The sequence below is a fragment of the Prosthecobacter sp. genome (assembly GCF_046154365.1).
GTDB lineage: Bacteria > Verrucomicrobiota > Verrucomicrobiia > Verrucomicrobiales > Verrucomicrobiaceae > Prosthecobacter.
This window is the reverse complement of the sequence record NZ_JBJXFV010000060.1, coordinates 1-57,671: the sequence shown is the minus strand read 5'-3', so window position 1 is coordinate 57,671 and position 57,671 is coordinate 1. Positions and strand designations below refer to the sequence as shown.

Sequence of the window (57,671 nt, the reverse complement as noted above, 5' to 3'; positions counted from 1 at the left end):
ATGGCCGTTACCTCGGCCTGTATCACAAAGGCCCCGACGGCGCCGACAAAGCACCGCTGGAAGTGCTGCAAACGATCACCGCTGACGGCGGCTTCACCTGGAGCGAACCGAAGGTCGTCGCTGCCGTTGAAGGCAAGAATCCATGCGAGCCCTTTGTCTTCCGCTCGCCCGATGGCACAGAGCTGTGCTGCCTCATGCGCGAAAACACGCACAAGGAACGCAGCCTCGTCATGTTCAGTCGCGATGAAGGCAAGACGTGGACAACACCCGTGAACACCTCCTGGGGCCTCACCGGCGACCGCCACGCGGGCGTTTTCACCAAAGACGGTCGCATGGTCGTGGCGTTTCGCGATCAGGCGCTCAACAGCCCCACCAAAGGCCACTTCGTCGCCTGGGTCGGCACTTACGATGACCTCAAGCAGGCGAAACCCGGCCAATACCGCATCAAGCTCCTCCACAGCAATGCCGGGGGCGATTGCGGCTATCCCGGCATGGAACTGCTGCCCGACGGCACCATCGTCGCCACGACCTATATGAAGTATGCACCCGGCAAGGAGAGGCACAGCGTCGTCAGTGTCCGCTTCGATTTGAAGGCCACCGATGCGCTGATCAAACCCTGATTGGATCATCACAGATGAAACACCTGCTTTTCCTCCTCTTCACTGCCACTGCGTTCGCCCAGCTCTCACCCAGCGAGATTGAGCTGATGCAGCAACTCGGCCCTGGCACGCCGGAACCCATTTTGCTCTGGCCGGACAAGCCGCCGCAGTTCATGAAAAACGCTGCGCCGGAGGTCATCAAGGACAACCAGACCATCCAGAGCGTCTCGGTGCCCACGATCACGCCCTATCTGCCGCCAGCGGACAAACGCACCGGCATGGCCCTCGTCGTATGCGCGGGCGGCGGCTATGGCGGTCATGCGTGGAAGACGCACGTCGTGTATGCCGCGCAGGTCTTCAATCCGATGGGCGTGGCCGTCATCGGCCTCAAATACCGCACGCGACCGCCGCACATCCTTCCGAACGAAGGCATCCAGGCCCTCACGCTGCTCGATGCGAAACGTGCCATGCGCCTCGTGCGGCATCGCGCGGCCGAATGGGGACTCGATGCGGCGAAAATCGGCGTCGCAGGCTACTCCGCTGGGGCGAACCTCGCGATGAATCTCGCCGCGAACTTCGATCTCGGCGATCCGCAGGCCAAAGATCTCATCGACCGCCTCAGCAGCCGTCCAGCCTTCGCCGTCGGCCTCGGCACCTGGCATTGGCGCAAGCCGGAGAACCCGTTTGTCTTCAAGCCGAACTCACCGCCCGTTTTCCTCGTCCACGCCACCACCGACAAGCCCGTCGAGATCGCCACCAACATCATCGCCGACCTGAAAAAGCTCGGCGTCCCCGCCCGCCTCGATCTCCACGAAGAAGGCGGCCACGGCGTCGGCAACCTCATCCCCACCCGAGTGAAACACCACTTCCCCGGTGCCCAGTGGCCGAAGGTGCTCGTCGAGTGGCTGGGGAGCTTGGGGAAGAAGCCCTGACAGGCAGGATAGAAGCGGTGTTTGAAAGCCGAGAGAGAGCGATCAGGCGAAGCAAAGTAGCCATCTCGCTCCGCGAGATGAGCAGAGCGGCCCGCTCTTGCAGGCTTCACGCGGATGCACGAGCATCGCGGTCATCATGGGAATGTTTGACACCATCCACTTCAAGAAGCCGCTGGCCTGCCCATCCTGCGGAGCGGAGATTACCTCCCTCCAGACGAAGGACTTTGAATGCGTGCTCACGTCTTACCAAATCGGTTCGGTGCTGCGAGGAGGCTGTGTCCATAGCGGCATCATCAAAGAAACGTTGTGGTGCGATGCCTGTAACAAGGCAGGTAGATCACCAGCAAACTCACCCGTGTATCTCGTGGTCTGGCACACCGTGCTCGCCGGTGTGGAGCAGGAACTCGCGCAGGCTGAGGCGCGTTTGTGCGCCGTGGACCGACTCGACCTCATCGCGTGGCTGGATGAGGCCCAGCTTGAGGCTGACCGGTGGTATCGCCGCTACTCCAAGCTCCACAGCGATGTCACCCGCTGGCACGAGCATCTCGCGCATCCGCCGGAGGCTGAACCTGCGGATGACGAGGGCAAACGCCAGCAAGCTTTTCGCCGTCTCTTTACCCTGCCGGATGAAATCCTCAACGCTCCCGACCCGCTCGCCGCGATTCTGGCCGCCAACCAGATCAATGCCGAGGAGCATGGGCACTGAGGCAAAAACATGTTGTCCACGTCACTCGCCGTCTTCAGCGGCGATTTCATCGAAGGGGAAGCTGGCGATGGTCTTCACCCACGCTTGTGTCGCCTCACGCTTGAAGGCTGCGGCACTGCACCACTTCCATTGTGAGGCCAACGGCACCAAACCGTGATGCCTTGGGTTTTGATGCACATAGTTCAGTCGTGCCAGATAGCTCTGCGGGTAGGTGAGATGCGTCTCCCGGTAGTTTTGCCACAGCCGCGTGCGTCCCGGCGTGCCGTCCTCGGTGTTCAATCGCTTGGTCGCCAGACTGTGCAGCTTCTGCACCACCGCCCTCAAAGTCTCCGCGCCTCCAGGCGGACTATGCGCGACGACATGGTAATGATTCGAAAGCACTGCCCACGCTTCCAACTTCCAGCCACGCTCCGCAAAGGTATCGAAAAGCAACTGCTCAAACCAGTCCCGACGTCCGGCTGTGGCGAAGAGATGCGCTTTCTCACGAGCGCGTGCCGTGAGGAAATACACCCCGCTCTCCGAGAGCCGATGAGGCGGTGCATGCGGCCAATGCCGGGTGCCGCGAAGGCACTCCTCATCGGATGGAACATCAGGCATCATGGTGGCTAGGATGGCTGTGAAGTGGCGGAATGGTCAACCCCGGACTTCATGGACAACATGGACTGCGGCAGCCTGCTGCCGCTTTTCCAAGGCAGCCCTGCTGCCGTCAGCGTCTCCCGGTCACCGAAGAAACCTCTCGGCTGCCGCAGACGCGGTAGCGCCTCAGCGAGACATCACCTTGGGCCATTCGACGGCCAGCAGGCTGGCCTCCCGAAAGCGGCAGCAGGCTGCCGCAGTCCATGTGTTGAGGGAAAGCACACCGCGAGAGTTCAAGAAGGCGCAAGAGCGCTGAAATCAGAACTCTCGCGCCTTGTTCATCTCTGGCGGTGCTCCTCATCCCTGCCCGCGGATGGGCCGCAGGGACGGGTTGCGTGGCTGGAACGCCAAGGCAGGAGGACTGGAAGGGGGGTATGTCGATTGGTCTGGCATCAGTATATCCTCTGTCAGACAAAAAGCGGTGGACGAAGTGCATTCACTTAACGTTTACTACAAGGTAAGCGTCGCCCGCCTTCAAATGAAGCCTTCATCAATAATCTTGGTTTTGTGCCACTGTCTTTTGACGGGTTGCGATGCAGAGGTGTCGGAACAAGCACGTCAGCAACAAGCACGTCAGCAATGGCTCAAAGAAGACAGCAAGATCAGAAAGGCATCCGTGGATCGTGACAAGGCAGTCGCAGATTTCCGCTCAGACTTAAAGATGCCGTGGTCTGAGTTGGTGTTGGCGCTTCGATATGACTGTTCATGCACGGGCACCCACTTCAGGGGTTTCTGCATAGCCAGGGACAACGATTCGATAACTGTAGCCCCATGGATTGAGACAGCGGGGATCCAGCGGAAAGGTGATTCCCGCCCTCTGACCAAGACCGAACTCGAAAAACTGATCTCCGAAGCTTCCCTATTTTATCTTGCGGCTTCGCTGTCAGTTTCACCATTGGAAAAAGTTGGGCCACCACCCAAAGACATGTCCAAGTTTGCTGCTTGGAGAGCCGAGTATCTTTCGGCAGGAGGCAGCCCGGAAGGCAGCGACCATCTTTGGGTGGAAGCACGGGTAATCTCCAAGAACGGAGTCAAAACTCATCACAACATGTGGGAGAGAGAAGCTCCGGCCGACTTCTCCAACTGGATTGGTGCATTTGGCATACTTCCGATTCGCTGAACCATCGTGTGAGCCAGCCATAGTTTTTGCCTTCCGAATGAAGGTATTGGTGTGACGACTCACGTTTCATGTCCCCACATGAAACCCCTCCTCGCGCTCTTCCTCTCTCTCTCCGCCGCAGCCGCTGCGGACCTGAACTTACTCGACGCGGGGAAATCGGACTATCAGATCGTTTTGCCGGATGCGCTGCCTTCACCGGCTTTGGACGAAAGCCTCGTGCAGACGGCGCGGTTGCTCCAAACGGCGTTTTTGGCGAACAAGGCCGAGGTCGCGGTCGTGCGGGAAAAGGAGCGGGATGCGGCCAAACCGGCGTTGATGCTCGGGAACACGCAGTTCGCGCAGAAGAACGGTCTCGATGTGACGAAGCTGCGGGATTGGAGCTTTGTGCATCGGGTGATGGGCAAGGATGTGATCATCGCGGGGCATGATCATCCCTCGAAGGCACCGACGGACAACAAGCGCAGGCCGAACTGGGATCGCGTGGGCACGGCGAAGGCGGCGGTGGACTTTGCGCGGCAGTTCATGGGCGTGCGCTTTTTGTATCCCGATCTGCCGGGTTACACGCCGGTGAGCGGCGCGGCGAAGATCGACCTGCTCGCGTCGCCGGCGATCGAGTTTCTGCCGATGCCGACGATGACGGTGCCGGAGTCGTTGAATGTGACCACCACGCCGCTTCTGCGGGTGAATACGGCGCATCCGGCGGGCGCGTCGTTTTACGATCTCGCGCACAATCGCTTCCCGCGTGTGGACGAGCAGTTCGGTGGTCACACGTGGGAACGGGCGGTGCCGGCGGAGTTGTTTGCGGAGCACCCGGAATACTTCGCGCTGATCAGCGGCTCGCGTTTGAAGCCGGAGGGCAACGGGCAGTATTGCCTGTCGAATCCAGACGTGCAGGAGCGCATCTACCGCGATCTCGCGGGCTTCTTCGACAAAGGTTACGACAGCGTCGATCTCGGCCAGCCGGACGGCTTTCGCGAGTGCCAGTGCGAGAAATGCGACGCGCTCCACGGCACCGGCAAAGACTGGTCGGAGAAGATCTGGATCTTCCACCGCGATGTCGCGCGACGTTTGGAGAAGTCGCATCCCGGCAAGCAGGTGACGATGATGAGCTACATCCTCACCGCCGCACCGCCGAAGACGTTCAAAGCATTCCCCGCGAACACCTGCATCATGCTCACCGGCACGAACGAGGAGGACATCGCCCCGTGGCGTGGCATCGACGTGCCGCGCGGCTTCACCGGCTACGTTTACAACTGGTGCCCGAACCTCGGCACGCGCTATACGCCGATGCGCACGCCCGGCTACATCGAGCAGCAGGTGCAACGGCTCGCCGTGAACCGCATCCAGTCGCTCTACCGCGACGGCCCCGGCCAGCTCTTCGGCCTCGAAGGCCCCGTCTATTACACCATGGGCCGCATGTTTGACGATCCCACGAACAACCATGCCAAAGACCTCGTGCCCGAGTTCTGCGAGGCCGCGTTTCAAAACAAGAGCATCGCTTTCTACATGCGTGCCTTTTACGACGAGCTGTATCACGCCATCGCGCTCTACTCCGACCACCTCGGCACGCGCACCGACGTGTGGACCTTCAAACCGCTGCCCACCGATGCTCGCGGACGCAAAACGGTCACCGATCCCTTCCAGCTCATCGCCTTCCTCTACACGCCGCGCATGCTCGCCGCGATGGAGGCCCACCTCGCTCAGTCCGAGAAGCTCGCCACCACGCCAAAGGTCAAAACACGTCTCGCGCTCGTGCGCACCGAGTTCGACTACTTGAAGCACTTCGCGAAGGTCGTGCATCTGCATCAGGCCTATCAAATGCTGCCCGACACCGGCTCGCTGCATCGCCTGCTCGATGCCATCGACGCGCGAAACGCCTTCATCGCCACGCTTTACGTCAAAGGTCATCAAAAAGAGTGGAATCACATTTTGTTCCCCTTTCCCGGCCACGACGCCAAACATCTCCAACTCGCCCACGACGGCTATCAGGAGCCCTACGCCAGCACCTGCTTCAACTGGGACACCAAGGCCATGCGCAACGCTCCGCCCATGGGCCTCAAAAAACTCACCATCGCCAAAACGACCGCCAAACTCACGCTCGACAGCCCCGAGTGGCAAAACGCCACCGCCCGTGCCCTCACGCTCCTCCCGCCGCTGCACACGCTGCCGCGTGCCACGACGATCCGCCTCCTCTACGACGACAAAGCCCTCCACCTCCGCGCCGAGGCCGAACTCGGCGACACCACCCCCTTTACCGCCTTCAACCGCGACCGCGTCCTCACCAACCAAGAAGCCATCGACCTCTATCTCGCCCCCAATCCCGCCCAACCGCTCTTCTACCGCCTCACCCAAGGCGCGAACGCCGCCTCCAAATCCGACGCCCTCAACGGCCGCATCATCGACGTCATGGACCCCCGCCACGGCAAAGACGACCCCACCTGGAACGGCGACTGGACCAGCGAAACCCGCGTCGATGCCCAAACCAAACGCTGGCATGCGCATCTCGAGATTCCCTTCACCACCCTCGGCGTCGAGCCCCCCACCAAAGGCATCACCTGGAAAGCCAACTTCGGCCGCAACCATGCATTGCCGCGTGAAATCATCGACCGCGCGATTTGGTCCTCATCGCTCACCAGCACGAACATCGACGACACGACCGTGATGGGGGAGATCGTGTTTGAGTGATCACGGCTACATGGACTGCGGCAGCCTGCTGCCGCTTTTCAGAGGCAGCCCTGCTGCCGTCAACGTCTCCAGGTGAACGGATCGCTCAATTGCTGGCGCAAACGCGGGAGCGCATCGACGTAGGATCATAAAGAACGCCCGACGGCCAGCAGGCTGGCCTCCTGAAAGCGGCAGCAGGCTGCCGCATTCCATGTTAGGCCGAAGTGTCGTGCGTGAAACTCACTTGGCTCTCGTTTTGAAAGCATGGTTCGCCCCATTCTCTTCTCACTCCTCACCTCTTCCGCCCTCGCTCAGCCCCTCCTCGTCGAAAACGGCCAGCCACGGGCGGAGATCATCATCAGTGACAAACCAACCCGCATGCAGCGAGTCGCGGCGCATGAGTTTCGGCAGCAGATCGAGAAAATCAGCGGCGCAAAGCTGCCCATAGTCACGCAGCCTTCGGGTAAGGCGGTGAAAGTCTTCATCGGAGCCAGTGCACACTCGCCCGTGAAGGGGGAGGGGCTCAAAGATGGTGCGTATCGCATCGCTACGGGTGCGGATTGGATGGCGCTGATCGGCGATGATGCGGACTTCGAGCCGGTGGGGCCGTTTGCACGAAACAATGGCGACATCCCGCGTGCGCAGGCGGAGTGGGAAAAGATCGTCGGGGCGCCGTATGGGCTGCCGAATCCCGGTTTGTATAAGCACCGCACCAAAATCCCACTCGATGGGGAAACGCTCGAACTCTGGGGCCTTGACGAACGCGGCAGCTTCAATGCGGTGACGGCGTTCTTGCACAAGCTCGGCGCACGCTGGTATCTGCCGGGCGAACTCGGCGAGGTGCTACCCACATTAAAGACCATCGAGCTGCCGAAGCTCGACGAGACCGTGAAGCCGGACTTTGCGTTGCGGCAGTTCAACTTCCGCTTTGCTACCTGCGGACCTGACACCTCGCTGTGGGTCATGCGACTCGGCATTCGCCACAACGAGCGACTGCAGATCGCCCACGGCATGGCGAACATGACGAACCGCCAGGCCGTCTTTGATGCGCATCCCGACTGGTTCGCGATCTACGGCGGCAAGCCCGACTTCAAGGCCGGCGATTCGAAATGCCAGCTCTGCTACTCGAATGACGAACTCTTCCGCGAGACCGTGCGCTATGCGAGGGCTCTGCTCGACACCTTCCGGTTGGAAAGCGTTTCCATCATGCCGCCCGATGGCTACACCTCGATCTGCCAGTGCGATAAGTGCAAAGGCAAGGACTCGCCTGAGCGCATCGAGCGCGGCCTGCTCAGTGATTACGTGTGGGACTTCGTCAATCGCGTGGCCAAAGAAGTCGGCAAAACGCATCCGAACGCGAAGGTGCTGAACTGCGCGTATGGCGTCTATACCCTGCCACCGCTAAAGATCGACAAACTGGAGCCGAACGTGCTCGTCGGCATCGTCGGCGGTCGTCGCCCGATGAACAAAGCAGGTAACAAAGCCGAGGGCGAAGCCGCACCGGAGGCCCTGCGTGCCGCCTGGGCGAAAAAGACCGACAACCCGATCATCAATTTCGAAAACTACCCCTTCACAGATCGCGGTTGGTATCTGCCCGCCTATGCCGCGCAGTCGATGGGCGACACGGTGATCGCCACCAAGGGCATGTCTCAGGGCGAAGACATCTGGCTCACCGTGCGCAACGACTTCGACAAAGTCGGCATCGGCTTCAATCACTTCCTCGTCTATTTCACCGCCCGCGCCTACTGGCCCGGCCACGAGCCAGCGGCAGCCCTGCGTGAGTATTGCCGCGTCTTCTACGGCCCTGCCGAGAGCGAGATGCTCACCTTCTTCAACTACTGCGAAGCCAACTGGAAGGTGATGGACGAAGACAAAGTGAAAGCCGATGAAGCGCTCGCTCTTTTCGACAAAGCGAAGGCCAAAACCGAGGCTGCGAGCCTCTTTGGCAAACGCCTCGCCCTCATCGACGACTTCCTCAAAGGCCTGCGCATGAAGTCGCAGCAACTCGGCCAAAAACGCGGCCCCGTGCCCAGCGTGCGTCTCGTCGGCGATGCGAAGGACATCGTTATCGACGGCAAACTCGACGATGAATACTGGCAAAACTGCCCCGCCGCTGCCACGGGCAAGTTCAGCGAACTGCAAACCGGCCGCGTGCCCACCTTTGGCACCACCTTCAAAGCCGGCTGGCAGGGAAACAGCCTCTGCTTTGCCATCCGCTGTGCTGAGCGCCCCGGCGAGAAGCTCAACATCGCCGCCACGCGTGAAGACGATCAAGCGCTCTGGTATGGCGACGCCATCGAGATCGAGCTCGCCACCGAAACGCACTCTTATTATCAGATCGCCATCAGCCCGAACGGTCACATCGTCGATCTCGATCGCGGTGCGCCACGCAGCCAGTGGTTCACCTGGGATTCGAAGGCGGAAGTCGCCACGCACATTGCCGATGATCATTGGACCCTCGAGATTCGCATCCCCGTCACGCAGGATGAAAACGACCCGCTGCATCAAGTCATCGGCCGCCACCCCACGCAGAGCCTGCCCTGGCACATCAACCTCTGCCGCCAGCGCATCCGCGACGACGGCCAGGAAGTCAGCGCTCTCTCACCCACCGGCACCGAAGGCTTTCACGAGCCTATGAAGTTCGCACATTTCTACGACGGTCGCTCGCATCAGTTCGACGCCGATCCGACCGTAACTGATTTTGTGATCGGCTTCCGCGATGCCACGCAGAAACGCAAAGCCGTTGGCTTCCTCGCCCTCGCCGAAGGCAAGCTCAACGACTACCAAAAGGCCGCCGCGCTCGAACAAGCCGCACGGCTCGACCGCAACGCCACCTTCATCGACCAGATCCCCATCGAAGCCGTCCGCAAAGCCGCGCAGATGCAAAACCTCCTCGCCAACAACAAAGCCGTCGAAGTCGTAAAGCAGTTCGCCAACGAAGACATCATGAAGTGGCCCTTCTGGAAACGCGGCGATGGCTTCCAAGCTCGCGGATGGGCCTACTCCATCGCCAAAACCGGCGACAAAGCCGAAACCGACCTCCGCGCCGCTTTGGACTTCACCGGCGACCTTCACCAGCGCGAAACCATCCTGCTCTTCCTCGCCCAAAACCGCGAGAACAACCTCAAAGACGACGCCAAAGCCCTCGACGCCTACCAAACCATCCTCGAAGGCAAAACCCGTCTCGGCGGCGCGGACGAATATTCCGCCCTGCAAGGCATCGCCCGCATCCAAACCCGCCGCAGCCAGTTTGACGACGCGTTGAAGACACTCAACCGCGCTGAGCCGGATAAGCTCCAAGGCGTGTGGAAGACGAACATCCTCAAATCCATCGAGGAAGTCCAAAAAGCGCGGAAGTAGCCGTTGCGTAGGCCTTGGAGATTGTTCTCCTTAACAGCTCAAACCAGCGCCTTGATCGGCTTGGCACCTTCTACGCCGACGAGTTTTTGATCGAGGCCACCGTAGAAGTAGGTGAGCTTGTCGGGATCGAGGCCCATGAGGTGCAGGGCGGTGGCGTGGAGGTGTTTGACGTGAAATTGGTCCTCCACGGCAGCGGAGCCGAGTTCGTCGGTTTGTCCGACACTCACGCCGCCCTTCACGCCGCCACCGGCCATCCACATGGTGAAGCCGTAGGCGTTGTGATCGCGACCGGTGCCTTTGGCATATTCAGCCGTTGGTTGGCGGCCGAACTCGCCACCCCAGATGATGAGCGTGCTGTCGAGAAGTCCGCGCTGCTTGAGATCCTTCAACAAACCCGCGATGGGCTTGTCGGTGCGACCGCAGTGGTAGTTGTGATTCTTTTCGATGTCGGTGTGCGCGTCCCAATTGCTGTCGTTGTGCGCGCCCCCGGAGTAGAGCTGGATGAAACGCACACCGCGCTCGACCATGCGCCGTGCGAGCAAGCATCGGCGTCCGAACTCCTCGGTCTTCACGTTGTTGATGCCGTAGAGCTCTTTGGTGGCTTCACTTTCCTTGCTCAAATCGACGGCCTCGGGCGCGTGCATTTGCATCTTGGCGGCGAGTTCATAACTGGCGATTCGTGCACCGAGGCTGGTGTTATCAGCGCGAGTCGATGCGTGCTCGGTATTGAAATCTCGAAGCGTATCGAGGATACGGCGCTGCATCGGCGCGGTCATGCCAGCGGGTGGTTGTAGATCGAGGATGGGATCGCCTGCGCTGCGCAACACGGTGCCTTCATAGCTCGCAGGCATGTAGCCGCTAGACCAGTTTTTGGCTCCACTGATCGGGCCGCCGGTGGGATCGAGCATCACCGCGAATCCTGGCAAATCCTCACTCACGCTGCCGAGGCCGTAGTTCACCCAGGAGCCGAGACAGGGGCTGCCGGAGAGGATTTTTCCCGTGTTCATCTGCAACATCGCCGAGCCGTGAATGGGCGAGTCAGCGGTCATCGAGTGGATGAATCCGATATCATCCACACAAGTGGCGAGATGCGGGAAGAGTTCGCTCACTTGCTTGCCACATTGGCCGTGTTGCTTGAACTGCCACTTGGGTCCGACCACACGACTCTTGCTGCGTTTGCCTCCGCGACCAAAGGTCTTCACATCGATGGTCTTGCCATCGAGCGGATAGAGCTTGGGCTTGTAATCAAAGGTGTCCACATGGCTGGGGCCGCCATACATGAAGAGAAAGATGACGCTCTTGGCCTTGGCAGGCAGTGGTGGTTTCTTGGCGGCGAGCGGGTTTGCGAAATCGCTCGCGGCATGAGCTTGCGAGGCAAAGAAGTGATCCGCGGACAACATTCCGGTCATCGCGAGGCCGGTGAATCCAGCGCCAGTTTCCCAAAGGAACTCGCGGCGTGTGCGGTGGCAGAAGTTCGGTGTCATGGGATCAGTCGAGGTAGAGAAACTCGTTCAAATTGAGTGCGAGCAAGCAGAAAGAGGTCAGCGCGACTTCGGGTGATGAGTGTTCTTGTTCGCGCAACGTGGTGATGAGCTTGAGGCCGCGTTGGACATCGCTCTCGGAGGCTGGACGTGAGGTGACAAGCTCAAGTGCGAGTCGCACTTGGGCAGCGACGGCATCACCGGCTTCCTTTTGCACGCGGAGGGCTAGAGCGTTGGCTTGCTGATTGATGAACGCACTGTTGAGCATGCCAAGCGCTTGCGTGGGCTGTGTGGAGGTGAAGCGCACGGGCGTGGAGTGATCCGTCTCGGCAACGTCGAAGGACGCGAGGATCGGCGTGATGAGTGAGCGCTTCACATGGATGTAGATGCTGCGGCGTGATTGCTCCTGCGGCGTTGATTTGCCCCAGCCACTGCCGGGTCGCGACTGACCCGCGAGCACTTCCTTCGGAATGTCCACGTAGATGCCTGGGCCGAACATTTGGTCGTTGAGCGCACCTGACACAGCGAGGATGGAATCGCGAATCTCCTCCGCGGTGAGGCGCCGCATGTCGAAGTGCGAGAGGTGATCATTGCGCGGGTCTTTGCTCAGAGCATCGGCACTCGGGCGTGATGACATGCGATACGTGTTGGAGGTCAAAATGAGCCGATGCATGGCCTTGATGCTCCAACCGCTGGCGATGAACTCGGAGGCGAGCCAATCGAGCAACTCTGGGTGCGTGGGCGCATCGCCTTGCGTGCCGAAGTTGCTGCTGGAGCGCACGAGGCCGCGTCCAAAGTGATGCTGCCAGATGCGATTCACCATCACTCGTGCGGTGAGTTGGTTTTGCGATGATGCAATCCAGTTGGCCAATGCGGTGCGGCGTCCGGTGGATTTGCCGGACTGGGGCGGCGTGACGTTCGGCGCTGGCGGTGCGAGCACTTGGAGAAAGGCGGGCGTGACTTGTGCGCCGGGGCTGGAGGTGTTGCCGCGCTCGAGGATGAATGTCTCGGGGGCTTTCGCGCCAGCTTCCGTCACGGCTAGCGCGGCGCCGGCGGACGTAACGGCTTTCTCGATGTCTCGCAGCTCAGCTCTGAGCTTCATGTAGCGACCATACACCTTGGGACCGAGCAACTCCGCGCCCTCTTTGCGAATGATGCCTGGGATCTGCTTCGGCGGTGTCTTTTCGCGCTTCGTGAGTAGTCGAAAGTGCTCTTCGATCTCGCCCGCTTCGATCTCGAGTTCCTTCTGCTTGGTCTCGCGTTTGGTCTGCGCATCGTCCACAACACCAGCCGCTTTCGGCAGCGGGACTTCATCCGTGGGGCCGCCATTGCGGTAATGGTTCACGTTGTGGAAAAACGAGAGCAGCGAGTAGTAATCGCGCTGGGCAATGGGATCGATTTTATGATCGTGGCAGCGCGCACAATCGACGGTGAGCCCTAGAAACACCTGTCCGGTCGTGGCGACGATGTCATCAAGCATGTCATACCGCGCGAGTTCCTTGTCTGCCGGATCTGCATCCCAGATGCCGAGCCGGTAGTAGCCTGTGGCGATGATGCTGTCGGCTGTGACCTCGGCAAACTCATCACCTGCAAGCTGCTCGCGGATGAACTGGTCGTATGGCTTGTCGTCATTGAAGGCGCGGATGACATAGTCGCGATAGCGCCAGGCATTCGGTTTCGCGTGATCCGTTTCGTAACTGTTTGTCTCCGCAAAGCGCACGAGATCCAGCCAATGCCGCCCCCACTGCTCGCCATAGCGTGGAGACTTCAGAAGCTGCTCATTGAGGTTTTCCCAAGCCTTCGGTGAAGTATCGGCAACGAATGCCTCCGTTGCTTGCGGCGTCGGTGGCAGGCCGGTGAGATCGTAATGCGCGCGGCGAACGAGCGCACGTCTGTCAGCCGCTGGATTGGGATTGAGGCCTTTCGCTTCGAGGTTCGCGATGATGAAAGCATCGATGGGATTCGCGACCTGTGCGCTTGCTTTGACAGCAGGAGGAATCGGCTTCTTCAACGGCTGGAAGGCCCAGTGGGCACGATCTTTATCCGTGATCTTAAACTCGCGCCGCACTGCCACCGGGGCCGCATCGCCAGCAGGCCAAGGGGCGCCCATTTTCACCCAAGTCGCCAAATCAGCTATTTCAGCGTCGCTGAGCTTCTTCTTTGGCGGCATCTCAAGGTCTTTGTCCGACCAGCGCACCGCTTGAATGAGCAGGCTCTCGTTTACATCGCCCGGAATGATGGAGGGTCCCGTATCGCCACCTTTCAGGATGCTCGCACGACTATCCAGCAAGAGCCCGCCTTTGACCTTGTCCGCGCTCACGCTGTGGCAGTCGTAACACCGCTCCGCCAGCACAGGACGGATGCGTTTTTCAAAGAACTCGACATCTGCCGCGGAAGGCTCTGTGGCATCAAGATATGAGCCTGTGAGCGTGACGCAGACGAATAGGCCAAATCGAGCAAGCATGGCTTGTGGCTACTTCTTGTCACCGAGGACTTCGACCACCGTGGTCGAGTTGCCGAACTTGGTGAAGTCCTTCCATGTCCACACGACCTTCTTTTCTGGTGTGACTTCGATGATCTGTGGATTCTCTGGCCCGGCGTGGCAGTTGCCGATGATCGTGTTTCCATTTGGCAGCCGCGCGACTCTGGTGACCCATGCGAGTGTGATTCCAGGCAGGTCATTCTGTTCGATCTTCCAGATGATCTCTTTCGCGGGTGTTACTTCGAGAATGCTGTGACCATTGCCCGCACCAATGAGGGTGTTGCCATTGCCGAGTCGTGTGGCGCTGAACACGGAGTTGCCAAAGGCCTCGGGTCCGTGCCCGCCTTTCTTCTCCTTGCCAAACATTGGCACCTCATACTCCCACACGACCTTTCCAGTCGGTTCATACTCGCGGACGAAGCCGTCTTTCTCATGCGCGACGAGGTAGTTGCCACTCGCAAGCTTGCGCACCAGCCGCGTATCACTGTGAGCACTGGGTTGGCCCACCTTGAGTTTCATCTCGTGCTTCACCACGCCGTCCTTATCCACTTCAATGATTCGCGACGGCCCCGATTCGGCGATCATCGTGAGCCCGCTATCGAGTCGCTGAAACGCATGAACCTCTACCTTTTTCCCAGCATTGGCCTTCCCTGCATCATACTCCCACACCACCTCATTCTTTGGCGTGATCTCCTGCACCTTGGTCCAGCCTTGCTGGAGCAAAATATTGCCATTTGCCAACAGATGCGCGTCATGAATCGCCCCAACCTTCACCTCCCACTCCGCCTTCCCATCCGCGCCCACGATGGCGAGCACCTTGGTGTCGGAGTCAGCAACAAAGACGCGCCGAGCGGTCCCAGTTTGCTCTGAGAGGGCAGTGGAGGCCATGGAAACAGCGAGGATTAACGATGCCGGAAGAGAAAGTCGAATCATGGGATGTGGATGGGTGGTCTCAACAAACGCTGGCATATTGGCTTTCTTCGCAAGCCTCAAGGTTTGTTCGTCTGTGCTGTACATCCCGGAAATAATCAGACAGTTCCGTGGAGCTACAGGCGTCTGAATCTGGCATGAAACTTTTTCCACTACTCTTCTGTGCCGCATCGATCTACGCCGCTGATGCGCCAGTGCTGCAGCCCAAAGCTTCAGTGTTACCCTTTAGTCATCAGGGTCCGTTTGTCACCACCGCGGACGGCGGTGCACTGTGCATCGATTTGAAGACTGCACTCCGCAGCAACGACGAAGGCCGCACCTGGACCAGCACGCCGCTGTTTGCCGATCCGGTGATGTTCGCTGTGAGCAATGAACGTGCGCTGCTGCGCACGCGTGAAGGCGTCATCATCTCCGCATGGATGAATGGCGCTGAACGCAAGCAGCCGAAGGGCTGGCACTGGGGCGAGAAAGACGTGAGCTGGAAAGAATTCGTGCTGCCAACTTACACCTGTCGCAGCAACGACGATGGCAAGACCTGGGAAACGCCGGTGAAGCTGAGCGAGCCATGGTGCGGCTGCATTCATTCGCTCATTCAGATGAAATCTGGCCGCATCGTGCTCGTGGGGCAGGAAATCATCCCGCAGTGGCGGCATGCGACGGTGATGTGGGTTTCAGATGATCTCGGCAAAACGTGGCAACGTGGCGACATGCTCGATTACGGCGTCGGCACGCATGACCACGCGGGATCGCTCGAAGGCAGTGTCATCGAGCGCAAGGACGGCTCGCTTTACCTGCTGCTGCGCACGGAATCGGGTTTCTTGTGGGAAGCCACATCGCGTGATGGCTTGAAGTGGGAGGGTTTGAAGCAAACGACGATCCCCGCCGTGACCTGCTGCCCGCAGATGGCCCGTTTGGCCGATGGCCGCATCGCGCTGCTGTGGAATGCGCCGCCACGGCATGACCCAACAAGCGGATCGAGCCGCGTGGAGTTGTCGCTAGCGTTTTCAGATGATGAAACGGCCGCTTGGTCGAAACCCATCATTGTCGCGGCCAATTATGTGCCTGGAGGCCGTGTGTCCTATCCTTACCTCTACGAGCGCAAGCCTGGCGAACTCTGGATCACCACGATGCAAGGCGGCCTGCGCATGAAAATCAACACGGCCGACCTCGCTGCGGGTGAGATTCCTGTCTTCGTGCCACCACCCAAGGCAACGCCGAAACCCGGCGGCATCATCATGTTTGGCGATTCCACGACTGCACCGCGCGGAGCGGTCAAAGTCTATGCCACGCGGGTCGAGACCGCGTTGCAGAGCATTGGTTCCTCGCTCGGCGTCCACAATGCAGGCATCGGCGGTAACACCACACGGGACGCGCGCAGGCGAATGCAAACCGACGTGCTGCAATACAAGCCACGTCTTGTGGTCATGCAGTTCGGCATCAATGACAGCGCCGTGGATGTGTGGAAAAACCCGCCCGTCACCACGCCACGCGTACCCCCTGGCGAATATCTCCTCAACCTGCGCATCATGATCACCGCAGCGCAAAATGCGCAGGCCAAAGTCATCCTCATGACCACCAATCCGTTGCGCTGGACCTCCAAGCTCCGCGAACTCTACGGCAAGCCACCCTACAACGCCGATACCGAGGACGGCTTCGAGGTGCTAAATCTCGTCCACTACAACGAGGCCCTCCGCAAACTCGCCACGGAGCTGAACGTGCCACTCGTCGATGTCCATGCCGCTTATCCTGGCTTCGCGTCCAAAAACAAAACGACCATTGAGGAAATGGTGCCCGACGGCATGCATCCTGGCGATCTCGGGCATCAACTGGTCGCAGAGCTGCTCGTGCCGGTGATTCGCGATGCCGTGCGGTGAGAGAACGGGCATGGAAACTGCGGCAGCTGACGATTGCGTAAATAGGCCGTCGCGTTTAGCTCTCCCGCTCTAAAAAACTCCGAAATCATGTCCGCCAAGCCCACCATCTACTACACGCTCACCGACGAAGCGCCGCTCCTCGCCACCTTTTCATTCTTGCCCATCGTTCAGGCCTTCACGAAGTCGTCTGGCATTGCTGTAGAGACGCGCGACATCTCGCTGGCGGGCCGTATCATCGCCCAGTTCCCGGATTTTCTGACACCTGAGCAGCGCATCAATGATGACCTCGCCTACCTCGGCAAACTCTGCCTGGAGCCGACCACGAACATCATCAAACTGCCAAACGTGTCCGCCTCCCAGCCACAGCTCAAGGCGGCCATCGCCGAGCTTCAGGCCAAAGGCTACGCGCTGCCAAATCTCCCCGAAAATCCACAGACCGATGCCGAGAAGGACATCAAGGCTCGCTACGCCAAGGTCATGGGCAGCGCCGTGAATCCCGTGCTGCGTGAAGGCAACAGCGACCGTCGTGCGCCAAAGGCCGTCAAAGATTACGCGAAGAAGCATCCGCACTCGATGGGCAAGTGGTCCGCCGATTCGAAGACCACCGTCGGCACGATGGGCAAGGACGACTTCTTCTCGAATGAGAAGTCTGTCTGCGTGCAAGCAGCCACGGAAGTGAAGATCGAGTTCACCGGCAAGGACGGCAGCACGAAGACGCTCCTGCAAAAGCTCGCGCTCAAAGCTGGCGAGATCATGGACGTCACGAAGCTGAGCAAAAAGTCGCTCGTCGCGTTCTTTGAGCAGCAGATCGCCAAGGCGAAGGCCGATGGCGTGCTCTTCTCGCTGCACATGAAGGCCACTATGATGAAGGTGAGCGATCCTATCATCTTCGGCCATGCGGTGCGCGTGTTCTTCAAAGACCTTCTCGCCAAACACGGTACCACGCTTGCGGAGATCGGTGTCGATTTGAACAATGGCTTCGGCGACCTCGTCGCGAAGCTCGGCAAGCTGCCTTCTGACAAGAAGGCCGCGATTGAGGCCGACATTCAGGCCGCGTATGCGAACGGCCCTGCTCTCGCGATGGTGAACAGCGACAAAGGCATCACCAATCTGCATGTGCCGAGCGATGTGATCGTCGATGCGTCCATGCCCGCGATGATTCGCGGCGGCGGCAAGATGTGGAATGCCGCAGGCAAGGAGCAGGACACGCTCGCCGTCATCCCCGACAGCAGCTACGCCGGCATTTATCAGGCCACGATCGACTTCTGTAAAAAGAACGGCGCTCTCGACCCGAAGACCATGGGCAGCGTTCCCAATGTCGGCCTCATGGCGCAGGCCGCCGAGGAATACGGCAGCCACAACAAGACCTTCGAAGCCCCCGCCGATGGCGTCATCCGTGTCACCGATAGCACAGGCACCGTGCTCTTTGAACACGCCGTCGATCAGGGCGACATCTGGCGCGCCTGCCAGACCAAGGATGCACCCGTGCAGGATTGGGTGAAGCTCGCTGTCAAACGCGCGCGCGCCAGCGGCGTGCCCGCCATCTTCTGGCTCGACAAGGCCCGCGCTCACGACGCGCAGATCATCGCCAAAGTGGAGAAGTATCTCCAAGACCACGACACCACCGGTCTCGACATCCGCATCCTCACGCCTGCTGAAGCCTGCACGTTCTCGTTTGAGCGGATCGTCCAAGGTCTCGACACCATCTCCGTCACTGGCAACGTCCTGCGCGATTACAACACCGACCTCTTCCCGATTCTCGAAGTCGGCACGAGCGCCAAGATGCTCTCCATCGTCCCGCTCATGAACGGCGGCGGCCTGTTTGAAACTGGAGCCGGTGGTTCCGCACCGAAACATGTGCAGCAGTTCTTGGAGGAGAACTATCTCCGCTGGGACAGCCTCGGCGAGTTCTTCGCGCTCGCCCCGAGCTTCGAGCACATCGCCGACACCTTCGGCGTCGCCAAAGCCAAAGTGCTTGCTGACACGCTTGACGCCGCGACCGGCAAGTTCCTCGAAAACGACCGCAGCCCCGGTCGCAAGCTCGGCACCATCGACAATCGCGGCAGCCATTTTTATCTCGCGCTGTATTGGGCGCAGGCATTGGCCTCACAGACCGCCGATCTTGAACTGCAAGCCCAGTTCAAGCCCATCGCCGAAGGACTCACTGCCAACGAAGCCAAGATCGTCGCCGAACTCATCGCCGTCCAAGGCAAGCCCGTCGAAGTCGGCGGCTACTACAAGCCCGACACCGCCAAAGCCAATGCCGCGCTGTGTCCGAGCGCGACGTTCAATGCGATCTTGGCGAAGGTGTGATGCGCCCATGAAACTCACCTCCTGGAACGTCAACGGCATTCGTGCCTCCTTGAACAAAGGCCTGCGTGAATATCTGCTCACGGGCGATGCCGATGTCATCTGCCTCCAAGAAACGAAGGCGCAGCAGGAGCAGGTCGATCTCGGCTGGTTCAGCGGCTACAGCGCTGTCTGGAACAGCGCGGAGAAGAAAGGCTACTCCGGCACGGTCATTCTCAGCCGTGTGCCGTTTAAAACGACGACACTCGGCCTCGGCATCAACGATCATGACCGTGAAGGTCGCCTGATCACCGCCGAGTTCCCGGATTTCTACCTCGTGAATGTGTACACGCCGAACTCCCAGGCCGAACTCGCCCGTCTCCCCTACCGGCTCACTTGGGACGATGCCTACCGCGCGTATTTGAAGAAACTCGAAACGATCAAACCAGTCATCGCCTGTGGCGACCTCAATTGCGCCCATCAGGAGATCGATCTCGCCAATCCGAAATCGAACCGCATGAATCCCGGCTTCAGCGATGCTGAACGCGCCAGCTTCACCAAGCATCTCGATGCCGGCTTCCTCGACGTCTTCCGCCAGTTTGATCCCAGCCCCGGCCGCTACACCTGGTGGACGCAACGCACACCCGATGCGCGTGCGAAGAATATTGGCTGGCGGTTGGATTACTGGCTCGCCTCGGAAAAACTGAAGCCTGCGCTCAAGTCATGCACGATTCGTGATGACGTACATGGCAGCGATCATTGTCCGGTGGAGTTGGTGGTGGGCTAACGCTTCGCCGGTTTACGTTTCAAGTTCTCACGCACTTTCTTTGGCAGCGCATCGGCCACGAGTTGATACGAATGCTCGACCAACTCGCGTACGAGCTTCGGTGGCAGGCTGCCATCGAGCACGACGGTGTTCCAATGACGCTTGTTCATGTGCCAGCCGGGTTTGATGGCCTTGTGTTCGTCCCGCAGCTCGATGGCGCGTTCAGGATCGCACTTGAGGTTGATGCGCGGCGGAAAATCCTCCGGCACGGTGACGGCGAACATCTTGCTGCCGACTTTGTACACCAGCGCCTCAGGTCCAAACGGCGTCGTTTCTTCGGCTCCGGGCAGACTGAGGCAATGGGCGGTGACATCGGGCAGATCCATGATGCGATGACCTAACATCCGTCCTGCCCGCCGATCAACAGGGGTTGGTGCGTGACGGGTTCGAGCAGGCGTTTCCAGAGCTGAAGCTCAGATTTCCAATGTCGCGACCTCTGTTACTTTTGTCATAGCGGTTCGTTGCACAGTTAGAACTGTTTTACCCATCCGTGCGGCGCACTTCCAGTTCGACCTGCAAGTCGGAGGTGGCACCGGGCGGGCCGTCGAAATGGCCCATCACGGGGGCGGCGTCGTGGTAATCGCGACCGGTGGCGATTTTGATGTGGCGTTCGTCGGCGAGGGTGTCGTTGGTGGGGTCGAGGCCGAACCAGCCTTTGCCGGGGAGATGAATTTCGCACCACGCGTGCGAGGCCTGGGCCCCGCGCAGGTGGGAATCGGGGCCGTTGTAAAGATAACCGCTCACATAACGCGTTGGGATGCCGAGCGAGCGACAGATGCCGATCATGACGTGGGCGAAGTCCTGGCAGACGCCGCGTTTGGTGGCCATGACCTCGTTCATGTGCGTGGAGGAGTTGGTGGTGTTTGGCGCGTAGCTCCACTCGCGGAAAATGTGGTGCATCACGGCTGCGGCGACCTCGAAGACATCATCGCTCTCATCACGGATGTCGATGCCGAGCCGCCAGACCTCGGGGCTGAGGTCCACATATCTGCTGCTGCCGAGAAAGGGCTGCACCATGTCGTCCAGGTCTGCCTTGAGCGCGGCGAACGTGACGCCGAGCGGTTTGCCGTCCTCATAAGGACTGGTGGTGTTGATGGTCGATTGCGCCTCGATGGTCAGGCTGGAATGCGGCTCGGGCAGGTCGAAGAAGTGGACGTAGTTGAACCAGTTGTCGCGAAAGTGCTGCAAGCGCACCGGCGGATGGGTTTTCAGCAGGAAAAACTCGAGGCGTGACTTGTCATCCGTGGCGGGGCGCAGGCGCACCTCGTTGTAACTGTCACGCACAGGCGCGCGGTAAACGTAGCGCGTGCGGTGGAAGACTCGGAAACGCATGGCAGGCGGCGGCGGTCGGAAGGATCACTGCTGCTGTTGCTGCTGCTGTTGCTGCTGCTGAATCTGCATGTTGGCATCCACCCTGGTGTGCCAGGCTCCGGGTGGGAGCGAGGGCGCGGGAGAGGTGTCGTCGATCTCGGGCGTACTGTCCCCATAGAGTACAAAGGTCTGGAAGAAGGAGGCACCGATGTCATTAAGCTTGCATTGCAGGCGGTCGATGAACTCGTGCAGGCCTTCTTTGAGCACTTCATCCATCGTCATGTAGGCGATGTCGGCACGCAGCCGGCCGAGCAGACGAACGGGCGCTTTCATGTCTTCGAGACGGCCATTGCCGCACAGGGCGATGAGGGCGGTATGCATGGCCTCAATGCACCAGGCGAACGAACGCGGGAAGGTGTCGTTGAGCAGGAGATACTCGACAATGTTGACGGGATCGAGCTTGTTGCTGCTGTAGGCCTGGAAGGCATGCCAGGCGGAGCTGGAACGCAGCAGCGCGGCCCAGCGCAGCGGCCGGGCCAGCGGATTCGGCGGCATGTCCATGGAGATGGCGGAGCAGGTGTCGATCAGGCGTGTCGTTTTGTCCGCACGTTCGAGACAGAGGCCCAGGCGCAGGAAATGCCAGCTCTCATCACGCGGCGTGGTGGAGGCGGCGATGCCTTGAAATTGATACGAGGCGACGAGCACCTTCTCATAGAACGAGGCGCGCTGGTTTTGATGCAGAGCAGCAGCTTCGGGAGACTCCAGAAAGAGACGCAGGCCGTTGATGCACTCCCACAGTTCGTCAGAGATCTGGTCACGCACGGTGCGGGCGTTTTCACGTGCGGCCCGGACGCAGTTGAGGATGGAATTGGGATTGTCGGCACGCAGCGCGAGGAAGTCGGCCACAAGTTCGCCTTCGATGGTGCTGTGAGTTTTCTCGTAGCGCTCCTCATCGCCGGTGGTCATCAAAATGGGGCCCCAGAACTGCGATTCGTCGGCGGCTTCTTCTCCGGCATCGAGCAGGAGATCCTGTGTGGAAAGCAGCAGGCGGGAGAGGTTTTCAGCACGCTCCATGTAGCGTGCCATCCAGTAAATGCTGTCGGCGACACGGCTTAACATGTGGAAATGGAGTTCAGTGTGTTTGCGGAGCTGGAAATGACGAATGTCGAAGCACGAATGACGAATGAATGACGAAACCCGAATGTCGAATTGGCGTGTTTTGTCGAGTGGTGAGGACTGGGGGGCATTCGTGCTTCAGATTTCGGGTTTCTTTCGTCATTCGGATTTACTCATTCGTCATTCCTGATCATCCCACAGCACCCAAGTGTCCTTGCTGCCGCCGCCTTGACTGGAATTGACGACGAGCGAGCCCTTTTTGAGCGCCACACGGGTCAGACCGCCGGGAACGACCTGAATGCGGTCGCCATAGAGCACATAGGGGCGCAGATCGATGTGGCGGCCTTCAAAGTGATCGCCCTGGAACACGGGATGACGTGAGAGTTGCAGCACCGGTTGAGCAATGTAGTTGCGCGGATTCGCTGCGATACGTTTGGCGAACTCAGCCTGTTCTTCCTTGGTAGAATGCGGACCCATCAGCATGCCGTAGCCGCCGGATTCGTTCACGGCCTTGACGACGAGATTGGGCAGGTTGGCGAGGATGTACTCACACTCCTTCGGATCAATGCCGAGGTAGGTGGTCACGTTCGGTAGGATGGGATCCTGATCGAGGTAGTATTTGATCATCTTCGGCACCAAAGCGTACACCGCCTTGTCATCCGCCACACCGGTGCCGATGGAGTTCGCCAATGCCACATGGCCGTTTTGATAGGCCTTCACGAGGCCTGGAACGCCGAGCAGCGAGTCTTTGCGGAAGACCAGCGGATCAAGGAAGTCATCGTCGATGCGGCGGTAGATGACGTGCACCTGCTGCAAGCCCTTGGTCGTGCGCATAAAGATGCGATCGTTCTTCACCACCAAATCGCGACCCTCAACGATGGGCACGCCCATTTGTTTGGCGAGATAGCAGTGCTCGAAGTAGGCGCTGTTAAACACACCGGGTGTGAGGACGACGATATTCGGATCAATGACACTCGGCGGAGCCAGATGGGCCAAAGTTTCGCGCAGCATCGAGCCGTAGGCATCCACGGGACGCACCGGCAGCGATTGCAACAAGCCGGGGAAGGTGCGCTTCATCGCGTTACGATTCTCCAGCATGTAGGAGGCACCGGAGGGGCAGCGGCCGTTATCTTCGAGCACGTAATAATCGCCTTTGCCATCGCGCACGAGGTCGGTGCCGCAGATGTGGATGTAGATGCCGTGTGGGACTTTGACTCCCATGAATTCCGGGCGGAAGTGCGAGGCGGACTCGACGAGTTCACGCGGCACGATGCCGTCGTTGATGATTTTCTGGCCGTGATACACGTCGTTCAGAAACAGATTCAGCGCCGTGATGCGCTGGATCAGGCCAGACTCCACACGCTCCCACTCCTGATGCGGAATGATGCGCGGCATCAGATCGAAGGGAAAAATGCGCTCCGTGCCTTGATCATCGCCATAGACAGTGAAGGTCACGCCTTGCCGCAGGAAAACCGCGTCAGCGGTGCGCTGGCGAGTGGCGTATTCCGCAGGCGTAAGCGTGCCGATGCTGCCCATGATGCCGGAGTAATGCCCTCTGGCAGCCGCAGGCGCGGAAAACATTTCATCGAAGAAGCTACCTGGTTGGTAGTCGTTAAACAGAGACGACATGGGAGTTATATAAGCAGAGGCTGTGCCAGAGTTTGAAAGCATTGCAAACAGCACTTGGTCGCCTTGGCTTGGGCCTTGGTGTTCCAACTCACGTAAGGCGGTCTGGATTTATTGTTGAAGAACTGAATCCAACGGCCTAGCCTGCGGCATGATCATTGATGAAATCATCGAGTTTTCCGAGGCGCAGCCGTTTGTGCCGTTTGAAGTACGCATGGCAGATGGTGATGCCGTGATGGTGCGGCATCCGAAATGGATGATGTTCACGCCGGATTTTCGCACCTTGATCGTGGTGGGCAGTCATCGTGGTAAAAAATGCCTATCCGTGCCGCTCATCACCCAGCTCACCGAGCATCCTGAAGAAGCGCCAGTGGACATGGCCGTGGCCCTGCGAGCGTAAGTTTCGATCTGCGCCAACGGCGCAAAGGATCCCAGCCCAGGGCAAGCGAGCCTTGGCGAGTGCAGCCCTGGGTTTGGCGGAGCAGTTACGAGCGTGCAGCGAAGGTCGCGCTCCGAAGGAGCGCAGGAGCGGCTGCGGCTGCTCTCCCGCGCTCTTGCAGAGCGCATTACCTCGTTCCAGATGGCCCCGCGTAATCCCAGGGCTTTCGCCCTGGGATGGAATCCTCCGGCTTTTCAGGCCGAGAAGGAGTGCATGAAGCCCACGCTAATGATCACGCTCCGCCCACCGGCTCCACATCCACGCCGACCTCCACGCTGTGCTTGCCACCACCGGTGATGATGCCGCGCACGGGGCTCACATCGGAGAAGTCACGACCGATGGCGACGGTGATGTGATCGAGCGAAGTGAAGCAGTCGTTGGTGGGATCGAAATCAACCCAGCCGAAGCCGGGAACGAAGCAGGCCGCCCAGGCATGCGAGGCATCCACACCCACCAGCCGCGGTTTGCCCGCAGGCGGATGCGTGCGCAGGTAGCCGCTGATGTACCGGGCGGGCAGCCCCATCGCCCGCAGGCTGGCGATGGCGAGATGTGCGAAGTCCTGGCAGACACCCCGCTTCTTTTCCAACACTTCGGCCAGCGGCGTGCTGATCGTCGTCGCCTTCGGGTCAAACACGAATTCACGATGGATGCGGCTGCAAAGATCCGCCACGGCGGCGAGCACTGGGCGGCCAGGCTTGAAACTAGGCAGCGCAAAGTCACGCAGCGGCATTTCATGCACCAGCAACGGGCTGCGAAACACGAACTGGCAGGGATCCAGCAGATCCACGGGCACTGGATCACGAAACAACGCAGCCACCTGCTCCCACGGCGGCGTTTGCGCCGGATCAGGCTGTAACACGGGTGCCAGCGTCACCAAACTGCGCGAGACGACTTCAAACCGCGCATGCAACTTTTGAATGGAGAAGCACGCAACTTGGTTGCCAAAGGAATCGGTGTGCTCGGTGAGCAAATCGGGCTCGGGATCGAAGCTGAGGCCGAATTCGATGCAGCGCTGCGTGTCCGTGTCACGCGGACGCAGACGGGCGGCATGATGCGAAACCGCCACCCGCGAACTGTAGGCATACGTGGTGCGGTGCGTGATGCGGTAGTTCATCGCGTGGGCGTCAGTTCGGTGGCAGGCTCAGACTCGCTGCTGCTGATGGTGGAATGCGCGAAGTAACCGGCGGTCAGCGCATCGTTCAGCGCTGGCATGGCCTCAATGAGCTGGTTGAGGAGTTTCGCGACCTGCGTCTGCGACCAAGTGCCCGGCTCGACGCGTGCCAGCTCGGTGGGATCGCAGAGTTGCAGCTTGGTGTTGTTTTCCAGGAGCACCCGCATCGCCGGCGTGAGCAGCGCGGAGTTTTGTTCACGCGGCAGCAGCTCGAAATGCTGCTCGATACGCTCAAACTGAAAGCGCAGGCCACGGGGATTGAGTTCGTCGAGCATGAGCAGGTCATACACGGCGGCGAGCTGCGGCAGCAGGCTGTAGCGGTTGCGGTAGGTGATCGTGCTGTCGCCGACTTCAAGTATGGCCTCGAGCAGGCTGGGATTTTCCGCATCCGTGGAGCGCAGTCCGGCGCTGAGCAGCTCGCAGATGTAGGTGGTGCGCTCGATGCGGTGTCCGGTGTCGAGGAACATCCAGCCTTGGGCGCGCGTCATGTTTTCCTTGGCCAGTCCATGAAAGGAGGCGAGTTCGAGGATGACGCGGGTGAGCACGTTCAGCGTGTCAGACACCGGCGAGATGCTGGGCGGATGATCGAAGGTGTCCAAGGCATCGCTGAGCTGGCTGATGACGCGCCAGGTATCGACGGAGATACGATCCCGCAGCAGAATGCCGATGCGCTGGATGTGCGTAACGCTGGAGCGGATGGAGGCAGGATGCTCAGGGTCAAACACCGCCTGTAGCAGCCGGGCTTCGAGCTGCTCCTGCTGCGCGGCCAGCACGGCGGTGTCCGCCACATCATCCAGCACCCGCAGATTGCGCAGGGCCTCCAGCAGCGGCAGCAGCAGCGGTGTTTCGCTCATGCCGCTCTCAGGTGAACAACGCAGCAGCGTGGAGCGCAGCAGCCGGGCGCTGGATTCCGCCCGCTCAGCATAACGACCGAGCCAGTACAAATGATTCGCAACACGACTGCCCAGATTGTGGCCGACGCGGCGCAGTTCCACCGGCGTACGCGTGGTGGTGAGCAGCGTGACGTTTTCCACCGGGCCATCGCTGAGCACCCAGGTGTCCTTGCTGCTGCCGCCTTTCTGCATCGAAACGAGCGGCGAGTCGATACTGGCCGCCACACGCGTCAACGCACCCGGCATGACCATGTAGCCGTCCGCCGTCGCGACGAGATACACGCGGACGCTCACTGGCTTGTGCACGAGACGGCCATCTTCCCACGTCGGTGCCGTTGAGAAGGTTATTTTCTCCTGCGCGGCCCAGCGATCCGGCGCAAAGCGCATGCGTTCGATGAAAGCGGCACGTTGGGCAGTCGAAAGGCTCTCGCCAAAGTGAACTTCGCGACCACGCGCACGAAAGGCGCTTTTGATGACCAGCCGGTCGAGATTTTTCTCCATCTCACCACGCGGACGCTCCTGGCCGCACCACCACGTTGCCACGGAGGGCATCAGCAGATTTTCGCCAAGCAGTTTGCGGCACAAACCGGGCAGGAAGGCCATCATCGCCGGCGCTTCGGCCAAGCCAGAGCCAAGGGCGTTCGCGAGCGAGACATTGCCCGCGCGCACGGCACGCACGAGGCCAGGAACACCGAGCATGGAGTCATTGCGCAGCTCCAGCGGATCGCAAAAATCGTCATCCACCCGACGCAGGATCACATCCACCGGCTCCAGGCCGCTGAGCGTCTTCAAATAGACGCGGTCATCGCGCACGGTGAGATCTTCGCCTTCAACCAGCGTGTAACCAAGATAGCGGGCGAGGTAGGCCTGCTCGAAGTACGTCTCATTATACGGCCCCGGCGTCAGCAGCACGACGCGTGGCTCACCGGCAGGCCGTGGTGCCAGCGCGGCGAGGGATTGCTGCATCTGCCGGAAAAATCCGGCCAGGCGGCGCACCCGTGCATCACGAAATACGTCCGGCAAGAGGCGTGAGGTGATCAGCCGGTTCTCCAGCGCATAACCAGCGCCGGTGGGGATCTGCGTGCGGTCGGCGATCACCCACCAGCGACCATCCGGCGCACGAGCCAGGTCAGCGCCATAAACCTGCAGCGGCTTCGCGTGCGGCGTCTTGATGCCGTGGCAGGGTCGCAGATAGGCCGGCTGCGCGAGCACCATCGCCGCCGGCATGTCGCCTTTACGAATCAACTGCTGCGGGCCGTAGCTGTCCGTGAGGATCGCATTGAGCAGTGTCGCCCGCTGGATCAGCGCCTTCTCGATGCCCTCCCACTCACGCGCGGAGATGACAAATGGCACCGGATCCATCGTCCACGGCGTATCCATGCCCTTGTCATCATACACATTGAAGGTCACGCCACGTTCCGCCAGCAAACGCCGCGCGGTGTCGGACATGCGCTTCACTCCGGCCGAATCACGCCGTTGCAGGTCCGTGATGACCTGCTCGTAATGCGCCCGCACCTTGCCCGTCTCATCACGCAGTTCATCGTAATGCCTGGCGGCGTCAGGAGCGTCCACACGCGGTGCCGCGACCCGTGGTGGAGCTGCGGCGGCGATGTTGGAGTTTTGCGATTGGAAGATCAATGCGTGGAGGTTGGAAGGGACGGCGCTGCCGACAGTAGAAACCGTTTCGCGTACTGCATCCTCTTTCTTATCTCGCAACGCAAGGGGTGTGCCAGAAGATCAGCCCGGCTCACTATTTCGGCGTCACGGTGACTTCAGCGTCGGTCTGGTAGGGCTGGCCGTCCGCACCTTTGCCCACGGTGCTGATGCTGTGCGTGCCGGGCGGCAGTGAGACGGGCAGCACAGGGCCGTCGGCGGGTGTGCCGTCGGGTTTGGACATCAACTGGCCGTCCACCTTCCAGGCATTGATCAATGGGGCATTCACCACCGCCCCGTTATTGTCACGGGCGACGACGTTGAGCAATACTTCGACATTGCCGTTGCCCAAAACGGGCGAAAGGCTGGTGGAAACGACGCTGAGGGATGAAATACCAGCCGGAGGCGGGCCTTGGCTGGTCATCGGCGTGGTGACTGAGCCGGACGGGGCTGCGGCATCCGTGTTGCCAATCCCAGTGCTTTTGATCGAGTCATCGTCCAGCACCGCTCCGGGCGCGGCGCTGACGATTTTGCCGTCGGCATCGGCCACACCAGTGACGGTGCCAAAACTGTCGCGCAGAACGGTTCCGGGAGCGCTGGTGGTGATCTTGCCCTCTTTGTCGAGCACGGTGCCGTGTACGGCTGAGACGATTTTTCCATCCGCATCGCACACACCGGTAATCACGCCTTTGCTGTCGCGGATGAGGGTGCCGGGCGGGCCGCTCTTGAGCGTACCTTTCGCGTCCTCGATGATCCGCCCGAGTTTGGCGGGGATCACCTTGCCGTCTTTGTCACAAACACCGGTGCAGGCACCACTGCTGCCACGAATGACCGTCCCGGGTGTGTGTGTGGTCACTTTGCCGTCCTTGCTCACGGTGGTTCCTGGATTGGCGAGCGCGACCTTGCCGTCTCTACCGAACACACCGGTGACAACGCCGCTGCTGTTGCGCACGATGGTGCCAGGAGCCGCCGTGAGGGGCTTGATGGCCGTGGTGCTGCTCGTGGTGGTGGTGGATTTTGATGTGGCAGGTGTCGTCGGAGTCGATGCTTTCGGCATCTCGGTCGATTTTTTCGTCGAATCGGTGCTGGCCGTGCTCTTGGAGTCCGTGGACTTCTTCGGCTCGGTGGATTTGGAGCTGTCCGACTTGGTTTCGGCGGTCATGCTCTTTTTCGGATCACTGGAAATCGTACTGGGTGGAGTTGATGCGATCGGTTTGGCCGGATCAGAGGCCATGGGCGTCATCGGCGTGGTGGAAGCTGTTGGAGTGCTGCTGGCGGCGGCGGCTTTCGCGGCTGTTGTCGCATTGAAGGCGGCAATGCGCTCCTGCTCGGCTTTCAAGCGGGCTTCTTCTGCATTCTTCATCGCCAAAGCGACGGCCGCAGCTTCAAGCCGGAGCTTTTCCTGGCCTTGATGCCAGAAATACCATCCACCACCACTCAGCAAAGCGAGAAGCAGCAGCACGGGGACAAGTTTGGATTTTTTCTTCACTGGAGCGGCGGCTTCGGACTCGCCCGCTGGTGTGTGCATGAGATCGACGGCGGCTCCAGGGGCCAAAGCGCTGCCTTCCTCGCGTTCGATGCCCCAGAGTACGATCAGCTTCGCCGATGGGCCTTTGCCAATGAGACGATACAGATCGCGATCTTTCTGCGGATCGGGCAGGCGGAAGCCTTCGATCATCTGGCGCTTCGTGCGGTCGCAGTGCGGGTCTTCGGCCTTGCGCTTGAGTTCATCCACGGCGGCACGCAGCGCGTTGAGTTCCTTCGCGGGAATCTCGCTCATGCTGCTGATCGCCACGCTTGTGCTGGCCTGCTCCGTGCCGCCGCTGCGGTATTCAAAGAGCACGCTGTCCTCGTCCTCGATGGCGCGTGGCAGGAAGCCCGCAAGTGCGCCCGAACGGATAGTTAGCTGAAACTCATGGCTCCAAAAGTTCCCGCCGCCATGCCAGGTGCGGATGGGGGAGATGCGGCCCAATTTCAAGCGAAGGCCCTTGTTTGGTTCGAGTGCGATGGACATGGCGTGTGTGGGTTAAAAATGACGAATGACGAGTTTCCGAATGACGAATGAAGGTCGAATGACGAAGTACGAAGCAGATGACGCGACCGAATCTTCCCAAAGACTCTGCCGGCACGGATGGCAACGCTGACACTCCAAAAGAGCCAGCCATTCGTCATTCGAGCTTGGGTATTCCTTCGTCATTCTGATTTCGTCATTCGTCATTTCCTAATCCGGCCAGGTGATCTCGAAGCGGCCGGCATCGACCCAGAAGTCGTCGCCTTCGAGGGTGCAGAGCTGGAGTTCGACATCGTCCTTGGTCACAGTGTGCTCACCGGCGGTGCCTTTCACGGCGGCGATGGTGAGGCTTTCCATGTCACCGGGCTGCGTGGGGGGCACGCGTCTCAAGGTGACTTGCAGCGTGGCGTTGTGTGCGGCCCCGACGAAGCGTTCGCGGTCCGTCCAACGGAAGCGATAGACCTGCTCCGGCTTCGTGGCGGAAGGCAGCACTTTGCGGCCGATGCAGGTGCCGATGAGGATGGGATGCGTGGCCTCGTTCTGCTTCGGCTCCAGATACGGCCGGCTGAACTGGTTGGGCTGGTTGCGCGTGGGCATCGCGCCCCAGTAGCAGCGGGGCGATTCCTGATTGCTGACGATGCGGATGTTCCAGCCGGCGATGCGGCCATTGTGAATGGCCTGATACAGCGTGGCACCGACGGCGGTGACGCTTTTGGCATCATGGATGGTGTTGTCCGCGCTCATCGGATACCAATCGCCCGCCGGGAACGATTTCGCCTGGATGATGCGCTGCGGCAGGATGGGCAGCAGGTGCTCGAGGAGTTGTTTCACTTTGGGCAGCTCGGAAGGTTTGCCGCTGAGCGTGACGAGATCGACCTCGTAAGCCGTGACATATTTCGCTAGTGAAACGATGATCGGTGTGAGCACTCGCTCGACGCAGGCTTCGAGATCAGACGGCAGATAGGCGATGGGATCGTTGTCGCCGAGCAAATCCTCGCGCAGCGGTGAATCGCGACCGATGAGATTCAAGTCTGCGAGCGCGGTGGCATCCACCATGCGGCCTTCGGAGCCCATGATTTCAGCGGCGGCCCAGGCGGAGCCGGTTTCCGGGTTGCCGTATTCGCTGCGGCCCAGATCCTTGAGCCACTGGCGCACGATGGGCATGAGCACGAGCTTCACGATGCGCCCCCATTTCGCGCGTGAGGCGGCGGTAGAGTGCGCACCGGAGAACAGGTTCTCAAACCACGCCATCTTCTGCGGATCATGACGGAACTTCGCGCCGATGGAGGGCAGCAGCACGTTTTCGATGATTTCCTTCGCCAGCGCGTCACCAGCGACGGAGCTGCAATCGCGGAACAGCAGCTTGGCTTCGAGATTCACGCCGCCGCCTTCGAGTGAGTCACCGTATTCGAGGATGGAAACGTCCGTGGTGCCGCCGCCAATATCGACGGTCATCAAACGCACTCGCGCGTTCGTGCCGCGTCCGCGTCCGACGAGCTCGATCCAGTTCTCGCCGATGTTGTAGAGTCGGCGAATTTCGGAAAACACGAAGGGAAGCTGGCTGGCTACGGCTTCATCCAGGTGCATGAGCAACGCGGGGCGATCTCCGCCTTCATGAATGGGCCGTTTGTCACGCAGATGGCCGAGCGTGAAGATGTTCAGCGCCTTTTCCCACTTGCGGCGATAGTTCGCGGTCTCCTCGCGGCTCCAGCCGGAGGGGAAGGTCACGACGATGTTGCGCAAACGGCGCGGGATGAACTCATGGTTGCCCTTTCGCCACTCGGACGAGGTGATCTGACGATACGCCAGCTCCATGATACCGAGCGCAGCCCAGGTCATCGCATCCGAACGCGGATACGACGGCGTCTGCGGGGATGCGGACGGGCGATGCGAAGGATCCTCGGCCTCATTCGGCGGCTCGTGCATGTCCCAGTCGCGGCCATCGCCGGGCAGGAAGCGCAGCATGGCTCCGGCGAGCTTCGGCAGTTCCACACGGCTCTGCGAATTCGGATTCCAGGGATTGAGCACCATCGTCCACCATTGCAACGCGTCGCGGCCCACGGCGTCCGTGTCCCAGGCGTAACGCTTCGGCGAGCTGAGCGAATAATTGCCGCCGACATCGAGCTGAAGATTGCCGAGGTCTTCACGAGCGCTGTCGCCCATGAGCACGGGAGACAGCTCCACAAACATCTGCGGCACGCGAGTGGTGACGTAGTGAGTCGTTTGTGTCGTCGGGCTTTTCAAAAGGCCGCCACCGACCTGCTGATCCTCGCTGTCACGTTCCTCCATCGGGCGGAAGCGCGATGAAGGCGGCTCCAGATTCGAAAACACCGGCTCGTGCAGCACGAACCACGAATCAACGATGGCGGCGGTGTCATCGCCCTTGTTCGGGCCGGTGAAGGGCTCGTAATCGAAGCCTTGCTTGATGAAACGGATCGGACGGCACACGGAGGCCAGCTTGCCGCCCTGCGCATCCATGTTTTCGAGCGCGAGAACCACTGAGCGGGTGTTGCCGAAGTCGATGACGAGATCCACGTCGATGGACTCACCGGCAGGCCGCTTCCAGATGATCTCAAACTGCGCCGCCTCGACGAGTTCGCCGGGATTTTTCGGCGATGGCACCTTCAAGGTGATGATCTTTGCCTCACCGGGCAGCTTGCTGATGTCGCTGGCGGCGTAGGGCGTGGCATTCGAGGCATCAGGCTGCGGTTCGCAGGTCTGGCGCGGCTCGAAGATGCTGCCACGGCGCACGGTGCCCACATTGCTCTCCACCGCGACCCACAGGCCCGGCTGGCCGTCCTTCATGGCAAAGCGGGCGCGAATCCACGGATGGTTCACCTCACGCCACGGCTGGCGGCCCGTCTGGCAGAGCTGCTTGAACTGCGGATACTTCTGCAGCGCCTCGGAAAGCAGCGGCACGAAGGTATAATGATGGCCGCTGTCTGGAAATACGTCGATCGTGGTCATGGGCGGAAAAAAGTAGCGCAGTTGCTTCGCAACTGCGGTTTGGCGACGGAGAGGCTCCAGTTGCACAGCAACTGGGCTACTTTCGCTACGCGTTCATAGTGCATGGCATCAAAGAGTGGAGATCGTCGTGAGTTCAGCATCGCCAGCCTGCGGCGGACGTGCGCCGGTGGAGATCGTTTTGACCTTCTCCAGGCGTTTTAAGAAAGGCTCGATCACAGCTCGGTAGTGCGTGGAGTGCTCCGGTGCGGCGTTGTGCTGCTCGTCGATTTGCGCCAGCTCCTCCAGAACGACATTGACCGATTTCGGATCGCGATGCGGCTGCTGATCCTCGCTGCCGCGCAGCAAGGCGTTGCTCATCTTGATGGCGAGGAAGCGCCGTGCTTGCCGTCCTTCGACGCGGCTGGTGATGTTGCCCAAGTTGTCGCGGAAGAAGGCCACGACGCTGTCGAGATCGACGACCTCGATCAAGTAAGTGAGCAAGCGTGAGGCATGCGTGCCATCGGGGATGCCCACATCAGCGAGCTGCGGGTACTGCGCCCGCTTGGACTGCCAGGAGCGGTATTGCTTTTCCACATGCTGACGGAAGTTCAGCTTCAAGCGCGCGGCGTTAAGCGGCACATCGTCGATCTCATCTGGATCGATGTTCAAGAAGGCGCGCAGGTGGCGGCTGACGAGGATCGGGTTGTCGAGATCGAAGTCGTTTTTGCGCGGCTGGTGCAGGCGGGCCTTGATGCTGGCGGCCCAGGCATCGAGAGCGCCGTCGCGATCATCGGTGACAGCGTTTTCGGCAGGCAGATGCAGCAACACGAGCTGCTGTAGCTGCGTGGCGGCCTCCTTGAGCCGGGTTTGCAGCAGCGCGGCGCGATTCGAGCTGAGCGCCTGCTCCCGCAGTGTTTTGAAGACGTAATTCGTGCCACCGTTTGCCACCATCTCGCGGAAAGACTGGGCGCTATCGCCAAAGCGCTCCTTGAACGCGCCATCGGCCACGATGCCTTCCAGCGCCGTCGTCTGCTCCTCGGGTGTGCCGAAGATGTGGCATTCGTTGAACTGCGGGTAGTTCGTGGCGAGCGCGTTGACGACCTTCGGATCGGCGAGATGGCCGAGGGACTTCAACTGATCAAAGCAGCCCTGCAAACCATCGCGCAGGCCGGCAGACATGACTTTGTTCACCAGATCGGCGCAAAAGGTCATGATGAGGTTCAGCGGCATCGCCTTGCCATGCGGTGGCCATGGATGACCAAAGGCCCGCAGCCAACTGCTGATGCCCGCGACGAGCTGCACGGGCTGCGCGGGGAATTTGCCGAGACGCATGAGCAGCGAGAAGCCGTCGATGTCGAGACTGCGTGCGCCCGTGACGACGATGGAGGCCGTTTTGCCGCGTTTGAGCACTTCCGTGAGCATCACGACCGGTTTGCCCGCGAGATCGCCGTCCTTGTGCTTCGTGGCGTTGCCGTAGTTGTTCGCCACGCCGGGGAAGTCGAGCAGGTCGGCTACTTCGAGGAAGTCGCACAGCATCGGGGCGCGTTCGCGCAGCACATCGTGGCGCAGGGGGATGCGCAGCTCCCATACGAGGCCCTGGAACTGACCGAAGTCATCGTTGTCACGCGCCAGCGCGGTGCCGCCGCTGATGCTGGACACGCACGAGACACCGCCGCGTGTCTTCACCGTGAGCGACATCACCTTTTCACGCGTCTCGGGCCGCTCGGCGCATTTTTTATAGGAGTCGATGTCCAGCAGGATGGACGCGGTGCGGAAGGAGCAGCGCAGCATGCCGCTGTCCCACTGGCGGCGTTTGGCGACGAGCTTGGTGTAACTGTCCGTGATGCTGCTCCAGGAATCCCACAGCAACTCGGCGGCGAATTTTTCCACCGCCTGCACGCTGCCGAGCAGCGCCTCGCATTCGAGCATCTGCGGCCGCAATGCGCCCGACCACTGGGAGGCGAGATTCGAGTAGCGGCGGATTTCGGAGAGGATGAGCAGGTCAATCGTCTCTGCGAGCTGCTGCAAGGCTTCAAAGGCCGCGCGCGTCGGCGTGCCTGAAGATGGCTGGCGGTCCAGCAGTGCCTTGAAGCTCTCTGCATCCCAGGCGGTGATCTCGCCCTTCGCGTTGCGCTCCTCGCACTCGGAGAGATAGCCGACGGCCAGCGCGTGCAGAATTTGCGTTTCCGTTGCCAGCGTGACCTCCACAGGATGCTCGGGATCGGGCGCGGCATCGCACAAGACATAGCGCGAGACGCAGCCGGAGGCATCGGAGCCGAAATTGAAGGGATTAAGCGTGATGACCGCATCGCTCTTGTCCTTGCCGACGACGTAGCGCACCGGCTCGCCCTCGCTCCAGCGCAGCGCGGAGCGTTCACCCAGTCCGTCCTCAGGATCATCAAGGTAGCCGGACATCAGCGTCGATTTCCCCGTCTGCGAAGGCCCCCACAGCGCCATCACCGGCTTCGCCGAGCTTTCGCCCTTGCTGATCGTCCGCGCCGTGCCGCGCACGCGATACACCGCTTCCAGCCAGTTGCCGCGCGACACCGAGTAACGCGGATCATCCCGCCGGACGCCATGCGCCCAATACCATTCGATGACAGCGTCGGATTTCTTCAGGAGAGCGGAGGAGGACATGCGGCGGGAGGGAGCCAGAGCTTGAGAATGTGTGATGACCGTGTTTGCAGGATACTAATGAGAAGCTGGCGACGGGTTACAGCCAAAGTTAAAAAATCTCAGCCAGTCAGCCCGGCAGCCTGTACCTGCGCGGCCACCCAGGCGGCATCGTCGGTGTTCAGCGGCGGGCCGGGGAGGTTGGTTTGATCGGCGTTCCAGTAGCCGCCCATGCGGTAGCAGCGGTCCACGAGCGGTTGCAGGGCCAGCGTGGCATCCGGCTCCTCCGGGCGCAGCGGGATGCGAATGCCTGGCAGAGGCTGGCGCAAAGGCATGGCATAGACCTCCCGCAGGCCGATGCTGGTGGCACGCGTCACGCAGGCCAGATAAAACGCCCCGGCAGGCTTGCGCACCTGCTCCAGCAGCACGGCCACGGTGTGCGCGCCGCCACGCAGCAGGTCGAGCTCCACCAGATTCACGCGGCTCTGGACATAGGCGTCCCGGCGGGCGCGGTAGAGGGCGCGGTCCGTGCCTTTATTGCTGGGGCTGAGCACTTCGATCACGGTGATGAGGCGTCCGTTTTTATCCGTGATCTCCACCCAGCGCTCCGTGATTTCCTCGACGATGATGATTTGCGGCGCTGCGGCGATGGTGCCGCCAGCCTGCGGTGCTTCCGGCTGCCACTGCGGCGGGATGCCCTGCTTCCAGGACTCCACCACGGCCACATCAGCCACCATGGGCGAGTCCTTTCCCGAGTCATCATGCAGGGTGACGCGTTCCTCGCTCCGCGCATTGAGATCGTCCGGCAAGCCCTCCGCGAGCGCGTCCCGGATGTAGCTGATCAACGAGGTATGCACATCCGACCAGTGCCGCTCCAGGAACGGGTTCATGCCAGGGAAGGGATTGTTTTTGGTCATGAGACAATGTTACCGCAGGAGGTGAGTGCCGCAATGCGCGGGAGAGATGGTGCGACTAGGAAAGCGTAGGCGGGAAGGGCTGGCGAGCAGAAATGCTGTGAGAGCGGAAAGGACGGAGGGTTTTGAGTCAGGGGGCGAGGACGACGCGGAAGACGCCGTGAGTTGTATTTGTGCCTTGAGATCCGCCTGGTGCCCAAGGGCCGGAGGAGGGCTTACTTTCCAGGGGCGCACGGCCGAGGCCGCTGAGGTTGGGATCGTTTTCTGAGGCAGAGGGGTCTGTGTTCATGAGATTCTACCAAGGACTAATGAAAGCAGGGCGGGCGGTTACAGGGATGATGAAAAACAAGTGGAGAAACTGAGGCGACGGCAGGGATTGGTAACGAAGGCCTTGTTATTTGGCAGATGGCGGGATGCGGACTTCGAAACTGTGAAAGGTGCCCTGCCCTTCATGCAGACCGAGACCGAGCAGGTATTTGCCGGCCTTAGATTCGCTTTTCCAATCCATTGGCGACAATTCATAGACCAGCTCTCCATCCAGCGTGACGCGCAGGGAATCGGGAGAGACGCTGATGTGGACTTCGTGGGGCACATCGCCCCCCGTGTGCTTGGTTAATGGCCTGACGAGATCGGCGTTCCGTCCCACCCCCATGGTCTTGCGGTAAGGGCAAAAATAGAAGACGCAACGCGATGACGGCGAGGGCAGCAGGAGGTCCAAACGATCGTGTCGAGGCGCGGTAAAGCGGATGCGGGCCTCGAAGTGGGCGAGTGGCGTGGTCTCCACGGCGATCTTGCCATTGGTCACGGGCGTGGTGCATTCCAGCCCGTCCGCTGTGCGGTCCCAATCGCCACTCACAAAGGTGCGATCCCGGTCGAGCCGTCCAAGAATGTCCTGCCACTCACCGTTGGCGACCAGGCCATCGACGCGCGGACTGTCCGCAGGAGACGCTGCCGCTTGGATGATCTGCCCGTCTGGCGCTTCGAGCACACAACGGAAGCCGAAGTAGCTGTCGCGCGTCTGGGGCTTGTAGCGGGCGCGGTGGGCGGAATTCAGGTGCTGGGTCTTCATGTCACCGAACGAGGCACCGCGCACATGCCGGTCATTGCGCGCCGCATCCCAATCGGCAACCCACTCCCACACATTGCCGCCCAGGTCGTGGAGGCCCAGCGCGTTTGGCTTGAAGCTCATCACGGGCGCGGTGGTGGGGAAGCCGTCGTCAAAGTCATCGAGAAACAACTGGTTCGTGTTCAGGCCCGATGATTTTGATTTACGGCTGGCGTCGCTGTAGTTCCCGCTGCCGGGCGGTGGTGGGTAGGCATCGCCCCAGGGAAAGTTGGTGTGGTATGCGGCCACAGTGGCAGGCAGAGTGCCTGGCTCCCAGGTTTCCTCACGTCCGATGCCTGCGGCGATGCTCCATTCCTTGTCCGTGGGCAGGCGGTAAGTTTTGCCTTCTTTCTGGCTGAGCCACGCGCAGAACTTCTGCGCATCCTCCCAGCTCACGCGCATGACGGGATGGCTCTCCTTTTTCTCGGTGGGGGTGAAGCCTTCCGCGCTATGATCCTGCCAGCCGCGATCCACACCTGGGGCGGCAGCAGCATACGCCGCATAGTCCTGGTAGCGCGTCTCATGGGTGCAGAACAGCACATCTGTTCCTGGCACGGAAACGAATTTCATGCCGAGGGTGTTCACGAAGGGTTTTTCTTTGGTCACGGTGGCGGGAGTGACTGATGAGGCAGGCGGTGGCGGCTTCTTCTCAGGCACCGGCTTATCAGCGACCTGGATGGTCTGGCCGTCTGACAAATCAATGACACAGCGGAAGCCAACCGTCGCATCATGAGCTGCCGGCAACGCATGGCCACGCCACGAGGAGTTCATCCAAGTCCTAAAGCCATTGCCCCAGGACAGTCCGCGCATGACCCGCTCACTCTGCGGCTGGTCATACCAGTCCTGGCACCACTCCCAGACATTGCCACCCAGATCATGGATGCCCAGCTTGTTTGGCAGAAACGTACCGACAGGCGCGGTGGTGACGAAGTTGTCAGTGTAGTCCACCAGGGTTGGCATCTGCGGAAATTGCTGCTCGGCCGTGATGTCGCCGAAATTTCCGGCTCCGTTCGGCGGCGGCATCGTGCTGCCCCAAGGGTACTCGCTTTTGACGCCATTGTGCAATTGCTCGATGGGAGTACCCGCCTGCTCCATTTCTCCAATGCCAACGGCATAGCTCCATTCCCGATCCGTGGGCAAGCGGTAGGCACGACCTTCCTTCTTGCTGAGCCAGGCGCAGAATGCCTGGGCGTCCAGCCAGCTTGTCGCGACCGCCGGGTGGTCATTCTCGTGGCCGACAGGCGTGCCATCCTTCCGCTGATTTTCCCACGAACGCTCAACGTTTGGCGCATTGGCCGCATAAGCCGCGTAGTGCTGCCGCTGTGTTTCGTGGACACCGAACAACACCTGCGTCCCTGGCACCGGCACAAACTTCATGCCGAGCGAGTTCACAAAGGGCAGATCCTTCGTGGCAGTGGCAGGACTGCTGGCGGTGGCTGTTGGTGGAACCGGCAAAACCGCAGCAGTGGCTGGAGCAGCCGAAGTGGGCGGACTTGCGGGAGGCTTGACCGCATCGACGTTGGTGGCTTTGACCCCGACTTCCTGCGGCGACATCGTGGCAGCCGGGCGTTTCCTGAGATATTCCCAGCACCCCAGCACCAGGATGGCGATCAGGGCCGCCCAGAGCAGCGGTGATGTGCGTTTTTTCACCCGCTCGATCTCGTGCGAACCGCCGGGGCGTTGAGGCGGCGCTTGAGTGTTCAGCACCGCCGGTGTTTTCCCTGCATCTGCGTCCACCTTCACCACGGGCTGCGTGAGGATCGCGTCCAGATCAGCCCGCATCTCGGCAATGGTTTGATACCGCGCCTCACGCTCTTCCATCAGCGCTTTCGCGATGATGCCGTCATAGCGTGGGTCGAGTCCGGCGATTTGGAGGCTGGGCAGCCGGAACATGCCCTGCGGCAGCTTGCCGGTGAGCATCTGGTAAAGCATGACCCCCATGGCGTAGATGTCCGCACGATGATCCACCGCCGTGCCGAGCATCAGCGCCTCGGGAGCCATGTAGTGCAGCGTTCCCATCGCCATGCCGCTCTGGGTGAGGCCGCTTTCTCCGCTTTGCGTCATCTTCGCCAGGCCAAAGTCGGCCACCTTCACGTTGCCATCATAGCCGACCATGATGTTGGCTGGTTTGATGTCGCGGTGGATGATGCCCCGCTCGTGGGCATAGGCCAAAGCATCGCAAACGTGCGCGATGATCGCCATCGCATGCTCCGTGTGCAGGCGGCCCTGTTTAGCGATCATGCGGGCCACGTCCGTGCCATCAATGAACTCCATGGCGATGTAGAGCAGCCCGTCCGCCGCCGTCCCAAAGTCGTACACCCCGACAATGCCTGGATGCTTCAGTTTGCCGAGTGCCCGCGCCTCGTTTTTGAAGCGGTCGGCGAAGCCTCGATCGCTTTCATCAAGCGTCGCAGAGAGGATCTTGATGGCGACCGGCCGGTCGAGCGACTTCTGCGTGCCTTTGTAAACAGCGCCCATGCCGCCGCGCCCGAGCAGCTTCTCGACGTCATACTCCGGCAGCAGTTCTCCTAATTCAGCGGCAGTCGGCGGCACCCAGGGATTGGAAGGCTTGCTGCCTTCCTTGCTTTCCAGCAGTGCACGGCCCAGGCCGCTGAGGTTCGCGTCATTTTCAGGGGTAGAAGGGTCGGTGCTCATGAGTTTCTACCAGGGACTAATGAAAGCAGGCGATGCGGTTACAGGAAAGGTGAAAAAAGTTTCTGGCTCCTGGTTCTGAGCTTTGGCTTTCCGGCTTAGGAGGCGAGTCAGGTGCCTTCCCGGCACTTTGAGGGCTGACAGCTTTTCAAACTCGGCTTAGGTGATGGTTATGCCAACCACACCCCTCATGAAGCAATCTGCTCAAAGAAACAGTCGTGGCTCACTTGTGCTCGTGTTGCTGGCGACCTGCATGGTTCTGGCGGGGAAACCTCTGGCGCAAGTGGTCCAGGAAGCGCGGGTGGCTGTCTCCACCATCCGCATCGAGCCTGTCGCCGGCAAGAAAGAGATCCAGGTCAGCCTGCGGTTGGTGGACACGCCATCCATCACCGGTGCAACGGCGACGTTTGGAACTGGAGCCGCTCAGAAGCCCGTGCCGGTTTCGTGGACGAGCTTTGAAAGCATTCCCCCGGCGAACTGCGCGTGGTTGATCGTGGTGGACAACAGCAATCCGGCGCGGCAGCAAACCGTGGAGGCTTGTGTGGCGGAGGTGCGTGCCTTCCTCGCGCTGTTGCCCAAGGGCGACGCCGTCATGGTCGCCAGCTTGTCGAGGGATCTGGTCGTCGAGTCGCCGTTTGAGTCTGCCCAGGGTCAACGGGATACCGCGCTGGCTGCGATCAAGGCCGATGGAGAAGCCTCGCTGACCACCTTGATCTATCAAAACGTGAAGCATGGCCTGGCCGATCATCTGGCAAGGCGGAGCGAGACGCGGAAATGCGTGGTGCTTTTGACCGATGGCAAGGACGAGACGCCGGGCGGTCCGGTGGCGGTGAAGGCGCGGCGTGATGAGTTGATCACGGAGGCGAAGAAACTCGGCATTCCGATTCACAGCTTCGGCTTCGCGGAGAAGGCGACCGAGGCAAACTACTTTGCCGATCTCAAAGAAGCAGCGCTGCAAACCGATGGCCTGCATGTCCCGGCAGTGGTGGCCACACGTCAGCTTGCGCCCGACACCTGGCCGAAGCTCATCGGTGTGATGCACGGTGGTGGCACTGCGCTGCTGGATGTCTCCGCACTGACGGAAGCCGCGTCAGTGAAGCTGGAACTGACGAGCGAGTCTGGAAAAAAGGCGAGCGTGCTGATTCCGCACGAAGTGGTGGCACAGGCTTTGCATGTCGATCTGCCGCCGGCCACCGCCGTGAAGTTTGCCCATTCACCGTCCGAGTCAGCGACTCCCATGATGCCCGTTTGGGGATGGGGAGCGGTGAGCGTGGCTTTGCTGGCGGTGATTGCGCTCGCCTCACGCCGCAACAAGACCGGCACCGTCGTAGATATGAACCAGAAAGCCGCAGCCGTGCGCACGGAACCGGTCGCAGTGCCGCGAGCGTCCGTGCCCGTGATCGAGCATGCATCCATCCCGCCGGCCTGCGTGGAGTTGTGCGACGCGAAAAAAACCCGCCATACCGTGATGGCCAAAGGCGCGAGGATCGGCAGCGGGAAGCACAATGACATCGTGATCAAAGACGACAGCGTGTCCGAGAGCCATTGCCTGATCTCGATGAAAAACGGCGAGTGGACCATCGCCGATCTGGAATCCGCCAACAGCGTCCGCGTGAACGGAACCTACTACCACCAAGCGTCCTTGAGTGCGAACGACCTCATTCAACTCGGCGAGGTCCAGATGCGGTTTCTTGTCGAGTCTTAGGGAGCCGCTGAAAAATGCATTACCACAGAGACACAGAGGCCACAGAGAACTGATTTTCAATGGTATTTCTCTGTGCTCTCTGTGCCTCTGTGGTTAAATCAGCGTTTCCTTGGAGCCACTCGCGTGGATGCTTCGCGGTGTGTGATGCCAAGGCGGTTATGGCAGCGGTTTGACACGCACGTTGCGGAACTGGACCGGTCCTGCAAAGTTCTCTTCCAGTCCGATGTAGCCTGATACTCCCTTGTTTCCGGTGAAGTCATTCACGAGTTGCCCATTGAGCTTCACCACATAGCGCTGGCCTGTGACCGTGATTTCCAGCTCATTCCAATCATTCGCTTTCAATGCGTCCAAACGGGCGGACTGAACACCCCAGATGGTGCCGGTGAACCTTCCCTGATCCCCGCCGGAATGAACGATGCCCACCTCGTAGCGGCTGTCGGTGGCTTTGACGATGTCGTTGCGCAGATCCGCGATGCGCAGCCAGAGTCCTGAATTAAACACTGAGTTCACTCCCTTGAACTCGGCCTTCAAAACGAAGTCGGCGAACGTGCGCTTGGAGTAGATCGCCACGCCCCATTTGATCGGTGAACTGGTGGTGGCGAGGCCATTCTGGAGGTCCATCTTCCCTGGACCCACCTGCACCCAGTCACCGGGTTGATCGGCATCGAGCAGAGAGATGAAGCCTGCCTCGACCGGGGCAGGGGTGACGGCGGTTGCCGTCTGGGCGGCGGGCGGTGTGGGCGTAGTGCTTGCAGATGCTACGTTATCCCACTCCACGAGGTAGCCGGTGTTGATCTTCTGCCAATTGGTTTGGGCGGAGGAAAAATCGTGCCAGCGGGCGCCTGCCTTGTCGATCAGGCAGTCCAGCACGAAGGGCGCGATACCGCGCTCACCAGCGCCGCCGGAGTTGTCTGGCTCGGACGGTGCCCAGTGGGTGTGAGTGAATGGCTCGCCGGTGAGCCAGGCCCAGGAGTCCGTGGCGCTTGCTTGATAACCGCCGAGCCAGAAGTGCAGCAGCTCTTGGCCCGTCAGTCGGGACTGGAGGTGGGCTGTGACGGCGGCTTCCTCGGTGGCGCTGGTGAATGTTGCCAGATGGCCGCCTTTGGCCTCGGCCATGGCCTTCGCCGCCGCCCAGGTCAGCGTCACCGGGAAGTAGGCGTAGCGCGAGGTGCCAAAAGCGAGTGCATCCGATGGGATTTTGGAAGCCGGTGCTGATAAGGATGCCTGCAACGTTTGCGCGATCTGCTGGCTGGCAGCGGAGAGCGTGGCGAGCGGAACGGGGGTTGTCTTGCCCGCGATGTCGAGTGCCACGTTGCCACCTTCGACGCGGACGAACTTCGCTTGAAGCGTGCGGCCTTTGGTGTCGATCCAGAGGGTAGGGGAGGCGACGGGTGATGGAGCGGTGGTCGCAGGTGCTGCGGGTTCCCACTCGATGATGAAGCCGATGTTGTCGCGTGATTGGGAAAAGTGCGTGCTGCTGTCGTTCCAGCCGACTGTCTCGCGGAAACTGTACAGATTCAGCATGAAGGGATGCCCCACCTGGCCGCCGCCGCCTTTGACACCGTTGGGTTCATTTTCGACCCAGCCGGTGAAGGCAAACGGCTCGCCAGTGACCCACTTCCAGCCGGCGCCCGACGCGGACTCGATGGCACCGAGCCAGATGTTGCGATTGACCGCAGGAAGCAGGTTTTTGTATGTGAGCAGCAGCCAATCATTCTCTTCCTTGCTGGTGACCGTGGCAAGGTGGCCGCCCATGCTTTCCGCTTTCGTCTTCGCCTCCTGCCAGGTGAAAGAACCGGGCACGAACTGGTAGCGATGGCCGCCGAAGGTTTCGATGAGGGTGGTGATGGCTGGAGCGGCGGGAGAAACCGCAATGACGGGTTGCGTGACTGGCGCGGCAGTCAAAGACACGCGGTCAAACCGTGTCTTCACCACCGGTCCGCCGCGCAGGGCAGTGGTGACGATGCCGGCCTGGATTTTGGCAGGCCAGAAGACATCCACACTCCCGACGGGGAGCCAGTTTTTGCCAGAATCGAGCCAGGAGGCGGTGATCAGGCCACCTTTTCTCTCTAAACGCAGCTCAACGTGGGTGGCCTGGGTGGGGATGGTGTCGGTGTCCACCCAGTATTTGTACACGCCATTGACGCGGCCCTGGAGCGAGATGCCGTGGCGTACTTTCTGCCAGTCGGCGTAGATGCGCTCCAGGCGGATGAAGTTCATGTCGTCCTGCCAGAGCAGCAGGCCAGAACCAGCAAACTTGTTTGGGCTGCCACCGGAAAAATCGAGCCAGGTCTCCAAGGTGAAGTCACCAGTGACATCTCGCAGCAAACGCGGGGCGAGCATGTTGTTGTTGGGATGCACGGTTTCATCTGTGCTTTCGAGAATGGCATGCCCTTGGCCGACGGCATCCACCTCCGGCCAGCGTGCGCCACGGGTGCTGGTGAAGCTCCAGCCTGACACCGGATCAGCGGCGGTGAACTCCAGCACGTCCGGCCCTGGGGCAGGCGGGGTGCTCGCAGCAGAGGTCACGGCGGCGGTTTGCGCCGGTGGCGCATTCAGCACTCGGAACTGGATGTCCTTGAACCACACCACGCCATCAATCGGCGGATTGTTTTGCAGGGAGATGGTGCCGGAGCCGAGTTGGAGGCCGGGGCGGTCGGGGGGGGGTGTCCATGCGGCAGGCTGGGTCCAGTCAGCCGCAGACTGCCAGCGCCAGTCGGTGTCATGCGGCCTTTTGAGCCAGGTCTGGACGCGCTTGCCCTCGACCCGCACTTTGACTTGGAACCATTCCCCATCCTGGAATGTCACCGGAGCATCCGCCAGCCTCTGCAATCCGCCTGACTGGGTGCCGGGGTTGCGTGCCTTGCTGCTCGTAGCGGAATCATTCAGAATTTGAACTTCGACGCCCATGGCGCGGTTCTTGTCTGGTGTGCCAGGGGTGGCGTGAAGGTAGATGCCGGAGTTGCCCTTGTTCTCGGTTTTGACGGTGCAGATCAGTTCAAAGTCCGTCCACTGTGGCAGTGCGGTGTCAGTGCCCCGGTAATACATATTCCCCGAAAGAGGAATCGTGCTGCTGCCACGGATGCGGACAGCTCCGTCCTGCACGTCGGCGGGGAAATTGGAGGGGTGCAGCTCCCAGCCGCTGAGGTCTTTGCCATTGAACAAGGAAATCCAGCCGGGAGGCAGCGGATTGGGTGTGGTGGCTGCCGGCGGTGCTGTCACGGCAGTTTTTTCAGTGATGACGGTGGCTGAGGGTGTGCTGGAAGCGGGCGGCTGGGGCGTGACTACCACCTCTTGCTTCGGTGTGCCGAACATGAACCAGCCGACGCCGCCAAGCACCGCTAGTACCAGCATCGTGACCCACAGCCATGTGAGGCTGCCTCGCCGGCGCTCATGGGACAGCGTTTGCGCACTGGTCGCTGCGGCATGGGCAGGTGCCCTGCCGCCGGGACGTTGCGGACGTGCCTGCGTGGGCAGAACCGCCGCTGGAGTAGATGCCAATGGTGCGGGCGTCTCCACCTTGATCACCGGCTGAGTCAGAATGCTGTCGAGATCGGCCCGCATCTCGCGCGCACTTTGATACCGCGCCTCACGGTCCTCCATGATCCCCTTCGCGATGATGCCGTCGTAGCGTGGGTCGAGGCCGGCGACGAGCAGCGAGGGCATCTTGAACATGCCCTGCGGCAGCTTGCCGGTGAGCATCTGGTAGAGCATCACGCCCACCGCATAAATGTCCGCACGATGATCCACCGCCGTGCCCAGCATAAGCGACTCGGGGGCCATGTAGTGCAGCGTGCCCATCGCCATGCCGCTCATGGTTAATCCCAGTGTGGAGCCGCCAGTATTCACCTTTGCGAGACCAAAATCGGCCACCTTCACCTCGCCATCGTAGCCGACCATGATGTTCGCTGGCTTGATGTCGCGGTGGATGATGCCGCGCTCGTGCGCATAGGCCAGGGCATCGCAGACGTGCGCCGTGATCGCCATCGCATGCTCGGTGTGCAGCCGGCCGGATTTAGCGATCATTCTGGCCACGTCCGTACCATCCACATACTCCATGACGATGTACAGCAGACCGGCGGGCGTGGTGCCGAAATCATAAACGGAGACGATGCCGGGATGGTTGAGCTTCGCCATGGCCTTCGCCTCGTTCTTGAAGCGTTCAGTGAAGCCCATGTCACTCTCCTCCAACTGCGCGGAGAGAATCTTGATGGCGATCGGACGTTCCAACGAGGTCTGGCGGCCCATATACACCGCGCCCATACCGCCACGCCCGAGCATCTTCACGATTTCATACTGCGGCAGAATTTGATGCAGTTCCTCCGCCGTCGGTGGCACCCAAGGGCCGGTGGGCTTGCTGCCTTCGTTGGTGGCAAGCAGTGCGCGGCCCAGGCCGCTAAGGTTGGGGTCGTTTTCTGATGCTGGAGCGTCGGAGTTCATGAGTTGCTGACCAGATATAAGGAGTCTGTGAGGCGGGGTTACAGTAGCGTCTGCGTTTTTTTTGAGTCGGTGCGGGTGCTGCCGCTCATCATTGCTGCTCCAGCCGGTGCTCGACCGCCGCATCTAGCAGATATTGGCCGATGATGCTCCATTGGCCGTTTTTGCGCTCAAACTGGTTCAACAAGGTCAGGCAACGGTGCCGGGAGTCCATCAGCATCAGGAAACCATTGGCCATCTTCCAGCTCGTGATGTTCATGGGGGACTGCTGAACGACGGTGCCGTCCTTGAGTAGGCGCAGCACACCGTTCGATCCGGTGCGCCCGTTGGCCTTGAAGGAGAAATCAAAGCTCAGATCAGCCAGTTCATCCGCATCAGGCGGGCTTTTGGCAGGCCGAATTTCTGTATGGGTCATTTCCAGCGTGAATCTGGCCGAGGTTCCTCCGAGGGCATATCCTGAGCGCTGCGTGGGGGAACCTTTTTTGAGGTCGATGTAGTAGATGCAGCCGCTCGGCCAAGAAACGCGCAACTCATCGCCCGCGATCTGCCAGCGACCGTCGAGACCCATGCCTTTTCCGAGCCACGCAAACCCAGCACTGCCGTCGGCAAAAAAAGCCAATGGATGGAAGGGCAAGTCATTGCCGTCATTGCGCTGATACCAAAGCCCAAAAAGCGAGTTTTCGAGGGCGTTGGCGGTGTTTTTTGACTCAGCAGCCTGAAGCGCCGACTGGAGATCACGGGCGATCTGCCGGCTGGCGGCGGAGAGGGTGTTCAGCACCACCGGTTGGACTTTGCCCGCGATTTCCAGCATCACGTTACCACCTTCGATGCGGAGGAACTTCGCCTGAAGGCTGCGTCCTTTGGCATCCACCCAACTTGTGGCATTAGCGACAGGCAAAGCGGGCATGCTGGGAACTGCAACGGAACCAAGCGGGCGCATTTTCACCTCTTTGATCCACGTCTCGCCTTCGGCAGGCACCCAGTTCGAAAAAGCGACCGTGCCGGAGTCCAGACGCGCGTTCGGCAGGCCACGCGGTGGCGTCCAGTCGGCGGGCTGAGTCCAGTTCACCACCTGTTTGAACGTCGCCTCTTCCTCCTTGCGGAGGAACACCTGCACATTCATGCCTTCCAGTCTAAGGCGCACCACAAACCATTCGTCATCACGAAAGTGGGCTTGCGGCACCTGGGCAATGCCAAAGAGGCTGCCTGTTTGAAACGATTTCTCATAGCTGCTCATCACGCCCTCATTCCAAAGCTGCACCTCTACCCCCGGAGTCAGCAGAGTGTCGGCTCCAGTGGCCCACGAGCTGTCCGCTTTCACATGAAAGCGCAGGCCGCTGTTTCCCTGGCGCAGGGTTTTGAGAGTCACTTCAACTTCGCAGTCTTTTATGTCGGGCAGCTTGTCCGGCATCTGTCCGGTGCCGACGTAGTAGAGAAGACCGCCTTTCGGCTTCGACTCCACACCACGGATACGCAGCAGCCCGTTTGCAACGCTGACTGGCATGTCCTTGGGACTCGGCTGCCAACCACTGAGATCTTTGCCGTTGAAGAGAGACTGCCAGCCCTCACTTAACCCTGCGGCGGAGGCAACCGGAGGAACTACCGGCGCAGGCACACTGGCAGGCAATTGGGGCGTGGTGGTCATGGCAACTGCGGCGGCCTTGGCAGTGGCAGGCACTCCTTTCCGATAGATAAGGAGGAAACTACCACCTTGGGGCGGCGTGCCTTTGCCCGTGAGCTCGGTGACCGCGTCTGGAGTGCTGACGACGATCTCATGCAGGTGGCCGTTGTCCCAGTTGATGCCGAGTTTCTTGCCGCTGAGGTTCCAGCGCCCCTGGACGGCCTTGCCGCCTGCCGTCATCTCAGCGGTGTAGTCTGACCGCAGTTCCATGCTGAGGGCCGGGGTTGGCGGCGTGCCATGGCTCTGCGTCCAGGTGCCGATAAGCCAGGCGTACGCATTGGTGGCGGGGGCTGTGGCAGGCTTGGCCGGAGCGGCAGGTGCCTTCGCGATAGGGGGCACAGGGGCTGGCACACTTTGAGTGTCCGAAGCTGCTGTTTTGGTGGGAGCGCTGTTCGTGGTCGCGGTTTCTTGCGGTGCAGCCGCAGGGGAAGTCTGCTTTTCACGATCCAGCAGCATCCAGGCAACGGCACCGCCAAGCACCAGCACGACCACCCAGTAGATCAGCGACCCACGCTTCTCTGGTTGTATGACCGTACGCGACTGCGGCGGGCGGTAAGGCTGGCGCACCGGACTACCCGGACGCTGCGGGCGCGCCTGGGTGGGCAGCGCGGCGACGGGAGGCGCGACGGCACCAGCGGAGGGGACGGGCTCCACCTGGATCACGGGTTGCGTGAGGATGCCGTCCAGCCCCGCCCGCATTTCCCGTGCGCTTTGATAGCGTGCCTCACGATCTTCCATCATCGCTTTGGCAATGACGCCGTCATACCGCGGATCAAGGCCGGCGATTTGCAGCGAAGGCATCTTGAACATGCCCTGCGGCAGCTTGCCGGTGAGCATCTGGTAGAGCATCACGCCCACCGCATAGATGTCCGCACGGTGATCCACCGCCGTGCCCAGCATCAGCGCCTCCGGCGCCATGAAGTGCAGTGTACCCATCGCCATGCCGCTCTGCGTCAATCCTAGCGTCTGTCCCCCGCTGGTGCTGACCTTGGCGAGACCGAAATCGGCCACTTTGACCTCTCCATCATAACCGACCATGATGTTCGCCGGTTTGATGTCGCGATGGATGATGCCGCGCTCGTGCGCGTAGGCCAGCGCATCACAGACGTGCGCGGTGATCGCCATCGCATGCTCCGTGTGCAGGCGGCCATCCTTGGCCATCATGCGGGCCACGTCCGTGCCATCGACATACTCCATGACGATGAAGAGCAGGCCGTCCGGCGTTTCACCAAAGTCGTACACGCTGACGATCCCAGGGTGGTTGAGCTTCGCCATCGCCCGCGCCTCATTCTTGAAGCGCTCTTTAAAACCCATGTCGCTGTCTTCGAGCGTAGCGGAGAGAATTTTGATGGCCACCGGGCGGTCCAGAGCCGTCTGACGGCCCATGTAAACCGCCCCCATGCCGCCACGGCCCAGCATTTTCACGATCTCGTACTGCGGCAGGATGGCGTGCAGTTCCACCGCCGTGGGCGGCACCCAAGGGCCGGAGGGCTTGCTGCCGCCGGTGTCGAGCAGGGCACGGCCCAGGCCGCTGAGATTGGGGTCGTTTTCGTGAGAGTCGGAGGGGGTGGTCATGGGTTTCTACCAAGGACTAATGAAAGCGGAACGGGCGGTTACAGGGAAAGTGAAAAATAGATGGGATGCCCGCGAAAAACACTGAAAACACGAAATGGGCCGGAGCACGAGCTGCTCAGAAGTTCAAAGTTCGGTGTTCAAAGCTCCAAGTTGCGTGTTCAATGCCGCCCGATGTCCCAGCGTTCCACGTTTCATGCCAACAGCTTCCCGACGACGCGATGGAGCCAGGTGATGGTGGCGCGGGAGGATCATAGCGCGGCCCACTCGGCCCTGAACGACCTGTGCCGCAAGTACTGGCGGCCCATCTATGCCTTCGCCCGGCATCGCGGCTGCGCGCCGCATGATGCCGAGGATGTGACGCAAGCCTACTTCGCCAAGCTGCTGGAGCGTGATTACATCCAGCGGGCGAACCAGGAGCGGGGCCGGTTCCGCGCGTTTTTGATCCACGACTTCAAGTTTTTCCTCTCGAATCATCAGGGGAAAGAACGGGCGGGAAAACGCGGCGGCCAGGCATCCTTCATCGCGCTGGACGTGGCTTGGGCGGAGTCACGACATGAGCCGGTCGATCCAGCGAACTTGGACGCGGACGCGTACTTTGACCGCCAGTGGGCGCTGGAGATCGTGCGGCATGCGAAGGCCGAAGTGGCGGCGGATTATGAAGAGCAGGGCAAACAGACGCTCTTTGATGCCCTGCAAAGCGGTCTGGTCAGCTCACCGGACGCGGCGCTCTACGGGGCCTGGGAGCAGAAGCTGGGCATGAACGTCAATGCTCTCAAAACCGCCCTCAGCCGCCTGCGTGACCGCTTCCGCGCCGCGCTGGAGGCGCAGATTCTCGAAACCGTGGCCAGCGCGGATGATCTGAAGACCGAGATGCGCCATCTGCGCCAGGCGCTCGCACAATCGCAGTCTGGCGCTTGAACGGACGCTGCCCACGCCTTAAACAAGAACCGATGTCGCAAAAAGAAAACGTCGCAGCCACTTGGGATGACATGGACTGGGGCCAGTCCGAGTCCGCGCCTGTGTCATCCGGCGCTGTGGTGAAAGCGGCCAAGCCTGCGGCAGTGGAGATCACGCCTGCGCAGCATGCTGCACCTGTTGTGGCAGCACCTGTGCCGGTTGCAGACAGCGCACTCGAGCAGGAACGCCGCCGCCTGGAACTGGACCGCGTGAGGATGGAGGCGGAGATGGCACGCATGAAGGCGGAAATGCTGGAGCAGCAGCGCCAGCTTGCCGCGCAGCAGGCGCAGGTGGTCGAACTGCCGCGCACGACACCGCTCCAGCAAGACCCGTCCGCCGTTTACCCGCCGCCACCTGCCGCAGGGGCCAACGCCGTCGTCTTCAACCCGCAAAGCCTCGCCACGCTCACGCTGGAGGTGGAGGGCGGCCAGCAGGCCGTCGTCACGGTGCGTGATCCCTTCACTATCGGCCGCAACAAGAGCAACGACCTCGTGATCCGTGATCTGCATGTCTCCAGCCAGCACGCGAAGCTGGTGGCGCGAAAAGACGGCGTGTTTGAGGTCGTCGATCTCAATTCCAGCGGCGGCACCTTCGTCAACGACGCACGCATCGAACGGTGCGCGCTCAAAAACGGCGACAAGATCGACTTCGCCACCGTCGCGGCCACCTTTCGTTACGTGGCGGGCGAACTTCTCGATCCCGACGACGAGATCGAGGGGACGCTGGTTCAAGCCAAGGCCGAGGTGGCGCGCAAACTGGCCGCCACAGCCCAATCACCACGTCACGGCATGCTCACGGTGCTCACGGCTGATGAGAAAACCCAAGTAGTGCCCGTCGGCGGCCAGATCAGCATCGGCCGGGTGGCTGGCAATGACTTCATCATCGCCGAGGAGCACGTTTCCAGCCGCCATGCACGTCTGGCCGGCACCGGCAGCGGCACGTTTGAGCTGTTTGATCTCGGCTCGAGCTGCGGCACCTTTGTCAACGGCGTCCAGGTGCAGCACATGCAGCTCGTCAACGGTGACCGCATTCGCTTCGGCGTCGTGGACTGTGTGTTCATGGTGATCGACCCGCTCGGGACTGCGGATCCTGCCCGCAAACCGCCGCCCCTGCGCGGCGTGGCAGCGTTGCCCAAGGTGGAGGATTCTGGGATCGCTCCGCTGCCTGAGCCGCGGCCTGCCGGTCGAGCGGATCAGCACCTCCCCTTGGTCAAACGATCGGGCGTATGAGCCATGACGCTGTTTCCCGGCGATCAACTGTGCCGTAAATCCAGCGTGAACGGGAATTCGGGATTCGGCACCGCCGGTGCGACCTTCATCTTCCCCGGCGTGTGACCGTGGCGGAAGAAGCGGGAGAGGCGGCGGCTTTCGGCCTCGTAGCCGTTCACGGGGAAGGTGTCGTAGCTGCGGCCGCCGGGATGGACGACATGATAAGTGCAGCCGCCGAGGGAGCGCTCATTCCAGAGATCGACGAGATCGAGCGTGAGCGGCGCATGCACACCGATGGTGGGCTGCAAACAGCTTCCGGGCTGCCACGCACGATAGCGTACACCGGCGATGAATTCGCCGTTCGTGCCGGTGGGATGCAGCGGCACGGTGCGGCCATTGCAAGTGATGGCGTAGCGGCCTTCGGTGAGGCCCATGGTTTTGATTTGAATACGTTCGAGCGAGGAATCGACGAAGCGCACGGCACCGCCGGCGCTGCCTTCTTCACCGAGCACATGCCACGGCTCCAAGGCTTGACGGACCTCGACGTTCACATTGCGCGAGGAGAAGTCGCCACTGAGCGGGAAACGGAATTCGTGATGCGGCGCGAACCACTCGGGTTTGAGTTCGTAACCGGCGCGGCGTGTGTCTTCGCACACGTCCTCGAAGTCGCTCCAGGTGAAGTGCGGCAGCATCCAGCGGTCGTGAATGTCGGTGCCCCAGCGGATGAGCGGCTTTTCATACGGCTCCTTCCAAAAACGGGCGATGAGTGTGCGCAGCATCAGCGCTTGAGCCAGACTCATGCGTGCATGCGGCGGCATTTCAAAGGCGCGCATTTCCAGCAGGCCGAGGCGGCCGGTGGCGCTGTCAGGCGAGAAGAGTTTGTCGATGCAGAACTCAGCGCGATGCGTGCTGCCGGTCGAGTCGATGAGCAGGTTGCGGTACAAGCGATCCACCAGCCAGGGCGTGATGTTATTCCCAGCATCGCGTGCGGCTTTGAAGGCGACTTCGAGTTCGTAGAGGGAATCGTTGCGCGCTTCGTCGATACGCGGGCTTTGGCTCGTGGGGCCGACAAACAGGCCGCTGAACATGAATGAGAGCGACGGATGATTCTGCCAGTAGCTCACGAGACTGCGCAGCAGATCGGGCCGCCGCAGGAACGGGCTGTCCTTCGGTGCTTCCGCGCCCATGACGATGTGATTGCCGCCGCCGGTGCCGGTGTGGCGGCCATCGACCATGAATTTCTCCGTGCCGAGGCGTGCGAGCCGCGCTTCGTCGTAGAGTGTCTCGGTGATGTTCACCATTTCATCCCAACTTTTCGACGGCTGCACATTGACCTCGATCACACCGGGGTCAGGTGTGACTTTGAGCACGTGCATGCGCGGATCAAACGGCGGCGCATAGCCTTCGATGACAATCGGCTGATCCAGTGCCAGCGCGACATCTTCGACCGCCCCCAGACAGCTCAAGTACTCTTCCAGCGTCTTCGTCGGCGGCATGAAGACGAAGAGCTTGCCATCACGCGGCTGCACGCAGAGCGCAGTGCGGATGACCTTGTCAGCAGACTGACCAAACGCAGGCGGTTGTGCGGCGGGATTGATGCCTTGCGGTTGTTCCTCTTCCAAACTGAACTGACCACGTTGTTGCGCGAGTCGTTGCCAGAACGAGGGCGGCACGCCAGCAATGCCACGCACAAAATGCTGCCGTGATGGCAGTGGAGCGCGGTCTTCCATCGGGTCTTGCTCGTGCAGATAGGGATAGCTGCTTTCCTTCACCCACGGCTGTGAATCGAGCGGCAGACGCAGCCCGATGGGCGAATCGCCCGGCACGAGGAAGCAGCGCTCGCCACGCAGGAACCACGGTCCGGTGCTCCAGGAGGTGCCGCCATCGTCAAAGTCGCTTTTCAGCGGCAGCACATGCCCGACGATCTTGTCGAGCCCCTGCTCGAACACCTGGGCCAGACGCTGGCGCTCCTCCTTGTCTTTGAGGTTGGATTTGAGCGGATCAACGTTCACTGGCAGCCGCCGCTCACGCCACAGATAGTAATATACATCTTCATAGGTCGGCATGACCCACTTGCCGCCGCAGCCGAGGCGCTCGGCCAATGCGTGAATGAAGCGTGCGGAGCTGTTTTCATTCGCGCCATAGTCGGTCTGCATGTCGGCAAACAAATGCGGATGCGTCCACACCGGCTGGCCGTCCTTGCGCCAGTAGCAGCCGTAGGACCAGCGCGGCAGCGACTCGCCGGGATACCATTTGCCCTGGCCGTAATGCAGGAACGCGCCGGGGGCGAAGCGGTTCTTGAGCCGCTTGATCAGTTCATCGGACAAACGGGCCTTCATCGGCCCCACGGCGGTCGTGTTCCACTCCGCGCCGTCCATGTCGTCGATGGACACAAAGGTCGGCTCACCGCCCATCGTCAGGCGCACATCACCGGCTTCGAGTTCCTGGTCCAGCGCATGCCCAAGCGCGGCGATCTCCGCCCACTGCTCCTCGGTGTAGGGCTTCGTGACGCGTGGCGTCTCGAAGATGCGCTCGATCTTCATGTCGAACTCGAACTTCGTTTCACACGGCTCAACGAGGCCGCTGATCGGTGCCGCGCTCTGCGGATCAGGCGTTGCAGCAAGAGGGATGTGGCCTTCACCGGCAAACAGGCCGGAAGTCGGATCAAGGCCGATCCAGCCTGCGCCGGGCAGATACACCTCGCACCAGGCATGCAGATCGGTGAAATCGACCTCGGAACCGCTGGGGCCATCGAGAGATTTCACGTCCGCCTTGAGCTGGATCAGGTAACCGCTGACGAAACGTGACGCGATGCCAAGGCGGCGCATGAGCTGCACCATCAGCCATGCGGAGTCACGGCACGAGCCGGTTCCCAACGTGAGCGTCTCCTCCGGCGTCTGCACGCCCGGCTCCATGCGGATGCTGTACTTGATGTCCTGCCACAGCCGCTGGTTGATGGCCACCAGCACGTCGTTGGTGCGCGGCGGCCAGGGCTTCATGGCGAGCAGCTCTTTTTCGATCGCGGTGTAGTATTCCGTGAACTTGGGGGTGAGGTCGAGGCAGCGGAGAAACGGTGCCAGCTCCTGATCCAGCGCCGCGTCGTAATCGAACGGGAAATGCTCCGCGCCGGGTTCGAGGAAGTAGTCGAAGGGGTTGAACACCGCCATCTCGGCCACCAGATCGACCTCGACCGTGAACTCCGTCGTTTTCTGCTCAAACACGAGCCGGGCGAGGTAGTTCGACTGCGGGTCCTGCTGCCAGTTCAGGAAATGCTGCTCCGGCGTGACCTTCAGCGAGTAGCTGAGGATGCGCGTGCGCGAATACGGCGCCGGCCGCAGCCGCACCACCTGCGGCCCGAGGGCGATGGGGCGTTCGTAGCGGTAGCTGGTGCGGTGATGAAGGGCGACGTGGATGGACATGCGTGAGGCTGGGGACAGTCGTTAGCCTGTTTCTAAGCAGGTTCGCGGCCAATCTTGGCAGCAGAACAAGCTTCACGCTCCTTTAGGGGCAGGCACGCCAAGATTCCGGCAAATGCTGCGAGCGAGATGCTTTTTGATTTCAGCGTGCCTTGGGACCGCCTCCTTGTGACCTGAGTCAGGGCGCGAGTAGATCGTGTGGCTTGCGCCTTCGCGATGCAGCACGCAGCCGTGCTCCTCCAGGTGCCGCAGGAGATCACGCCGCTTCATGCGAGAGCGAGTTCGGTCTCGATGGCGTGCGGGTCGTCACGAAAAGCATCCTCACGATTGACCTGCAGCATGAGCTTCACAGCGGCCGCAAGGTCGTCCAGGCATTCCTGGCGTGTTTCCCCCTGGCCGTTGGCTCCCGGAACCTCTAGGCAGGTGGCCCAGAAGCCGCCTTCATCAGGTTCGCCGCGGTGGAGAATGGCGGTGTAGTTGTTCATGGTCGGGAGTTTAGCCAAAGCGGTCGGGGCTTCAAGCTGGCAAAGCAATTCATGTGTTCCTTGCCACCACACGAAATCGCGAGACTATGCCGCGCCTTTTCCCACCCCCTCCATGTCCAAGAAATCCTCTGCTCCATCCACGATCCGCCCCATCAAAAAACTGATGGTCGCGAACCGCTCCGAAATCGCCATCCGCGTCATGCGTGCCGCGACTGAGCTGGGTTTGAAAACCGTCGGCATTTATGCGCAGGAGGACCGCTTCTGTCCGCATCGCTTCAAAGCGGACGAAGCATATGAGTTGAACAAGGACAAGGGGCCGCTCGGTGCCTACCTCGACATCGAGGGCATCGTCACTCTGGCCAAAGAGAAAGGCGTGGACGCCATCCATCCTGGTTACGGCTTCCTCAGTGAGAATCCGAAGTTCGCACAAGCCTGCGCAGACGCGGGCATCATCTTCATCGGCCCTGAAGCGAAGATTCTCGACATGATGGGCGACAAGACCGCTGCACGCGAAGTCGCACGTCGAATCAACGTGCCGATTCTCGAAGGCACGGACGAACCGGTGAGTGATCGCAAGGAAGCGATCGCAGCAGCGAAGAAGATCGGCTTCCCGCTCATCATCAAAGCGGCGTTCGGTGGCGGTGGCCGCGGCATGCGCATCGTGCGCGAGGCCAAGGATCTCGAAAAGCTGCTCGATGAGGCGCAGACCGAGGCGGAACGCGCTTTCGGCAATGGCGCGGTCTTCCTCGAAAAATTCGTCGGCAAGGCGAAGCACATCGAAGTGCAGATTTTGGCCGATAAACACGGCACCGTGCTCCATTTGCATGAGCGTGACTGCTCCGTGCAGCGCCGTCATCAAAAGGTCATCGAGCAAGCGCCGAGCTATGGCGTGAAGCAGGAGATCATCGACGGTCTTTGCGATGCGGCGGTCAAACTGGCCCGTGAGGTGAACTACACGCATGCAGGCACGGTCGAGTTCCTCGTCGATCACGAATCGGGCGAGTGGTATTTCATTGAGATGAATCCACGCATCCAGGTGGAGCACACCGTGATGGAGGAGATCACCGGCATCGATATCGTGCGCAGCCAGATTTTGATCGCTCAGGGCCACGCGATGCACGCGGAGCCGCTGGCGCTGCCGGCGCAGGACAAGATCGAGAAGAGTGGTTTCGCCATCCAGTGCCGCATCACCACGGAAGATCCGGAAAACGGCTTCACGCCGGACTTTGGCAAAATTTTGACCTACCGCAGCGCAGGTGGATTCGGCATCCGCCTTGATGGCGCTCTCGGGGCCACCAATGCGGTCATCACGCCGTATTACGACTCCATGCTCGTGAAGATGACCGTCTTCGCCCGCACCTACCAGCAGGCGCTTGATCGCATGGATCGCGGCCTGCGCGAATTCCGCATCCGTGGCGTGAAGACGAACATCCCGTTCCTCATGAACGTGGTGCATCATGAAGAATTCAAGACCGGTCAGGCCACCACGCGCTTCATCGATAACAACCCTGATCTGCTCAAGTTCGTCGCCCGCAAGGACCGCGCCTCGAAGCTGCTGAACTACCTCGCCGACACCATCGTCAACGGCAATCCCTTCGCCAAAGGCCACAAGCAGGACAAGGCCTTCATCGTGCCCGCCATCCCGAAATGGGATCACCGAATCGCGCCTGCCAAAGGCACAAAGCAGCTCCTCACCGAGATGGGCCCCGAGCAGTTCTGCAAAGGCTGGGTCGCCAAACAAAAGAAGCTGCTCATCACCGACACCACCATGCGTGATGCGCATCAGTCGCTGCTCGCCACACGGATGCGCACCTTTGACATGCTCGCCGTGGCGGATGCCGTGGCGCGTCGCACGCCG

34 protein-coding genes (1 of these 34 running past the window's edge) are annotated in these 57,671 nt (G+C 60.8%); 14 read left to right on the top strand and 20 right to left on the bottom strand.

Annotation, left to right across the window (positions count from 1 at the left end; translation table 11 throughout):
• From ACKVY0_RS06780 to ACKVY0_RS06770, 3 genes are all read left to right on the top strand, one after another.
• Window positions 1–620, top strand: the 3' portion of a protein-coding gene (locus ACKVY0_RS06780; RefSeq protein ID WP_409214039.1) for a sialidase family protein. Its footprint begins 496 nt before the window's first position; only the last 620 of its 1,116 coding nucleotides appear in the window; its start codon lies beyond the left edge, outside the window; the stop codon is at window positions 618–620.
• Window positions 621–634: 14 nt separating this feature from the next.
• Window positions 635–1,531, top strand: coding sequence for an alpha/beta hydrolase (locus ACKVY0_RS06775; protein WP_409214038.1), 897 nt, complete (start codon window positions 635–637; stop codon window positions 1,529–1,531).
• Window positions 1,532–1,673: 142 nt separating this feature from the next.
• Window positions 1,674–2,237, top strand: coding sequence for a hypothetical protein (locus ACKVY0_RS06770; RefSeq protein ID WP_409214037.1), 564 nt, complete (start codon window positions 1,674–1,676; stop codon window positions 2,235–2,237).
• Between the two features lie 21 nt (window positions 2,238–2,258).
• On the opposite strand, the gene ACKVY0_RS06765 is transcribed toward ACKVY0_RS06770, so the two are convergent.
• A complete protein-coding gene (locus ACKVY0_RS06765; protein ID WP_409214036.1) occupies window positions 2,259–2,837 on the bottom strand; it encodes a transposase in 579 nt (192 codons plus the stop codon).
• A gap of 349 nt (window positions 2,838–3,186) precedes the next feature.
• Here ACKVY0_RS06765 and ACKVY0_RS06760 point away from each other — a divergent pair, with 349 nt between their 5' ends.
• The 3 genes from ACKVY0_RS06760 to ACKVY0_RS06750 all read left to right on the top strand — a co-directional run bounded on the left by ACKVY0_RS06760 (window position 3,187) and on the right by ACKVY0_RS06750 (window position 10,017).
• The gene (locus tag ACKVY0_RS06760; protein WP_409214035.1) at window positions 3,187–3,993 is read left to right on the top strand and encodes a hypothetical protein; all 807 of its coding nucleotides are present in this window, start codon (window positions 3,187–3,189) and stop codon (window positions 3,991–3,993) included.
• A 78-nt stretch (window positions 3,994–4,071) separates the two neighbouring features.
• A complete protein-coding gene (locus ACKVY0_RS06755) occupies window positions 4,072–6,678 on the top strand; it encodes a DUF4838 domain-containing protein (RefSeq protein ID WP_409214034.1) in 2,607 nt (868 codons plus the stop codon).
• Window positions 6,679–6,921: 243 nt separating this feature from the next.
• Window positions 6,922–10,017, top strand: a complete 3,096-nt coding sequence (locus ACKVY0_RS06750) for a DUF4838 domain-containing protein (protein WP_409214033.1) — start codon at window positions 6,922–6,924, stop codon at window positions 10,015–10,017.
• A gap of 38 nt (window positions 10,018–10,055) precedes the next feature.
• Here ACKVY0_RS06750 and ACKVY0_RS06745 read toward each other — a convergent pair whose 3' ends face one another.
• The 3 genes from ACKVY0_RS06745 to ACKVY0_RS06735 are packed head-to-tail and all read right to left on the bottom strand — an operon-like array spanning window position 10,056 to window position 14,868.
• Window positions 10,056–11,501, bottom strand: a complete 1,446-nt coding sequence (locus ACKVY0_RS06745; protein WP_409214032.1) for a DUF1501 domain-containing protein — start codon at window positions 11,499–11,501, stop codon at window positions 10,056–10,058.
• A 4-nt stretch (window positions 11,502–11,505) separates the two neighbouring features.
• Window positions 11,506–13,962, bottom strand: coding sequence for a PSD1 and planctomycete cytochrome C domain-containing protein (locus ACKVY0_RS06740; protein WP_409214031.1), 2,457 nt, complete (start codon window positions 13,960–13,962; stop codon window positions 11,506–11,508).
• 9 nt (window positions 13,963–13,971) lie between these two features.
• The gene (locus ACKVY0_RS06735; RefSeq protein WP_409214030.1) at window positions 13,972–14,868 is read right to left on the bottom strand and encodes a PQQ-binding-like beta-propeller repeat protein; all 897 of its coding nucleotides are present in this window, start codon (window positions 14,866–14,868) and stop codon (window positions 13,972–13,974) included.
• A 179-nt stretch (window positions 14,869–15,047) separates the two neighbouring features.
• On the opposite strand from ACKVY0_RS06735, the gene ACKVY0_RS06730 reads away from it, so the two are divergent.
• The 3 genes from ACKVY0_RS06730 to ACKVY0_RS06720 all read left to right on the top strand — a co-directional run bounded on the left by ACKVY0_RS06730 (window position 15,048) and on the right by ACKVY0_RS06720 (window position 19,860).
• A complete protein-coding gene (locus ACKVY0_RS06730) occupies window positions 15,048–16,784 on the top strand; it encodes an exo-alpha-sialidase (protein ID WP_409214029.1) in 1,737 nt (578 codons plus the stop codon).
• Between the two features lie 87 nt (window positions 16,785–16,871).
• Window positions 16,872–19,097 carry an NADP-dependent isocitrate dehydrogenase gene (locus ACKVY0_RS06725; RefSeq protein ID WP_409214028.1) on the top strand — a complete coding sequence of 742 codons (2,226 nt, stop codon included), beginning with the start codon at window positions 16,872–16,874 and terminating at the stop codon, window positions 19,095–19,097.
• 7 nt (window positions 19,098–19,104) lie between these two features.
• Window positions 19,105–19,860 carry an exodeoxyribonuclease III gene (locus ACKVY0_RS06720; protein ID WP_409214027.1) on the top strand — a complete coding sequence of 252 codons (756 nt, stop codon included), beginning with the start codon at window positions 19,105–19,107 and terminating at the stop codon, window positions 19,858–19,860.
• On the opposite strand, the gene ACKVY0_RS06715 is transcribed toward ACKVY0_RS06720, so the two are convergent.
• From ACKVY0_RS06715 to ACKVY0_RS06700, 4 genes are all read right to left on the bottom strand, one after another.
• Window positions 19,857–20,225: an MmcQ/YjbR family DNA-binding protein gene (locus ACKVY0_RS06715; protein WP_409214026.1), complete on the bottom strand. Its 369-nt coding sequence runs from the start codon at window positions 20,223–20,225 to the stop codon at window positions 19,857–19,859. The two genes, ACKVY0_RS06720 and ACKVY0_RS06715, sit on opposite strands and share 4 nt — an antisense overlap.
• Before the next feature lie 154 nt (window positions 20,226–20,379).
• Window positions 20,380–21,231 (bottom strand): transglutaminase domain-containing protein, encoded by an 852-nt coding sequence (locus ACKVY0_RS06710; RefSeq protein WP_409214025.1) that lies wholly within the window; start codon window positions 21,229–21,231, stop codon window positions 20,380–20,382.
• Window positions 21,232–21,255: 24 nt separating this feature from the next.
• Window positions 21,256–22,329, bottom strand: coding sequence for an alpha-E domain-containing protein (locus ACKVY0_RS06705; protein WP_409214024.1), 1,074 nt, complete (start codon window positions 22,327–22,329; stop codon window positions 21,256–21,258).
• A gap of 177 nt (window positions 22,330–22,506) precedes the next feature.
• Window positions 22,507–23,955 (bottom strand): circularly permuted type 2 ATP-grasp protein, encoded by a 1,449-nt coding sequence (locus ACKVY0_RS06700; protein ID WP_409214023.1) that lies wholly within the window; start codon window positions 23,953–23,955, stop codon window positions 22,507–22,509.
• Window positions 23,956–24,103: 148 nt separating this feature from the next.
• On the opposite strand from ACKVY0_RS06700, the gene ACKVY0_RS06695 reads away from it, so the two are divergent.
• Complete coding sequence (locus tag ACKVY0_RS06695; RefSeq protein ID WP_409214022.1) at window positions 24,104–24,352, top strand: hypothetical protein; 249 nt, start codon at window positions 24,104–24,106, stop codon at window positions 24,350–24,352.
• 271 nt (window positions 24,353–24,623) lie between these two features.
• Here ACKVY0_RS06695 and ACKVY0_RS06690 read toward each other — a convergent pair whose 3' ends face one another.
• The 7 genes from ACKVY0_RS06690 to ACKVY0_RS06660 form a co-directional block, all read right to left on the bottom strand.
• Window positions 24,624–25,505: a transglutaminase N-terminal domain-containing protein gene (locus ACKVY0_RS06690; RefSeq protein WP_409214021.1), complete on the bottom strand. Its 882-nt coding sequence runs from the start codon at window positions 25,503–25,505 to the stop codon at window positions 24,624–24,626.
• Window positions 25,502–28,093 carry a circularly permuted type 2 ATP-grasp protein gene (locus tag ACKVY0_RS06685; RefSeq protein ID WP_409214020.1) on the bottom strand — a complete coding sequence of 864 codons (2,592 nt, stop codon included), beginning with the start codon at window positions 28,091–28,093 and terminating at the stop codon, window positions 25,502–25,504. The genes ACKVY0_RS06690 and ACKVY0_RS06685 overlap by 4 nt, the downstream gene beginning before the upstream one ends.
• 112 nt (window positions 28,094–28,205) lie before the next feature.
• Window positions 28,206–30,122 (bottom strand): hypothetical protein, encoded by a 1,917-nt coding sequence (locus ACKVY0_RS06680; protein ID WP_409214019.1) that lies wholly within the window; start codon window positions 30,120–30,122, stop codon window positions 28,206–28,208.
• Window positions 30,123–30,329: 207 nt separating this feature from the next.
• Window positions 30,330–33,086, bottom strand: coding sequence for a virulence factor SrfB (locus tag ACKVY0_RS06675; RefSeq protein ID WP_409214018.1), 2,757 nt, complete (start codon window positions 33,084–33,086; stop codon window positions 30,330–30,332).
• Window positions 33,087–33,194: 108 nt separating this feature from the next.
• On the bottom strand, window positions 33,195–35,702 hold the full coding sequence (locus ACKVY0_RS06670) for a virulence factor SrfC family protein (protein ID WP_409214017.1): 2,508 nt from the start codon (window positions 35,700–35,702) through the stop codon (window positions 33,195–33,197).
• A gap of 98 nt (window positions 35,703–35,800) precedes the next feature.
• Window positions 35,801–36,595, bottom strand: coding sequence for a DUF4058 family protein (locus ACKVY0_RS06665; protein WP_409214016.1), 795 nt, complete (start codon window positions 36,593–36,595; stop codon window positions 35,801–35,803).
• Between the two features lie 391 nt (window positions 36,596–36,986).
• On the bottom strand, window positions 36,987–40,352 hold the full coding sequence (locus ACKVY0_RS06660) for a bifunctional serine/threonine-protein kinase/formylglycine-generating enzyme family protein (RefSeq protein ID WP_409214015.1): 3,366 nt from the start codon (window positions 40,350–40,352) through the stop codon (window positions 36,987–36,989).
• Window positions 40,353–40,539: 187 nt separating this feature from the next.
• Between ACKVY0_RS06660 and ACKVY0_RS06655 the strand changes: the two genes are divergently transcribed.
• Window positions 40,540–42,054: an FHA domain-containing protein gene (locus ACKVY0_RS06655; protein ID WP_409214013.1), complete on the top strand. Its 1,515-nt coding sequence runs from the start codon at window positions 40,540–40,542 to the stop codon at window positions 42,052–42,054.
• Between the two features lie 156 nt (window positions 42,055–42,210).
• On the opposite strand, the gene ACKVY0_RS06650 is transcribed toward ACKVY0_RS06655, so the two are convergent.
• Entirely contained in the window at window positions 42,211–46,494 is a 4,284-nt protein-coding gene (locus ACKVY0_RS06650) for a family 16 glycoside hydrolase (protein ID WP_409214012.1), read from the bottom strand.
• An 88-nt stretch (window positions 46,495–46,582) separates the two neighbouring features.
• A complete protein-coding gene (locus ACKVY0_RS06645) occupies window positions 46,583–49,747 on the bottom strand; it encodes a protein kinase domain-containing protein (RefSeq protein WP_409214011.1) in 3,165 nt (1,054 codons plus the stop codon).
• Window positions 49,748–49,918: 171 nt separating this feature from the next.
• On the opposite strand from ACKVY0_RS06645, the gene ACKVY0_RS06640 reads away from it, so the two are divergent.
• The gene (locus tag ACKVY0_RS06640; protein WP_409214010.1) at window positions 49,919–50,665 is read left to right on the top strand and encodes an RNA polymerase sigma factor; all 747 of its coding nucleotides are present in this window, start codon (window positions 49,919–49,921) and stop codon (window positions 50,663–50,665) included.
• Window positions 50,666–50,697: 32 nt separating this feature from the next.
• Window positions 50,698–51,933 carry an FHA domain-containing protein gene (locus tag ACKVY0_RS06635; RefSeq protein WP_409214009.1) on the top strand — a complete coding sequence of 412 codons (1,236 nt, stop codon included), beginning with the start codon at window positions 50,698–50,700 and terminating at the stop codon, window positions 51,931–51,933.
• Window positions 51,934–51,956: 23 nt separating this feature from the next.
• Here the strand turns inward: ACKVY0_RS06635 and ACKVY0_RS06630 are convergent, their stop codons facing one another.
• The 3 genes from ACKVY0_RS06630 to ACKVY0_RS06620 all read right to left on the bottom strand — a co-directional run bounded on the left by ACKVY0_RS06630 (window position 51,957) and on the right by ACKVY0_RS06620 (window position 55,813).
• A complete protein-coding gene (locus ACKVY0_RS06630; RefSeq protein WP_409214008.1) occupies window positions 51,957–55,331 on the bottom strand; it encodes a DUF2126 domain-containing protein in 3,375 nt (1,124 codons plus the stop codon).
• 72 nt (window positions 55,332–55,403) lie between these two features.
• Window positions 55,404–55,598, bottom strand: a complete 195-nt coding sequence (locus ACKVY0_RS06625) for a type II toxin-antitoxin system HicA family toxin (protein WP_409214007.1) — start codon at window positions 55,596–55,598, stop codon at window positions 55,404–55,406.
• Window positions 55,595–55,813: a type II toxin-antitoxin system HicB family antitoxin gene (locus ACKVY0_RS06620; RefSeq protein ID WP_409214006.1), complete on the bottom strand. Its 219-nt coding sequence runs from the start codon at window positions 55,811–55,813 to the stop codon at window positions 55,595–55,597. The genes ACKVY0_RS06625 and ACKVY0_RS06620 overlap by 4 nt, the downstream gene beginning before the upstream one ends.
• Window positions 55,814–55,925: 112 nt before the next feature.
• Here ACKVY0_RS06620 and ACKVY0_RS06615 point away from each other — a divergent pair.
• Window positions 55,926–57,671: biotin carboxylase N-terminal domain-containing protein (locus tag ACKVY0_RS06615; RefSeq protein ID WP_409214005.1), on the top strand; the 1,746-nt coding region annotated here is incomplete at its 3' end.

What these genes read in the sequence shown, in the direction of transcription:
- ACKVY0_RS06775 (WP_409214038.1), top strand. Translation starts at nt 635, where the DNA reads ATGAAACACCTGCTTTTCCTCCTCTTCACTGCCACTGCGTTCGCCCAG.
- ACKVY0_RS06770 (WP_409214037.1), top strand. Translation starts at nt 1,674, where the DNA reads ATGTTTGACACCATCCACTTCAAGAAGCCGCTGGCCTGCCCATCCTGC.
- ACKVY0_RS06765 (WP_409214036.1), bottom strand. Translation starts at nt 2,837, where the DNA reads ATGATGCCTGATGTTCCATCCGATGAGGAGTGCCTTCGCGGCACCCGG.
- ACKVY0_RS06760 (WP_409214035.1), top strand. Translation starts at nt 3,187, where the DNA reads ATGGGCCGCAGGGACGGGTTGCGTGGCTGGAACGCCAAGGCAGGAGGA.
- ACKVY0_RS06755 (WP_409214034.1), top strand. Translation starts at nt 4,072, where the DNA reads ATGAAACCCCTCCTCGCGCTCTTCCTCTCTCTCTCCGCCGCAGCCGCT.
- ACKVY0_RS06750 (WP_409214033.1), top strand. Translation starts at nt 6,922, where the DNA reads ATGGTTCGCCCCATTCTCTTCTCACTCCTCACCTCTTCCGCCCTCGCT.
- ACKVY0_RS06745 (WP_409214032.1), bottom strand. Translation starts at nt 11,501, where the DNA reads ATGACACCGAACTTCTGCCACCGCACACGCCGCGAGTTCCTTTGGGAA.
- ACKVY0_RS06740 (WP_409214031.1), bottom strand. Translation starts at nt 13,962, where the DNA reads ATGCTTGCTCGATTTGGCCTATTCGTCTGCGTCACGCTCACAGGCTCA.
- ACKVY0_RS06735 (WP_409214030.1), bottom strand. Translation starts at nt 14,868, where the DNA reads ATGGCCTCCACTGCCCTCTCAGAGCAAACTGGGACCGCTCGGCGCGTC.
- ACKVY0_RS06730 (WP_409214029.1), top strand. Translation starts at nt 15,048, where the DNA reads ATGAAACTTTTTCCACTACTCTTCTGTGCCGCATCGATCTACGCCGCT.
- ACKVY0_RS06725 (WP_409214028.1), top strand. Translation starts at nt 16,872, where the DNA reads ATGTCCGCCAAGCCCACCATCTACTACACGCTCACCGACGAAGCGCCG.
- ACKVY0_RS06720 (WP_409214027.1), top strand. Translation starts at nt 19,105, where the DNA reads ATGAAACTCACCTCCTGGAACGTCAACGGCATTCGTGCCTCCTTGAAC.
- ACKVY0_RS06715 (WP_409214026.1), bottom strand. Translation starts at nt 20,225, where the DNA reads ATGGATCTGCCCGATGTCACCGCCCATTGCCTCAGTCTGCCCGGAGCC.
- ACKVY0_RS06710 (WP_409214025.1), bottom strand. Translation starts at nt 21,231, where the DNA reads ATGCGTTTCCGAGTCTTCCACCGCACGCGCTACGTTTACCGCGCGCCT.
- ACKVY0_RS06705 (WP_409214024.1), bottom strand. Translation starts at nt 22,329, where the DNA reads ATGTTAAGCCGTGTCGCCGACAGCATTTACTGGATGGCACGCTACATG.
- ACKVY0_RS06700 (WP_409214023.1), bottom strand. Translation starts at nt 23,955, where the DNA reads ATGTCGTCTCTGTTTAACGACTACCAACCAGGTAGCTTCTTCGATGAA.
- ACKVY0_RS06695 (WP_409214022.1), top strand. Translation starts at nt 24,104, where the DNA reads ATGATCATTGATGAAATCATCGAGTTTTCCGAGGCGCAGCCGTTTGTG.
- ACKVY0_RS06690 (WP_409214021.1), bottom strand. Translation starts at nt 25,505, where the DNA reads ATGAACTACCGCATCACGCACCGCACCACGTATGCCTACAGTTCGCGG.
- ACKVY0_RS06680 (WP_409214019.1), bottom strand. Translation starts at nt 30,122, where the DNA reads ATGTCCATCGCACTCGAACCAAACAAGGGCCTTCGCTTGAAATTGGGC.
- ACKVY0_RS06675 (WP_409214018.1), bottom strand. Translation starts at nt 33,086, where the DNA reads ATGACCACGATCGACGTATTTCCAGACAGCGGCCATCATTATACCTTC.
- ACKVY0_RS06670 (WP_409214017.1), bottom strand. Translation starts at nt 35,702, where the DNA reads ATGTCCTCCTCCGCTCTCCTGAAGAAATCCGACGCTGTCATCGAATGG.
- ACKVY0_RS06665 (WP_409214016.1), bottom strand. Translation starts at nt 36,595, where the DNA reads ATGACCAAAAACAATCCCTTCCCTGGCATGAACCCGTTCCTGGAGCGG.
- ACKVY0_RS06660 (WP_409214015.1), bottom strand. Translation starts at nt 40,352, where the DNA reads ATGAGCACCGACCCTTCTACCCCTGAAAATGACGCGAACCTCAGCGGC.
- ACKVY0_RS06655 (WP_409214013.1), top strand. Translation starts at nt 40,540, where the DNA reads ATGAAGCAATCTGCTCAAAGAAACAGTCGTGGCTCACTTGTGCTCGTG.
- ACKVY0_RS06650 (WP_409214012.1), bottom strand. Translation starts at nt 46,494, where the DNA reads ATGAACTCCGACGCTCCAGCATCAGAAAACGACCCCAACCTTAGCGGC.
- ACKVY0_RS06645 (WP_409214011.1), bottom strand. Translation starts at nt 49,747, where the DNA reads ATGACCACCCCCTCCGACTCTCACGAAAACGACCCCAATCTCAGCGGC.
- ACKVY0_RS06640 (WP_409214010.1), top strand. Translation starts at nt 49,919, where the DNA reads ATGTCCCAGCGTTCCACGTTTCATGCCAACAGCTTCCCGACGACGCGA.
- ACKVY0_RS06635 (WP_409214009.1), top strand. Translation starts at nt 50,698, where the DNA reads ATGTCGCAAAAAGAAAACGTCGCAGCCACTTGGGATGACATGGACTGG.
- ACKVY0_RS06630 (WP_409214008.1), bottom strand. Translation starts at nt 55,331, where the DNA reads ATGTCCATCCACGTCGCCCTTCATCACCGCACCAGCTACCGCTACGAA.
- ACKVY0_RS06625 (WP_409214007.1), bottom strand. Translation starts at nt 55,598, where the DNA reads ATGAAGCGGCGTGATCTCCTGCGGCACCTGGAGGAGCACGGCTGCGTG.
- ACKVY0_RS06620 (WP_409214006.1), bottom strand. Translation starts at nt 55,813, where the DNA reads ATGAACAACTACACCGCCATTCTCCACCGCGGCGAACCTGATGAAGGC.